Genomic DNA, 55,627 nt, shown 5'->3' on the forward strand with positions numbered 1-55,627 from the left:
ACCGCCCTGGTGACGTTCTGGGCGATCGCGTACGCCCTCGGCGCCCGCCGCTACGTCCGTGACTTCGTCGTCTCGGCCGCGCTCGCCGTCGCCATCTACGTCGGCTTCACGCAGGGCCTGTCGATCCGACTGCCGGCCGGCGTGCTCGAGGGGGTGCTGTGATGGACTCGCTCACCTCCCTCGCGCAAGGCTTCGCGGTCGCGCTGACGCTGACGAACCTGCTCTACGCGCTGGCCGGCACCGCGATCGGCACGCTCGTCGGCGTCCTGCCCGGCATCGGCCCGGCGCTGACGATCGCCCTGCTGCTCCCCCTCACCTACGGCCTCGAGCCCTCGAGCACGTTCATCATGTTCGCCGGCATCTACTACGGCGCCATGTACGGCGGGTCGACGACGTCGATCCTGCTCAAGACGCCCGGCGAGGCCGGCTCGATCGTCACGGCGATCGACGGGAACAAGATGGCGCGCGCGGGCCGGGGCGCCGCCGCCCTCGCCACCGCCGCCATCGGCTCGTTCGTCGCGGGCGCCCTGGCGACGGCGGCGCTCGCCATCGCCGCGCCGGCGATCGTGCGCATCGCCGTCAGGCTGGGCCCGCACGACTACCTCGCCCTGATGGTCATGGCCTTCCTGACCGTCAGCGCGCTGCTTGGCCGCTCGGTGCTGCGCGGACTCCTGAGCCTCTCCCTCGGGCTCGTCATCGGGCTCATCGGCATCGACTTCCAGAGCGGGCAGGCCCGCCTGGACTTCGGCCTGGTGCGGCTCCTGGACGGCATCGACGTCGTCCTGGTCATCGTCGGCCTCTTCGCCATCGGCGAGGTCCTCTACGTGGCCGCCCACCAGACCGGCGCCGCGTTCTCGATCGCCCGGTTCACCGGCCGGATGATGTCGCGCGAGGACTGGCGACGCTCGTGGAAGCCATGGCTGCGCGGCACCGCGATCGGCTTCCCGATGGGCACCATCCCGTCCGGCGGGTCCGAGATCCCCACGTTCCTGTCCTACTCCCTGGAGAAGAAGCTCTCCAAGCACCCGGAGGAGTTCGGCCACGGCGCCATCGAGGGCGTCGCGGGTCCGGAGGCCGCCAACAACGCCAACGCCGCCGGCGTGCTCGTGCCCCTGCTGACGCTGGGCATCCCGACCTCGGCGACCGCCGCCGTCATCCTCGTCGCGTTCCAGCAGTACGGCATCCAGCCCGGTCCGCAGCTGCTGACCACCCAGGCGCCGCTGGTGTGGGGCCTGATCGCGAGCCTGTTCATCGGCAACCTGATGCTGCTCCTGCTGAACCTCCCGCTCGTGCGGGTGTGGGTGAAGATCCTCCAGATCCCCAAGCCCTACCTCTACGCCGGCATCGCGCTGTTCGCGCTGCTGGGCGCCTACACGCTCAACGGCGCCGTGTTCGACGTGTGGGTCATGGCCGGGATCGGCCTGCTCGGGTACGTCATGCGCCGGTTCGGCGTCCCCGTCGCGCCGCTCATCATCGGCGCGATCCTGGGCCCGCTCGCCGAGCTCCAGCTGCGCCGGGCGCTCGACATCTCCGCCGGCGACCTGGGCATCCTCGTCAGCTCGCCGTTCTCGATCACCGTGTACGTGCTCCTGGTGGTCGCGATCGTGCTGCCGCGGGTGCTGGCGCGCCGCACCGGCGCGCGGGCACGCGTCGACGCCGCCGTCTGACCCGATGGTCGCGCGGGGGTGGCCCGTCGCCCTGATGTGCCACGCCGTCGTGGTCCAGGCGCTCACCTACGTCGTGCGCCCGACGACGGCGTACCGCGCCCTCGAGCTCGACGTCCCCGCGAGCCAGCTCGGGCTGCTCTCCGGCGCCTTCGCCGTCGTCCCCCTGCTCATCGCCATCCCGGTGGGGCGGATGACCGACCTGCGCGGCGAGCGGCTCGCGCTCTGGTCCGGCGCGGGCCTGATGCTCGTGGCGACGGTCGGGCTGGCGTGGCTGGCGGACTCCTTCACGGCCCTGCTGCTGTGGAGCGTCGTGCTGGGCGTCGGGCACCTGCTGACCATCGTCGGCGAGCAGACCACGGTCACCGTGCTGCGCGGGACCCGCGGGCTGGACTCGGCGTTCGGGCGCTACACGCTGTCGGTCTCCTTCGGCCAGATCGTCGGGCCGGGCCTCATCACCCTGCTGGGCGGCGACGGCGCCATCCCGGACACCTCCGCCGTCTTCGGCGGCGCCGTGGTGCTCGCCGTCGTGCTGGTGGTCGGTACCGCCGCGATGCGCACCCGGGCGTCCGGGCCCGCCCGCGACGACCCGCCGGGTAGCCTGCGGCTGGCGATGCGGGTGACCGGGCCGGTGCGCCGCGAGCTGCTCACCGCGATCGCGGCCTCGCTCGTCCTCATCGCGGCAATCGACCTGCTCGTCGTCTACCTGCCCGCCCTCGGCGCGCAGGCGGGGATCAGCGCGGGGACGGTCGGCGTGCTGCTGTCGGTGCGGGCGGCGGCGTCGATGGTCTCGCGCATGTTCGTCGGCGGGCTGGTGGCCCGCTTCCGCCGGCTCCCCACGCTGGCCCTCTCGCTGGCGCTCTCCGCGTTCGCGGTCGCCGCGATCCCCGTGACCATGCCGCTGGCCGCGCTCTTCGCCGTCATGGCCGTCGCCGGGCTGACCCTGGGGATCGGGCAGCCGCTGACGATGGCGTGGGTGACCGAGGCGTCGCCGCCCGGTGCCCGCGCCACCTGGCTGTCGGTGCGGCTGACCGGCAACCGGCTGGGCCAGACGGTCGTGCCGACCGTCGCCGGGCTCGCCGCGGCGTCGGCGGGGGTGGGCGGCGTGCTGTGGGTGATGGCCGCCGCGCTGGCCGGCGTCGCGCTCGTGGTCCGGCGGAGCCGGACGGCGTGAGCGATCGCCCCGGCTGAGGAGCAGGGTTCAGCGCCCACGCCGGTCAGCGGGGGCGGGGCCGACCTTCTTCTCTCCTGGCCGGGGTGGAGCCCGCGCCGGCGGCGTGCACCCGCCCGAGCAGGAGGGTCACGCCCAAGGCAGCCACCCACAAGCCCCAGGCGGTGCTGCCGATCAGGCCGGCCGGCTCCCAGACCGGGAAGCCCGGGACAGCGGTCGCGAGGACGTCACCCTGGTTCGCGAGATAGAGCACCCCGGCGACCAGTCCGGTGACGCCCAGCCAGCGAGGCAGCACCCCGGTGCGCAGGATGACGACGCTGACGGTGACCGACCAGGCGATGACCAGCAGCTGCCCGAGGTGCTCGCCGAGCAGGGCGCCGCCGAACTGGTGCTGTGCGGTCCACGCGGCGTCCACGGCGGCACGGGTGGTCGCATCTCCTGCTGCGAAGGAGCGCGCCAGCGCCGGGACGACGAACACCCACCGCAGGAACCCGACCAGGGCGAGCACCACGGACATCGCGCCCGCCCAGGTGGCCACGCGCAACGCGGGATGGTCCCGCCGAGCCAGCACGGCCGGCAGCAGCAGGATCGGCACCGCAAGAAGTCCGTAGGTCCAGGCGGTGGCGAACCACGTCCACACCAGGCTCGCGCCACCGGCAGTGAACGCCGGCAGCACAACGCCGGCCGGTTCCCGGAGGATGTCGGGCCAGTCGAACGTCGCGGACAGGACGGTGGCCGCGACCGCGAACGTCACCGCGCTGAGCAGAAACAGCGCACCGGTCGCGCGGGCGGTTCCGGCGCCCGTCGTGGTGGACCTCATGTCTCCCACCTCCGATCGCTCGAGGCTCGTAGTCTGTCGGCGTCCCGCTCAGGGCCGCCGGTCGACCGAGGCGTGCTCAGACCGTGATGGCGACCTTGCCCCGGACCTCCCCGGCCACGAGCCGACGGATCGCCTCGGGCGCCTGCTCGAGCGGGTAGGTCCGCTCGAGGCTCGGCGTCACCGTGCCGGCCTCGATGAGGTCGGTGAGCTCCTCGAGCTCTGCGGACCGCACCGTGCCGACGAACGTGGTCAGCCGCTGGCGCACGAACGGCGAGAGGGCCAGGGCGGCGAGCTGCCGCCTCATCCCGGTGAGCTTGCCGTTGCCCTCGCCGCCGGTGATCACGGCCGTCCCGGTCGGGGTGAGCGCCCGGCGCAGCCGCGCGAGCGACGGGTTCCCCGCGATGTCGAGGATCAGGTCGTAGCGGCGGGAGCCGTCGGCGAAGTCCTGGGCGGTGCGGTCGAGGACGTGGTCCGCCCCGAGAGACTGCACGAGGTCGAGCTTCGCCGTGCTGGCCGTGCCGGTGACCTCGGCGCCGAACGCCTTGGCCAGCTGCACGGCGTACGAGCCGACGCCGCCGCTCGCCCCGGTGATCAGCACCTGTTGCCCCGCCCGCACCCGCCCGACGTCGCGCAGGCCCTTGAGGGCGGTGACCGCGGACACCGGCACGACGGCGGCCTGCTCGAACGTCAGGTTCGCGGGCTTGCGGGCCAGGCTCTTCTCCGGCACGACGGCGTACTCGGCGAAGGTGCCCGCGCCGAAGCCGTACACCTCCTCCCCCACGGCGAACCTCGTCACCGCCCGACCGACGGCGACCACGGTTCCGGCGACGTCGGCGCCCAGGACCGGGTTCTTGGGCCGGCGCAGCCCGAACACGAGTCGGGCGGCGTAGGGCAGCCCGGCCATCAGGTGCCACACGCCGCGGTCGAGGCCGGCCGCGTGGACCCTGACGAGGACCTCGCCGTCGCCCGGCTCGGGCCGGGCGACCCGGGCCACCCGGACGACGTCGGCCTCGCCGTACTCCTCCCGCACGACGGCGCGCATCGTGCGCTCCGCCGTCGCCGGGCTGTCCGTGCTGACGTGCTGGTCCTCAGCGACCATGTCCGTCTTCCCTCTGTCCGCAGGAGCGCCGGCCGCGCGCCTGTACTTTGTACAGTACGCTAACGTACAAAGTACGGAAGCGGAAGACGGAAGGGGGTCCCGATGTCGGAGGAGGCGGAACGCGGCCGGGAGGGCCGCGTCCCACTCAGTCGGGAGCGGGTGCTCGAGCACGCCGTCGCGGTCGCCGACGCCGGCGGCCTGGGGTCGCTCACCATGCGCTCCTTGGCCAAGGAGCTGGGCGTCAGACCCATGGCGCTGTACCACCACTTCACGAACAAGGACGAGATCCTCGACGGGATCGTCGACCTGGTCTTCAGCGAGGTGGAGCTCCCCGCTCCCGACGGTGAGTGGCGCGCCGAGCTCAGCCGCCGCGCCGCCTCGGCGCGGGACGTGCTGCGGCGGCACTCCTGGGCGATCGCGCTGATGGAGTCCCGTTCGACGCCGGGACCGGCGACCCTGCGGCACCACGAAGCCGTGCTCGCCACCCTGCGGGGAGCCGGCCTCTCGCTGGAGATGACCGGACACGCCTACGCCCTCCTCGACGCCTTCGTCTACGGGTTCGCGATCCAGGAGGCGGCGCTGCCGTTCGGACCAGACACCGCTCAGGAGGTCGTGGCCTCGATCGCGGCGCAATTCTCCGGCGGCGAGTACCCCTACCTCGCGGAGTACGCGACCGAGCGCGCCATGAAACCTGGCTACGACTTCGGTGACGAGTTCGAGTTCGGCCTCGGCGTCATCCTGGACGGGCTCGAACGGCTCGCCGGGCCGATGAGAGTCACGTCGCCACGCGGCGCCGAGGCCTGACCACCGCCGGAGCCCGACGACCGACCCCACGCCTCTTTCTTGGACCTTCCCGCCATGGCGCCGGGCGGCGGCCGAGCGGACACTAGCCCCACCTACTCCGGAAGAAGTGCCCCATGGCCCGCGTCGAGACCAAGAACTTCAGCTCGCCCGACGAGACACGCGAGTTCAAGGGAAAGGGCAGGGCGCAGGTCGTCGTCGTCAACGGCCGCTCGGTCAGCAAGAGCACCTTCGAGCCCGGCTGGAAGTGGTCGGTGAACCTCAAGCCGATCGCCCAGACCGAGTTGTGCCAGGTCGAGCACTTCGGCTACGTCGTCTCCGGCAGGATGCGGGTCATCATGGCGGACGGCTCCCAGTTCGAGGCCGGCCCCGACGATCTGTTCTCGCTCCCGCCGGGCCACGACGCCGAGGTGATCGGCGACGAGCCGTGCGTCCTGGTCGACTTCGGTCAGGTCGACACGTACGCGAAGGCACCCGGGGACTGAGGACGCCGGGAACTGATCACGACACACGCGCTCCCGGGCTCGTGGCCGCGGGAGCCGCGGGAGCCGCGGGAGCCGCGGGAGCCGCGGGAGCCTCGGCCGCGGTGAGCTGACGCATGAGGGACGCGTCGTCGCGCACCGCCCAGTGCTCGACGGCCCGGCCGTCTCGCATCCGCAGCAGGTGTATCTGCCGGTAGCTGAAGGTGTTGCCGCTCGGTGCCAGGTCGAAGAACGGACCCGTGTGACGGCCGCTGTGGGTGCAGTGGAGGGCGACCATCTCGCCCTCCGCCACCACGTGGTGGACCGTCCAGGACTGCTCCGAGAACGCCCTCCCGAGCATGTGCATGAAGGGCGACACGCTCGGCAGGCCGGGCGGCGTCCCCGGGGGCGCCTCGTGGTTGACGAAGTCCGGGCTGACCAGCTCGGCGAGCGCGGCGTCGTCCTGCACGGGGAACACCTCCTCGAGAACGCGGCGAGCAGCCTTCTTCATCGCTTCGGTGTCCATCGCTCCTCCTTCGGAGCACCGCGGCCGGGAGTCGGCCGCGAGTTATTGGTGCCAGTATCATTCCTCCCAATGTCCGACAGTACAAGACCCCGCCGCCGCTACGACGCGCCTGTGCGTCGCGAGCGGGCGGCGCGCACCCGCGCCGCGGTCGTCGAGGCCGCCGCCCGGGTCTTCGTGGAGCGCGGGTACGCCGGCGCGACCATGGTGCAGATCGCGGCGGAGGCGGGCGTAGCCGTCGAGACCGTCTACCGCTCGGCCGACGGGAAGGCCGCGCTGCTGGAGGCCGCGGTGCAGGCGGCTCTCGCCGGCGGCGCCGAACGCGCCAGTATTCGGGTGGAGGACCGCCCGGGGATCCGCCGGGTGATCGGGGAGCAGGACCCGCGCCGCCAGCTCTGGCTCTACGCCTCCACCCAGCCGGGCGTGTGGAGCAGGGCCGGTGACCTCCTGCGGGTTCTCGACGCCGCCGCCAGCAGCGAGCCCCAGCTAGCGGCGTTGCGCCTGGCACACGACCGCCAGCGGCACGACGGCCTGCTGCGGTTCGCGAGGCTGCTCGGCGAGCGCGGGCACCTGCGCGAGGGGATGTCGGCGGAACGAGCCGCGGACATCCTGTGGACCGTCTGCGCGCAGGCCAACTACGACAGCCTGGTACGCGCGTGCGGGTGGAGTCACGACGAGTACCGCACGTGGCTGGCAGACACCCTCGCCGGGGCGCTGCTCGGCACAGGCACCAGCTCCGCCTGACCACCTGTCCCGGCCCATAGCCACGGCGCTCCTCGGCGTGGTCTCCTTGACCTTGTGAGCTCCGGCCGACCGGCCGAGGCCTCGAACCCGGCAGAGCGGTCGCGGCGAGCGACCCGCACCGCCGCCGAGAACCCTCGCCGTGGAGCGCCATGATCACCGTGATGGCTGGTTCGGGTCAGTTCGGCCGCCTGGTCGTGGATCGCCTGCTCGAGCGGGTCCCCGCGGGCGAGGTCGCCGTCGCCGTGCGTGACACGGGCAGGGCCGCGGACCTCGCCGCTCGTGGGGTAGCGGTGCGCCACGGCGACTTCGACGACCCGGTCAGCCTCCGCTCGGCCTTCGCCGGCACCGACGTCCTCCTGTTCATCTCGGGGCCGTCTGAGGAGCCGGGTGCGAGGGTGCCCAGCACCGCAACGTCGTCGACGCGGCGGTCGCCGCGGGCGTCGGCTCGATCGTCTACACGAGCGGGCTGGGTGCGGACTTCGTCGAGGACGGGCTGCTGGGCGAGCACCACGCCACCGAGCAGGCGATTCGCGACAGCGGGCTGCCGCACACCTTCCTGCGGCACCCCATCTACTCGGACTTCTTCTTCCACCCGGGCCTGTGGGCGGCGATCGAGGCCGGCGAGCTCACCGGCAGCGTCGGCGCCCGGGGCCTGAACACCGCCGGCCGGGCCGACCTCGCGGAGGCCGCCGCCAACGTGCTGACGGACGGCGACCACCGCGGCACCGCCTACGACCTCACCGGGCCGAGGTGGACCTACCCCGAGCTGGCCGCGGTGCTGGGCGAGCTCGGCGGGCGCACGGTCTCCTACCGGGAGGTGGAGGACGACGACGGCATCCTGGCGATGATCGGTCCCGCCGTCCGCGCGGGTGCCTTCGAGCGGCAGACGGGCGACCTCGCCCGTGTGCTGCGGCGTCCCCCCACGAGCCTGGGGAGCGCCGTCGCCGCCGCGCTCGGTGCCCGGGACTGAGCGGTCCCCGGCCCGGCAGACCCTGCCCACCGCCGTCCCGGCCCACCTCCGGCCGGCCCCCCGTGCGTCCGGCGACCGCCGGGCCCCTACCGGACCGTCACGGCCTCGCCCGCCGGCTCCGCCTCGTGCTGGTGGTGCCGCCGCTCCAGCGCGGCTCCCTCCACGTCGACGTCGGGCAGGAGGCGGTCGAGCCAGCGCGGGAGCCACCAGGCCCGGTCGCCGGCGAGGTGCATGAGCGCCGGCACGATGAGCATGCGCACGACGAAGGCGTCGAGCAGCACACCGAAGGCGAGGCCGAAGCCGATCGGCCGGATCATCGCCAGGTGGGAGAACATGAACCCGCCGAAGACGGAGATCATGATGATCGCCGCCGCCGTGACCACTGCGCGGCCGGCGCGGCGCCCCTCGATCACGGCCTCGCGCGCGGGCGTGCCGTGCACGTACGCCTCCCGCATCCCGGAGACGAGGAAGAGCTGGTAGTCCATGGCGAGCCCGAACAGCACGCCGATGAGGATCGTGGGCAGGAAGCTCAGCACCGGCCCGGGCGTGTGGACCCCGAAGATCTCGCCCAGCCAGCCCCACTGGTAGATGGCGGTGACACCGCCGAACGCCGCGAACACGGACAGGATGAACCCGCCGGTGGCGATGAGCGGCACGAGGATCGAGCGGAACACCAGCACGAGGATGATCAGCGACAGCCCGATGACCAGGCCGAGGTAGGCCGGCAGCGCGTCGGAGAGCTTCTCGGAGATGTCGATGTTGCCGCTGGCCGCGCCGGCGACAGCCAGCTCGACGTCGGGCTCACCGTCGACGTCGAGCCCGCGCAGGGTGTGGACCAGCGCCTCGGTGGACTCGCTGCTCGGGCCGTCGGCGGGGACCACCTGGAACGCGGCGAGCGTCGCGTCCTCGGAGGTCCCGACGGGGGCGACCGCGTCGACGTCGTCGAGGGCGAGGATCTGCCGGCCGACGGCGACCTGGAGCGCGGCCACCTCGGCGTCGTCGGTTCCGGCGGGGAGCTCGGCGACGACGAGCAGCGGGCCGTTCTGGCCGGCGCCGAACTTCTCATCGACCACGGAGTAGGCCTCGTACTGGGTGGAGTCCTGCGGCTCGGCGGAGCCGTCCGGCAGGCCGAGGCGCATGTCGAGCGCGGGCAGGGCGATCACGACGAGCGCGGCGATACCCACGACCAGCGAGAGGATCGCGGCGCCGGTGGACATCGCCCGGGCCGGCCGCCGGACGTGCGTGGGGGCGCCGTGGTGCCGCTGGCGGCGGGGCAGGACCCGGTGGCCGACGAGCCCGAGGAGGGCGGGCATGAGGGTGACGGCGACGAGGACGGCGATCGCCACGCAGGCCGCGGCGACCGTGCCCATCAGTCCCAGGAACCCGATGCCGGTGACGTTGAGGGCGAGCAGCGCGATGAGGACCGTCAGCCCGGCGAAGACGACGGCGTTGCCGGAGGTGCCGGTGGCGAGCCCGATGGACTCGTGCAGCTCGAGGCCCTCGCGCAGCTGGCGCCGGTGGCGGTTGAGGATGAACAGGGAGTAGTCGATGCCGACGGCGAGGCCGAGCATGAGGCCGAGGACCGGTGTCACGCTGATCATCTCGATCGTGCCGGACAGCGCCAGCGCCCCGAGGGAGCCGACGGCCACGCCGATGAGGGCGGAGAGGATGGGCAGCCCGGCGGCCACGAGCGAGCCGAGCATGATGATGAGGACGGCGACGGCGACCGCCAGGCCGATGGCCTCGGCGGCGCCGGCGATGCTGTCGATGCTCTGGGTGATCTCGGCGGAGTAGTCCACCTCGACGCCGTCGACCGGGTTGCCCTCGAAGGCAGCCTCGATGCCCACCTTCGTCTCGGTGGGCACCTCGTAGAGCGGGTCGTCGAACTGCACGACCGCCGTGGCGGCGGAGCCGTCGTCGGACACCGTGCTGACGCCGCTCGCCAGGGCGAGCTGCTCGGCGCCGAGCTCGAGCTCGGCACTGCCGGCCTCGAGCTCCGCGCGCTGCGTCTCCAGTTCGGCGGCCCCCGTCTCCAGCTCGGTGCGGGCGGCGTCGAGCTGGGCCTGCTGGGCGTCGAGCTGGGGCTGCGCCTGGGCCAGGAGGCCGGCGGCCTCGGCCTGGGCGCGGGCGGCGTCGAGCTCGGCCTGCCCGGCGTCCAGCTGCGCGCGGGCGGCGTCGAGCTGCTCCTCGCCGGCGGCGATTCGCTCCCGGCCGGCCGCGATCTGCGCGCGCCCCTCGGCGAGCTGCGCCTCCTGGTCCGCGAGCTGGGTCCGCACCGCGAAGGGGTCGACGACGGAGCGGACGCCCTCGACGTCGGACACCTCGGCGAAGACGTCGGTGAGCGCGTCCCGCTGGGCGTCGGTGAACGCGGCCCCGTCGGCGGTGTGGAGGACGACGATGCCCGTGCCGCCGGCGGCGTCGGGGAACTCGGCCTGGAGCCGGTCGGTGACCTCCGCCGTCGGAGTTCCGGGGATGGTGATGGCGGTGCTGAGCGTGCCGCCGAAGGTGGCGAACGCGGCGCCGACCGCGACCAGCACCACGAGCCAGGCCGAGACGACGAGCCAGGCGCGGCGGGCGGCGAACCTGCCGAGCCGGTAGAGCAGTTCTGCCATGGAGGACTCCTGGGATGCGGGCGCGGGCGGTGCTGGCCTCGGCTAAGCGGATTCGGTCTATCCGGTTCCGTACCGTACCCAGGTAACCGGATAAGGCGCATCCACATGCATCCGTATGCTTCGTCACATGAGCAGCGACGGCGGAGCCGCGGACGAGAGGGCTCCGGGCGGGCGGCCGGCAGGCGCCCCGGCCGAGCGGCCGCTGCGCCGGGACGCCGAGGAGAACCGGCTGCGCATCATCCGCGCCGCCCGAGAGGTCTTCGCCGCCCAGGGCCTCGGGGTGGGGTTCAACGACATCGCCCGTCACGCCGGCGTGGGGGTCGGGACGGTGTACCGGCGGTTCCCGGACAGGGCCACGCTCGTCCGGGAGGCGCTGCAGGGCGAGGTCGCCCAGATCCTCGCGGTCGCCGACGAGGCGCTGGCCGCCGAGCCGGCCTGGGACGGGCTGATGCTGCTGATCGGGCACGTGGCGGACCTGCTCGCCGCGAACCTCGGGCTGCGCGACGTCGCGCTCGGGCCGGGCCAGCTCTCGGAGGATTTCGACGACGTGGCGGAGCGGGTCGCCCGCCACGTCGAGGAGCTCCTGGAGCGGGCCAAGGACGAGGGGGCCGTGCGGCCAGACGCCACCCCGCAGGACCTGACGATGATGTTCCTGATGATCACGGAGCTCGCCATGCACGCGACGGCGTCGAACCCGCGGGCCTACCGGCGCTACCTGGCGATCTTCACCGACGGGCTCCGGGTCACCGGCTCGGACGCCCCGCTCCCCGACCGGCTCGGCGAGGCGGACGCGGAGGACGTGGCGCGGCGCTGGACGTCGCGGGGCTGAGCGGGGTCGCGGGGCTGAGCCGGGCGCCTCCCCGGGGAACGCTCTGGTTACCGCTGCCCCGTGGGGAGCCCCTCGGCGCGGAGCCGCTCGGCGTGGGAGCGCAGCTCGCGCAGCACCCAGGAGCCCAGCCCGCCCAGGACGGCCGCCGCGCCCAGCGCGAACACTCCGGCGAAGAGGGCGAGCTCGCAGAACAGGGTGCAGCCCGCGTCACGGGAGCCGGCGGCGACCCAGCTCAGCCCGGCCAGGCCCAGCGCCATGGAGACGGCGAGGAGAGGCCACAGCCACCGGGACGCCCCGTGCGCCCGGGACGCCCGGGTGGCGGAGACCAGGGCGGCCACGGGCCACGCGGGCAGGGTGGCGGCGGCGAGCGCCACGGCGGCTCCCGCGGCGGCGCCGCTTCTGAGGAGGTCCTCGGCCATGAGACCGAGGAGGCCGAGGACCGCGAGCGCCACGAGGCAGGTGAGCAGCACGAGCAGCGTGCCGGCCACCTGGAGCGACCGCGGGAGGGCGACCCGGCCGCCGTCGTCGGCCGTCACCGGGCCCCCGCCCGCCCCGGCGACGGCGACGGCGACGCCCACCACGACGTCGACCGGACTTTCGGACGGGGAACCTTCACAGGCGCATGCTCCCAGCGTCCCGGCACCGCCGTCCCGCGAACGAGCCGCGAGCGCGGCGCGCGCCCGGACCCGAGCTGTTGACGCCGGCGATCGCGGCGCACCACAGTGACCGGTGTGACGCGGGCGCTGGTGCTCCTGACCTGCGGCGCGCTGCTCACGCTCGTCGTCGAGGTGACCGACACCTTCCGGCGGCCGTGGCAGGAGCCGTGGGCGCTCGTGCTCGCCGGCGCGTTCACGCTGGTCGCCACGGTCGGCTTCGCCTGGGTGCGCGGCCGCGGCCGCGCCTGGGCGGCCGCCTACGTGGCGGGGCAGCTCGTGCTCGGCATGGTCATGTTCGGCGCCGCTCACCTGGAGGTGGGCGCGACGCTGCTCATGGTCGTCCTCGTCATGCAGGCCGTGGTGCTGCTCGGGCTTCCCGCGGGCGTCGTCGTGGCCGCCGTGGTTCCGCTCGGGCACCTCGGCATGTCCGCCCCGGAGGGGCTGCGGGCGGGGCTCGGCACGCTGGCCGCGGTGGTCTTCGGGCTGGTGCTGGCCGAGCTGCTGGTGCGGGAGCAGCGGGCACGGGACCAGCTGGCGGAGGCGCACGCCCAGCTGCGCGGGTACGCGGCGCAGGCGGAGCAGCTGGCGACGACGCAGGAGCGCAACCGCCTGGCCCGCGACATCCACGACGGCCTCGGCCATCACCTCACGGTCGTGCAGATGCAGCTCCAGGCCGCCCGGGCGGTCCTCGCGTCGGACTCCGCCCGCACCGAGGAGCTGCTCGCGAAGGCGCAGGGCCAGGCGGAGGCGGCCCTGGCGGAGGTGCGCCGGTCGGTCTCTGCGCTGCGCGAACCGGGCACCGCGCGCCCCCTGCCGGACAGTCTCCGCGGGTTGACGGAGGAGGCGTCCGCGGCCGGCGTCCCGGCCGAGCTGCAGGTCGCCGGGCCCGCCCGTCCGCTGCCGGCCGAGGCCGAGGAGGCGTTGTTCCGTGCCGCCCAGGAGGGGCTGACCAACGTGCGCAAGCACGCCCGGGCGAGCCGGGCCAGCGTCGTCCTGGACTACCGCGACCCGGCCGCCGTCGCCGTCGAGGTCCGCGACGACGGCGTGGGCGCCGACCCCCGCGCGGGAACCCCGCTCGGCTTCGGGCTCCTCGGCGCCCAGGAGCGGGCGGAAAGGTTGGGCGGACGGCTTCGCGTGGACTCCGCGCCCGGGCGCGGCCTGACGCTGCGGGTGGAGGTGCCCGGGTGAGCGCCGCGGGCCCGGTTCGGGTGCTCGTCGTCGACGACCAGGCGCTGTTCCGGGAAGCCCTCGCCACCCTGCTGTCCGTCCGGGACGAGATCGAGGTGGTCGGCGAGGCCGGCGACGGGCTGGAGGCGGTCCGGCTCGCGGCGGCCCTCTCCCCCGACGTCGTCCTGATGGACCTGCGGATGCCGGTGCTCGACGGGATCGGCGCGACCCGACGGCTGCACGTGGACCAGCCCGCGGTCCGGGTGCTCGCGCTGACCACCTTCGACGAGGACGAGGAGGTCTTCGCCGCCCTGCGCGCCGGCGCCCTCGGGTACCTGCTCAAGGACGTCTCCGCCGACCGGCTGGTCGAGGCCGTGCTCGCGGCGGCGCGCGGCGAGTCGGTGCTCCAGCCGTCGGTCGCCGCCAAGGTCGTCGCGCGGTTCGCCCAGCTGGACGACACCCCGGCGCCCGCCCAGCCGCTCGCCGTCCCGCTGAGCGACCGGGAGCTGGAGGTCGTCCGCCTGGTGGCGCGGGGCCGGAGCAACCGGGAGATCGCCGCGGAGCTCTACCTCGCGGAGGGCACGGTGAAGAACCACGTCACGAACGTGCTCCTCAAGCTCGAGGCGCGGGACCGGACGCAGGCGGCGCTGCGTGCCCGGGCGCTGGGGCTGCTGGAGTAGCCGGGCACACGGGCCAGGGGTCACGCCGAGGTCGTGACCCCCGGCATGACGTTCGGCACCTGGCACCGGCGGCGTACGCGCGCACCTTGGAGCCATGAACCGATCGATCCGCATCCTCGCCCTGGTTCTCGCCGCGCTGCTCCTGCCCGCAGGGGTCGGGGTCGTCCGCGCCCTGGCCGCCGTCGAGCGCCAGTACGCGCCCCTCGACCCGCCCGCCGTCGTCGAACCCGCCGACGGCGGTCGCCCGCACGATCCCGGCCGGCCCACCGCCGTCGTGGTCCTCGGCGCGAACGGCGCCGAGGTCTCCGACGTCCTCGCCCCCTACGAGGTCCTCGCGACCTCCGGGGCGTTCAACGTCTACACCGTCGCCCCCGGGCGTGAGGTCCTGCCGCTGACCGGCGGCCTGCACCTGGCCCCGGACCTGACCTTCGCCGAGCTCCGTGACCGGCTGGGTGCGCCGCCCGACGTCGTCGTGGTCCCCGCCATGCCCGACGTCGGCGAGCCGGACGCGGAGCCGGTCTCCGCCTGGCTGCGGGAGCAGTCGGCGGGCGGGTCGCTCCTGGTGAGCGTCTGCAACGGCGCGGAGGTGCTCGCGGCGGCGGGCCTCCTCGACGGGCGCGACGCCACCTCGCACTTCGCGCGGCTCGACGCCCTGGAGCGCCGGTACCCGGAGGTGAGCTGGCGGCGCGGCACCCGCTACGTCGACGACGGCGAGGTCATCTCCACCGGCGGCCTGCTGTCGAACATCGACGGCTCGCTGCGGGTGGTGGAGCGGCTCGCCGGCGCGGACGTCGCCAGCCGGACCGCCGACGAGATCGGCTGGGACCACTACTCCCCCGGCGCGCCGGCCGCGCTGCCTGTGCAGCAGCTGGGCCCGGGCGCCGTGATCTTCCCGGTCAACGCGGCCTACCGCACCACCGATCTGGGCGTGGTGCTCACCGACGGCGTCGGCGAGCTCGAGCTCGCCTCGGTCTTCGACACCTACAGCGGGCAGTCCCTCGCCGCGCGCACGGTCGCGGTGACGGTGGCCGACGACGTCGTGACGTCCCGGCACGGACTCCGCTTCGTGCCGGTGGCGGACCTCGACCGGGTCGGGGGCCTCGACCGCCTCCTGGTGCCCGGCGCCGACGCCGCGGGCCGTCGCGACCCCGACCTGGCCGCCCGGGCCGACGCCCTCGGGCTCGCGCCGGAGTACGTGCACGCCGAGGCCGGCTTCCCGTTCGAGGCCACCCTGCGCGACCTGGCCCGCACCACAGACCGGCCCACCGCCCGCTGGGCCGCCAAGGTGCTGGAGTACCCGGTCGACGGCCTCCGGCTCACCGGCCCGTCCTGGCCCTGGTCCGTGCTGGTCCTGCCGTCCCTTCTCACCCTCGCGGGGCTGGCCGTCGTCGCCGGCGTCGCGCTCACCGTCCGCCGACGGGCCCTCTGCCACCGGCTCCGCCCCACCGACCGTCTCACCTGGAGGTTGTCATGACCGTCGTCCGCACCGCCCACCCCCGCACCCCCCTCTCCGGCGCCACCCGCCCCGGAGTCCGCACGGCCCGCCGGAGCTGGCGCGCCACCGTCACCGACCGGCACTCCGTCCTCCACCTGCTGCAGATGGTGATCGCCATGGTCGCCGGGATGGTGGTGCTCATGCCGGTCGCGATGCTCCTCGACGACGGGGCCGGCGTCGAGGTCCGCGCCCTGCTGATGGCGACGACGATGACCGTCGGCATGACGGCGTGGATGGCGTTCCGCCGTCACAGCTGGGCCGCCATCGCCGAGATGGGCCTGGCGATGTACCTGTCCTTCGCCGTGCTGTTCCCGGTGCACTGGCTCGGCGTCCTCCCCGAGGCCGCGCTGATCACGCTCGGCCACGTCCTGATGCTGCCGGCGATGGCGGTGGCGATGCTGCGCCGCCGCGAGGAGTACCTCGGCGGACACTGAGGCGGGCGCCACCCCTGCACCGCGACCTGTGACAGCCCGGCGAGACGTCACGAACTCGTGACGTCTCGCCGGGCGGTTGACGTCTCGGTGCACCGGGCACAGAGGTCAGGTGGCGGCCGGGACGTCGGCGAGCTGGGCCACCCGGACGTGGTTGCCGAACGGGTCGCGCAGGCCGAAGTCGAGCCCGTAGGGCCGCGTGGTCGGCTCGTCGGTGATGTCGACCCCGCGCTCCACGAGCTGCTCGTACAGGGCCTGGGCGTCCTCGCAGGTGAAGAAGAGGTGCCCGCCGGCGGCGCCCTTGGTCACCAGGTCCCGGACCTGCTCGGCGGTGCGCTCGTCCATCGAGGGCGGGCCGGGCCGCTCCAGCAGGATCTTGTGGTTCGGGTCCCCGGGCACCGCCACGGTGAGCCAGCGCATGAACCCGAGGTCCTGGTCGTCGGAGACCTCGAGCCCGAGGGTGCCGACGTAGAAGTCGAGCGCCTCCTGCTGGTCAAGGACGTAGATCTGGCTGATGCGCAGTGACGTGATCATGACGCTCTCCTGGTCCGGGCCGCCCCGGGCGGGCGGCCGATGCGACGACGCTATTCAGCCCCGGCCGCTCGAGGCTTCTCCGAAACTGCTCGGTCTGCTCCACCGCTTGGTGAAGCAGGTCGGTACCGGCGCCGGCGGCGGTTCCGACCGGAACTCGCTCGGCGACCGGCCGACGATGTCGTGGAACGTGCGGCTGAACGAGCCGAGGCTGGTGAACCCGACGCTCATGCAGATGTCGGTGACGGACCGGTCCGTCTCCCGGAGCAGGTTCATCGCCCGCTCGACGCGCCGGCGCTGGAGGTAGCGGTGCGGGGTCTCGCCGAACGTCTCCTTGAACGTGCGGATGAAATGGGCCTCCGAGACCAGGGCGATGCGCGCGAGCGCCGGGATGTCGAGCGGTTCGGTGTAAGCACGGTCCATGGCGTCGCGGGCGCGCAGCAGCCTGCGGTTCGCCTGCTCCGACTCCCGGCTCACGCCGTCATCCAACACCCGCCGGCGGGCGTGCGACAGGGTGCGCGCAACCTCCGCGTGCCGGCGTGCGGCGGGAGCGGCGACGTCGGCGCTCCCGCTTCCGGTCAGGTCCCGAGCGACGCCCCGCCCGCCCGGTCCACGGTCAGCTCGATCGCTCCACGGTCGGCTCGATCAGCACGAGGGCGATCTCCCGGCTGGTGCGCGCCTGGTACCGGGCGTAACCCGGGTAGGCCGCCGTCACCTCAGGCCACAGCGCCCGGCGCTCGGCCGGAGCTGCCACCCGTGCCCGGGCCGCCCGGGCGGGCCCGCCGTGCAGCCGCACCTCCACCTCCGGCGTGTCCCGGAGGTTGAGCAGCCACGCCGGTGGGCGGTCGTCCCCGCCGCGGGAGGCGACGACGACGAACGCGTCGCCCGCCCGGGCCGGGGAGGTCAGCAGCACCCGGTGCGGGCGGCCGCTCCGCCGCCCGGTGGTGGTGAGCTCCAGCACCGGCATGCGACCGGCGTCCCAGCCGCTGCGCCCGCGGGTCAGGCCGATCCATGCCCGGTGCACGGCGTTCAGGGTCTTCAGGGTGAGGTCACGCGGCACGGGCCTGCTCCTCGTCGATCGCGGTTCACGTCCCGACCATACGAGCCGGGTCCTGCGGCCGCGCGCCCGCGGTTCCACGCGGACGAAGCCCGGGGCCGACCCCGTACGGGACCGCCTGATCTTGCGGGCACGCCCACCGTCCGTCACGCTTCCAGGACCGCGGAAGAGTCGGGGCGGCGTAGCCCCTGGAGCTCGAGAGGTGGTGGCCCGCGTGGCGACCAGTGCCGTGCCGGCGGCTCCGGCGTCGGGAAAGGCGCGGCTCGTCGAACGCGAGCTGGCCGTCCCGTTCATCCTGCTCGTGCTGTGCTTCGCCGCCTGGGGCGCCGCCGCGAACCTCACCGACGTCCTGGTCGGCGTGTTCCGCAGCATCTTCGACATGTCGAACTTCCAGTCCTCGCTGGTCCAGTTCGCCTACTACGGCGCCTACTTCACGCTCGCGCTGCCCGCCGCCTTCATCACCAGGCGGTTCGGCTACAAGGCGGGCGTGCTGACCGGGCTGGGTCTCGCGGCGGCCGGCGCCCTGCTCTTCATCCCGGCGAGCCAGGTGCTCGTCTACGAGTTCTTCCTCCTCGCCCTGTTCGTGCTTGCCGCCGGGCTCTCCATCCTCGAGACCTCAGCCAACCCGTTCGTCATCGCCATGGGGGACGAGAAGAGCGCGACGCAGCGGCTCAACCTGGCCCAGGCGTTCAACCCGATCGGCGCGAACATCGGCGTGCTCCTCGGCGCCCTGCTGATCCTGCCGCGCCTGACCTCGGAGGCGTCCAAGACGATCATGTCGCCCGAGGAGCTGCGGCAGAGTCAGGAGCGCGACCTCTCGCTCGTGCTCCAGCCCTACCTCGGCATCGCGGTCGTCCTCGTGCTGATCTGGCTGCTCATCGCGTTCCGGAAGATGCACCTGCCGACGGCGGTGGAGGTCGAGGCGGTGCCCGGCGGCAACGTCGCCGGCCGGCTCTGGAAGAACCGCCACTACCGCTACGGGGTGGCCGCCCAGTTCTTCAACGTCGCCGCCCAGACCTGCGTGTGGACCTTCACCATCCTGTACGCGCAGGACGTGGTCGGGCTCTCCGCCGAGGCCTCGGGCTGGTACCTGCAGGCGAGCCTGATCCTCTTCCTGGTCTCGCGCTTCGTGATGACCTGGCTGCTCGGGATCTTCCGCCCCACCCTGCTGCTGCTGATCATGGCGCTCTTCGGCGTCGCCTGCTGCCTGGTGGCGATGTTCTCGCTGAACATGCTCGGGCTCTACGCCGTGGTCGCGATCTCCGCGTCGCTGTCGCTGATGTTCCCCACCATCTACGGGGTGTCCCTGCGCGGGCTGGGCGACGACGCGAAGTTCGGCGCCGCGGGCCTCGTCATGGCCATCCTCGGCGGCGCCCTCCTGCCCATGGTGCACGCCGCGGTCATGGACACCCAGGGGGCGGCGCGGGGCTACGTGGTGCCCGGGGTGTGCCTGGCGCTCGTGGCCGCGTACGCGCTCTTCGATCTGCGCACCAGCCGGGAGTGAGGACGATGACGCAGCTTCGTCGCGGACGGTGGACGCGGTCCGGCGTGGTCGTCGTGGCCGCCGGCGTGCTCGCCCTGGGCGTCGCCGCCTGCGGAGCGGGCACCGAGCGCGTCACGGTCGGGCTCATCACCAAGCAGGAGACCAACCCGTACTGGGTCACGATGCGCGAGATCGCCCAGGACGAGGCAGGTGAGCACAACGTGGAGCTGCTGACCGCGACCGGGCAGAGCGACGTCGACGTGGAGAGCCAGATCGAGGCCCTGGAGCGGATGACCGCTGAGGGCGCGGACGGCATCCTCATCGCCCCCACCGACTCCGAGGCCGTGGTGCCCGCCATCGAGCAGGCCCGGGAGGCCGGGGTCATCGTGATCGCCGTGGACACGCCGACGGACCCGGCCGACGCCGTCGACGCCTTCTTCGGCACGAACAACCTGCGGGCCGGCGAGCTGATCGGCGCCTACGCCCAGGCGAGGGCCGACCGGGACGGGGTCGAGCCGCGGATCGCGATGCTCGACCTGGCGCCCGGGATCGAGTCCGGGGACCAGCGGCACGAGGGCTTCCTCGAGGGGTTCGGGATCCAGGACGACGACGAGCAGATCGTCGGTTCCGTGGAGACGCAGGGCGACGAGGAGCGGGCGCGCGCCGGCCTGGAGGAGCTCCTGACGGAGAACCCGGACATCAACGTGGTGTACACGGTCAACGAGCCCGCCGCCTTCGGGGCGATCGCGGCGCTCGAGGCGGCCGGGACGAGCATGGACGACGTCATCGTCGTCTCCGTCGACGGCGGCTGCGAGGCCGTCAAGAACGGCGTCCGGCCCGGTGACATCGACGCGACGGCCCAGCAGTTCCCGGAGAACATGGCCCGGGAGGGCGTGCGGGCGATCGCCCAGGCGGTGCGCGGCGAGGCCGAGCCGCCCAGCGGCTACCTCGACACCGGCGTCCGGCTCATCACCGGTGACCGGGTGCCGGGCGTCGAGTCCGAGGACGTGGCCTTCGGCGTGCGGAACTGCTGGGGCGACTAGCTCCTCAGCGCGTGGCGGTGACCACCGGCAGCGCGGTGGTCGACGCGCTGCGGGTGGCCGGGTAGGCCGCGATCTGGCGGGAGAGGGTCGAACGGTTCGCGCGGCGGGCGCGGACCCACTCGCGGACGGCGGCGAGCGGGCGGCCGACCGAGCGGGGCCCGGCGAGGGCGGTGGTCTGCGTCTGGGAGGTCATGCCTCCACTGTTCCCCGCCCAGGTCCATGCGTCCAATGTCTTCCTCGTATGCCACCCATGATCTAGCGTCATGGGTCATGGACACCCAGTCTTTGCGCTGGTTCCAGCTGGTGGCGGACGGCGTCACGGTCACCGAGGTCAGCGCGATGGAACGAACGTCACAGCCGGGCGTCTCCCGCGCGCTCGCCCGGCTCGAGGCGGAAGTGGGCACCCCGCTGCTGCGCCGCACCGGGCGCACGCTGCGGATGACCCACGCCGGCGTCGCGTTCAAGCACCACGTCGACGCGATGATGCACAGCCTCGACGACGGGCTGGCCGCCGTGCAGCAGCTCATCGACCCCGAGTCGGGCACCGTGACGCTCACCTTCGAGCCCTCGCTCGGCGGCTGGCTCGTCCCCGGGCTCGTCGCCGGGTTCCGGGCGCGCCACCCGCGGGTCCGCCTCGACCTCCGGCCCAAGCGCGACGAGCTGGCGACGGCCGTGCGCGCGCGGGGCGACGTCGACCTCGAGCTCTCCACGCTGCGCCCGACCGGCCGCGGGGTCGGCTGGCGCCGGCTCGGGCGCGAGCCGCTGCGCCTGGCCGTGGCCGGGGACCACCCGCTCGCGTCCCGCACGGAGGTGTCGCTGGGCGACGTCGCGGGCCTCGCGTTCGTCGCGACGCCCCCCACCTCGCAGCTGCGGCGGGCGAGCGACGAGCTGTGCGCCCGCGCGGGGTTCGAGCCGGACGTCGCGTTCGAGTGCGACGACCTGCCCACCCTGGCCGGCTACGTGGCGGCGGGGCTCGGCGTCGCCGTCGTCCCGGCGCTCGCCGCCGCCGCACCGGCGAGGGCGGGCGAGCGGCTCCGTCGCCTGCCGATCACCGACGCGGGCGCGGTGCGCGAGATCGGGATGGCGTGGTCGACGGAGCGCACGCTCCTGCCGGCCGCCGAGCTGTTCCGCGCCCACGTCCTGGGGCACGCGGGCGCCGAGCTCGTCACCGGCGGCTAGTCGTCGTCACCGGTCGCGGTGGCCGCCATGGTGCCGACGGTCGTCCCGTCCGTCGTGGTGCCGGCCCGGCAGGTCCACGGTCCACACCTCGCCGTCGAACGTGACCACGTAGGCGGTGCCGCGGACGATCTCGAACGACGTCGGCCGGTCCAGCTCGTCGGCGACGACGTCGAACCCGCCGTCGTCGACGCGGAGCAGCTCACCGGTGTCCGGCGACGCGGGCGACCCCTCCGGTCCGCCGAGCGGCCACACGCCCTGCGCCAGGGCGTAGAGCTGGCGGTGGCGTCCGAGCTCGACGTCCACCAGCAGCCGGCCGCCCGAGGCGACCTCGCGCGGCTCGGGCGAGCGCAGCCGGAAGGTGAGGACCCTGCCGTCCTCCGGCAGGTGCGGCACCGGCCCGGCCTCCGTCATCCAGACCCGGCGGCCGCGCGCCTCCAGGCCCGTGGGCACCGTGTTCCCGAAGGCGACCAGCACACGGATCTCGCCGTCGTCGCTGACGTGGAGCACACGGTTGAGATGACCGTCCGTGACCAGGAAGCCGCCACGCACGGCCTCGATCGCGTAGGGCACGCCGCTGGGGACGAAGAAGTCGGTGTCGGGCGGGTTGGCGACGTTGAAGGCGCCGAGGTCGGCGAGGACGCTCAGCTCGTGCGGGCCGTCGACCCGGTAGATGCCGACGACGTCCGAGCCGCCGACGTCCGCACCGACCAGACCGACGAGGACGTAGGCGACGCCGTGGCGGAAGACCACGTCCATCGCCCCGCCGGTGCCGACGGCGGGGATCATGGCCGGCAGCCCGTCCGCGAACGTGGTGGTGTCGCCGGTCTGGCGATCGATCCGGGTGATCTCACCGACGAGCGGCTCGGTGACGTACAGCGCCCCGTCGGGGCCGACGGTGCTGCCGGCGCCGCGGCCGAGACCGGCGACGAGCCGCTGGACCTCCGGGTCGTCCGCCCGGTCGCCGGCGGTCGAGGAGGCGGTGGGAATGATCGTGACGGCGAGGGTCGCACCGAGGAGCGCGGCCGTCCGTCGGAGGACGTTCATGAGGGTGTCTTTCTCGACGAGGGTTGCCGGACGAGGGTTACCAGATGACCGACTCGGCGGTGCATCCCGTCGGATCGGTGACGGCACGATCCAGCTCGGGGCCGCTCTGCCCCGGGCCTTCGAGGGTACGCCCGTGCGCGGGGCGCGTACATGCCGCCGGGCGACTCAGCGGGCCCCGAGCGCGTCCAGCGTCTCGGTCAGCCCGGCGGCGAAGACGTCCACGTCGGGCACGAGCCGCGCGTCGGCGACCACGTCGATCCCCAGCGTCCCGGCGTAGGACAGCACGCCCACGGAGATCCCGAGGTTCCCCTGGTTCTGCCCGAGCTGGAACAGCTCGAGCACCGGCGCCCCGGCGAACATCAGCGGCTCCGGCGGCCCGGGCAGGTTCGTCAGGAGCAGGTTGACCATCCGCTGCCGGCGCATGACCGCGACCATCCCGTGCCGCAGGAGCCGCCCGCCGGGCTGCATCGGTGGCCGGGACCGCTGCGCCGCGGTCGACGCCACGACCCGCTCGAGGCGGCGGACGGGGTCGGGCTCGCCCACCGGCACCGGGATCACCCGCACGCCGGTGCGGTTGCCGCCGGCGGTTTCCGCCGACGACGGCGGACCCGCCGCCCCGGCAACGGGAGCCGGGCCGGCTGTCGCGCCGGCCGTCGGGCCGCGCAGGGAGGCGATGACCGAGACCCGCAGCGTCAGCTCGTCCGTCAGCTCCCCACGTTCGGCGAGCAGGCGCCGCGCGCCGCCCCCGACGGCGGCGAGCACGACGTCGTTGACCTTCCCGCCGTGGGCGTGGGCGACGGCCTTCGTCCGCGCCAGGTCCGCCCGGGCGAGGACGATCCGGGTGGGCCCGCCGACCGGCCGGTTGAAGGACAGGGCGGGCGCCCGCCCGGCCCGCACGAGGTCCGCCACCTGCGCGACGCGGGCCGCGGTCAGGCCCGCGGCGGCCGCCCCCCACCGGGCGAGCGAGGCGCGGCCGGCCGGGGCCCGACCTCCCGGCGGCGCCCCGGCGGGTACGGCGGGGGGCCGGGAGCCGGCCTCGCCGTCGCCGGGCCGGGGTTCCGCACCCTGCCCGGGGTCCGGCGGTGCGGCCGAGGCTACGGGCGCCGGGTCCAGGAGCGAGCTGAGCAGCGCGAGGGAGGCGACGCCGTCGGCGATGACGTGATGGAGGCGGACGAGCAGCGCGACCCGCCCCTCCCCCAGCCCGGTGAGCAGCCACATCTCCCACAGCGGGTACCGCCGGTCCAGCGGTCGCTCGTTGAGGCGGCAGCACAGCTCGAGCAGCGCGGCCTCGTCCGCCGGCGCCGGCACCTGCTGGGTGCGGACGTGCCGGGTGAGGTCGACGGCGGCGGGCGCCGCCCAGTGCGGCCGCCCCCGCCCGCGCGGCGGCACCACGAGCCGCTGCCGCAGCCGTCGCGGCAGCCGCTCACCCACGAGCGCCCGCACCGCCCCCAGCCGCAGCTCGCCCGTGCTCGGGTCCAGCAGCGGGGCGCCGCCGAGGACGGCGAGCGCGGCCACGTGCATCGGCGCCCCGTGGGACTCGACGACGAGGTTGGTGACGTCGAGCGCGCTCAGCCGGTCCGCCGCGTCCAAGGCGCCCTCCTGCTACTGGCGGGGGAAGCGGGCCCAGACGTGCTTGGCCATGCCGTCCGGGTACCAGGCGACTTCCAGCGCGATGCGCTGGGCGATCTTCAGGCCGGCCCCGCCCTGGCCGAGCTCGCGGTGCTCGGCGATCAGGGGCGGGATGTCCGGGGCGTGGTCGATGACGTCGAGCACGAACTCCTCCGCGCCCACGAGCAGCTGCACCCGGGTGGGCGGCAGGGCGTGGGTGATGGCGTTCGTCGCCAGCTCGGACGCCACGAGCACCATCTGGTCGGCGATGCCGGTGAGGCCGCCGGAGTAGGAGGCGCCTTGGTCCAGGAGGGCCTGGGTCAGGTCCGCCCGGAACGAGGAGAGGTGCTCGGGGCGGTCGAGGAGCCAGTGAGCGACGACGTCGTAGGCCTCCGGCGGGTACGACTCGGTCGGCAGTCCGGGGTTCACGGGGCTCCTCAGCTCGGATGGTGACGCCTCATCGTCCAGGCAGCGGGACGGGGCGGCAACCGGACCGGCGGCGCGCTTGCATGACCCCGGGTCGCCACCCCGCGACCGTGAGGACGGAAGGAGAGCGCGTGGACGGCACCGTCCCCGGCCTGGGCACGCTCGTCAACGTGGCGGCGATCGTCGTCGGCTCCGTGCTCGGCATGGCGGTGGGCCACCGCCTGCCGGAACGGGTCCGCGACGTCGTCACCGACTGCCTCGGGCTGGTCACCCTCCTCATCGCGGCGCAGTCCGCCACGAGCGTGGCCGACCCCGCGCTCGCCGGGGCGGTGGGGGCGGGAGCACCCGTGCTCATCGTGCTCGGGGCGCTGCTGATCGGGGGCATCGCCGGCTCCGCGCTCCGCCTCGCCGACCGCCTCGAGGGGCTGGCCGGCCGGGTCCACGCCTGGACCATCCGGCCCGGCACCGTCCGGCTCGAGGCGCGGGAGGTGAGGCAGCGGTTCGTCGACGGCTGGCTCACCGCCACGCTGCTGTTCTGCGTCGGCCCGCTCGCGGTGCTGGGCAGCCTCTCCGACGGGCTGGGCCGCGGCATCGACCAGCTGGCGCTCAAGGCGGTGCTGGACGGCTTCGCCGCGCTGGCGTTCGCCTCCACCTTCGGGGTCGGGGTGCTGCTCTCCGCCGTCTCGGTGGGGGTGGTCCAGGGTGCCCTGACCGTGGTCGGGATGCTGCTCGGCTCGGTGGTCCCGGACGCGCACGTGGCGGCGCTGACGGCGACCGGCGGGCTGATGCTCGTGGGGATCGGTCTGCGGCTGCTGCGGGTGCGCGAGGTCCCGGTGGCCGACATGCTGCCCGCCCTGCTGGTGGCCCCGGTCCTCACGCAGGTCGTGGTGCTGCTGCGCTGACCGGGGTCGCGGCGGTGAGGCACCAGATCGCGCCGTTCTCGCTCCCGGCCGGCTCGAGGCCGTGGGCGCGCAGGACGGCGAGGATCTCCGCCGGCGGGCGGACGAACGCCCGGTAGGGCCGGCCCAGGAGCGCGGTGACGCCGTTCTCGACCGCCATGAGCCCGCGCGTGAACGGGTTCGACCGCGGGTAGGTCAGCACGAGCAGCCGCCGGGCGCGCCCGGCGGCGGCGCCGAGGAGCCCGGAAAGGTCGGGGTAGCAGCACACGACGCGGTTGAGCACGACGACGTCCGCCGGCTCCACCGCGGCCGGGTCTGCGGCGAGATCGAGCAGCCGGCGCCGCACGCGACCGGTCATCCCCGCCTCGGCGAGCAGCTCGGCGGCGTCGCGCTCGTACGTCCCCACCAGCTCGAGGTTGGTGGCGGTCGCGGCACCGCGGCGCAGCAGCTCGAGGTGCAGCTCCCCCACACCGCCGCCGATCTCCAGGACGGTGGCGCCCTCGATGCCGTGGTCGACGCAGCGCCGGACGACCTTGGCCGTGAGCCGGTCCAGGCCCCGCCGCCGGTACCGCCGCGCCAGCCGGCGGGCGAACCTCGGGGTGAAGGTCGCCTCGTAGCCGCGCGGGTCGCAGCACCCCGTCATGCGACCAGTATGGGCCGCCGGGCGGCGCGCTACAGCACGTGGTGGAGGAGCCGCTCCGCCGTCCTGCGCACGTCCCGCCCCTCGCTCAGGGCCGTGACCGCGGCCCCGTCGACGACGGCGATGACGAGCTCGGGCGGGCAGTCGATCTCCAGCCGCCGCAGCACCCGGGCGACCGCGCCGTTGAGCCGGTCGCGGCCGGTGCGGTAGGCCGACGTCACCGGCGCGGCGCCGGCCGACGCGATCAGCTGCAGGTAGTGGCCGAGCAGCGCGTCCCCCTCCGGCAGGCAGGCGCGCAGGATCAGCGCGGTGATCTCGTCCCGGTCCGTCGGCGGCGGCTCCCCCTCGACCGCCTCCGCCACGGCCTCGGCGCGCGAGGCCCACAGCCCGATGTTGATGCGCCCGGCCTCCCCGAGGAGCTCGTCGAGGCTCTCGAAGTAGTACGTCGTCAGCGACAGCGAGCAGCCGACCCGGCGCGCGACGGTGCGGTGCGAGACGCCGGCCGGCCCCTCCTCGCGCAGGATGGCCGCCGCGGCCTCGGCGATCTCGGCCCGGCGCCGCCCGCCCCGGCCCGTCGTGCTAGGGCGGGCGGCGGACGCGGGGTGGCTCACGGTCGTCATCTCGTCTCCTCCGCGGGGGCGTCCGGCGTCCCCTTCCGTCGTCCGTCCCCCGCCGTGCGGGCGGGGCGGGCGCCCCGGACCTCGGCGACGGCCGCGAGATATCTGGCGACGACCCCGGCCGCGATGGTCGAGCGGGTCCTGGTCAGGACGGTCGCGTCCCCGGCAACGGTAGCGAGGATTGGCGCGATCCGAGCGCGCTCGATGGCCGCCGCGACCGTCGGCGCTCCGCCCGGCGCGGTCGTGAGGAGCACCAGGTCGTCCGCCGCGACGACGTCCCGGACGAGGCCGTGGAGGACACGTCCGAGGGGCGGTTCCCCGGCGTCGACCGGCGCCGCCGCCACCGGGGCCGTCCTCTCCTGCGTCGCGCTGCTCACAGGGCACCGTCCGGGAGCACCATCGTGCCCATGTCGTCGTCCGTGAAGATCTCCAGGAGCATCGAGTGCTCGAGCCGGCCGTCGATGACGTGCGCCTGCGGCACGCCGTCGCGCACCGCGTGCAGGCACGCCTCCATCTTCGGGGCCATCCCGGACTGCAGGCCCGGGAGGATCTCGGCCAGCTCGGACACCGAGACCCGGCGCAGGATCGAGGAGCGGTCGGGCCACCGGGTGTACAGGCCCTCCACGTCGGTGAGCACCACGAGCTTGCGGGCGCCCAGCGCGACGGCGAGGGCCGCGGCGGCGGTGTCGGCGTTGACGTTCAGGACGTGCTCGGGGTCGCCGATGTCCGGCGCGACGGTGGAGATCACCGGGATGCGGTCCGCCGCCAGCAGGTCCTCGACGGCCTGGGGGTTGACGGCGACGACGTCACCGACCATGCCGACGTCGACCTCCTCGCCGTCGACCAGCGCCCGGCGGCGCCGCGCGCGGAAGAGCCCGCCGTCCTCCCCCGAGATCCCGACGGCGTGCGCGACCTGGGCGTTGAGCAGGCCGACGAGGTCGCGCTGCACCTGGCCGGTCAGGACCATGCGGACGACGTCCATGATCTCGGGGGTGGTGACCCGCAGCCCGCCGCGGAACTCCGTGGCGATGCCGAGCCGGTCGAGCATGTGCGAGATCTGCGGGCCGCCGCCGTGGACGACGACGGGCTTGAGGCCCACCCGGTGCAGGAACAGCACGTCCTGGGCGAAGGCCCGCTGCAGCGCGGGGTCGACCATGGCGTGACCGCCGTACTTGATGACCACCCGGCCGCCGGCGAAGCGCTCGAGCCAGGGCAGCGCCTGGATGAGGACCTCGGCCTTCTGGTCCGGGCGCAGGTCCCGCTCCGTGCTGAACGCGGGCGTCCGGTCGATGTGGGCGATGCTCATGGGTGGCACCCTTCAGACGGCTCGGTGGCCGAGGATGAGTTTGCGCGGGCGAGGGGCGGACCCGGGGCGGGGCGACGTCGCCGGACGGGGCGACGTCGCGCTGCCCGCAGGTCCTGAGGTGCTCGCCGACGCGGCGGGACGGTGCGGGGTCGAGGCACGCGACGGCGTCGTCGGGGCGGCCGCCCGAGCGGCTGGGCCGTTCGCCCGCGAGCTCGACGGCCGCAGCGCCGGGTCCTTCCGGGTCAGCAGGTAGTACACGGTGCCCGAGCTGAGCCCGGCGGCGAGCCAGGACAGGTCCAGCCCGTGCAGGGCGGCGGACAGCGGGCCCTGGAGCGCGGGGACCATCCCGTGCATGAACAGCCAGGCGGACAGCAGCCCGGTCCCGAAGGCCGCGAGCGCACGCCAGTCGACGTCCCGCAGCCGCGGCGTCCCCACCGGGTCGAAGTGGTGGCTGAAGTCGGTGGTCCGGCGGTCGAGCACGAAGTAGCGCACGCCGACGATCGCGCCCCAGGTGGCGGTCCAGCCCACGCAGGCGGACAGCCAGGCGTCGAGCGACCTCGCCATGTCCTCGGAGAAGACGAACGCGGTGACCGCGCCCATGGCCGCCACGCCGACCCCGATGTTGATCGCGCGCCGGCCGAGCCTGATGTCGAGGCTCTGGAGGGTCACGGTGAAGGTGTAGATGTTCAGGATGTTGGTCGCGATGGGCCCGTGCAGCACCAGCAGCAGGACGGGGATGGCCATCGCGCCGAAGTTGTCGACGATGAGCTCGCCGGGGTCCACCGACCCGTTCGTGGTGGCGAGCGTGGCGCCCAGGAGGCCGAGCCACAGGACGGGCAGGATCTGGCCCCCCGCGCTGGCCAGGTAGAGCTTCCGGCGCGGCACGGCGTTGCTGACGAAGCGCGAGTAGTCCGAGGCGTACCCCAGCCAGGTCAGGCCCCACCCGACGCCGATGGCGGTCATTACGCCCGACATCGCGACGATCCGCTCCCAGCCGGTCAGCGCGCCGCTGGGCGGGCCCGCGTAGGACCAGTCGATGTCCATGAAGAACCAGGCGGCGATCGACATCGCGACGAGGATGGCGATCGTCGGCGGGACGGTCCACCTCTCGAACGTGGAGATCGCCCGGTAGCCGAACAGGGCGATGGCCACCTGCAGGCACATCACGGCCGCGGCCACGGCGAACTTCCAGCCGTAGTTGGTCAGGCTCGGGTCGACCAGGCCGATCTTCCCGAACAGCGCCATGACCAGGTCCAGGACGATCCACGTGTTGACGGCGCACCAGCCGATGACCACCGTGCACTGGATCAGCGCCGGCAGGTAGTTCCCGCGGCGGCCGAAGACGCCCCGGCCCAGGACCATGCCGGTGACGCCGCTGCGCTGACCGAGGAGAACGAAGAAGCCGAAGACCACCATGCCCAGGACGTTGCCGACGGCGAGGACGCCGAAGGTGTCCCAGAGCCCGAGACCCATGTTGATGCCCAGGGCACCGAGGACCCAGTTGATGGGGGCGATGTTCGCGCCGGCCCAGATCCAGAACTGGCCGCCGACCTTCGTGGTGCGCCGCTCGTCCGGGATGGGCTGCAGCGTCTCCTCCACGTCGCCACGTACGTCGCCCACCTCGGCCGGACCGGCCGAGGGGGCGCCATGCGCGTGTCGGAGCATGGTTCTCACATCCCGAACTCGTGCCGCACGGCGGCGACCATCCCGGCGGACGCGCGGTCGAGCAGGATCCGACCCTTCTCCGCGGTGGCGTCGGCGCCGGAGGAGAGGCAGCCGGACGACGGCGTGACCTCGGGGATTGCGGGCAGGACGTCGTAGGTGGGCAGCACGGCGGGCGGGATGTCGGCGACCCGGCTCATGTCCACCCTGTCGGGGTGGAGCAGGAGCATGAGGGAGGTCTCCAGGACACCCCCGTGCTCGAGGTCCCAGCCGGGGAAGCCGTCCGGGTAGAGCGTGGCGATGGTGTCGTCGTCGACGAAGTCCCAGTAGGACAGCAGCATCACCTTGATGTCCCGCACGCCCTCGAGGTGCAGCTCGCGCACCGCGAGGTCCACCCCCTCGTAGAGGAACTGGTAATTCTCGTAGTGACCGTTGACGAAGGCCACCTTCCGCACGCCGTGGCGGGCGAGCTCGAGCACCAGGCGCTTCGCGATGGAGATGACCGTCTCGGCGTCCATGCTCGTGGTGCCGGTCAGGTGGTTTCCCCCGCCGGAGCGCTGCTGGGACTTGTAGCCGTAGACGACCGGTGCGGCCACGAGCGACGCTGTCTGCCCGGCGACCGCGCCCGCCATCGCACGCGAGAGCAGGACGTCGACGTTCATGGGCATGTGCGGCCCGTGCTGCTCGATGGAACCGACCGGGATGAGCACCGGCGCGCCCTGCGCGACCCGCTCGCGGTAGGTGAAGGCGTCGAGCTCCTCCATGTAGACGGTGTCGCGCTCGGTCATCACAGCTCAGCTCCCACGTTCTCCTTGACGGCGCGCCCACCGACCGGCACGCCCTTCCTGCGCCTGCTGCGCCGCCCGCCGGCGGTGCCGCCCTGGGTGAAGGCCTCGACGGCGTCGGGGCTCTTTCTCGTCGAGATGAGGATCTGGCTCACGCCGCCGGCGATGATGAGCAGGCCGCCCAGCCCCTGCCAGAGCGTCATCGCCTCCGAGAAGAGGATCCAGCCCAGGATGGAGGCCATGATGGTCTCCTGGTAGGCGATCGTGGCGAGCTCGCCGGCGAAGAGGATCTTGGTCGCCAGCGTCATGAAGTAGAACGCGCCGAAGCCGGTGATGGTGGCGGCGATCGCGAGCACGACCCAGCCGCGCGTCGTCATCTCCGACAGGTCGGGGCGGCTGAAGATCAGGATGATGCCGATCGTGATCGTGGCGAACGTGAAGTTGAACCAGGACCGCGTGTTGGAGTCCACGTCGGTGCGGTAGCGGCTGACGAAGAGGTAGAGACCGTACGCGACGCCGGAGCCGAGGGCGATGAGGTTGCCCGTCATGTACTGCGGGTCGAGCGAGAGGGTCATGCCGAGCCCGCCGCCGGGGCTGTAGGTGATGATGCCGATGATGATCAGCATGCCGAGGATCACTGCGCCGAGCGAGCCGAACATCGACTTCTTGAAGGGCTCCTTCAGGAAGATCGACGCCAGCACGGTGGAGTACACGGGACCTGTGTAGATCAGGAACGACGCGTTGGCCAGGGTCGTCATCTGCGTGGAGATGACGTACAGCGCGGACAGCAGGCCCAGGAAGACGCCGGAGAACACGATCCCGGGGGTGATCCGGGTGTTCCTCACGTGGACGAAGCGTCGGCCGATCATGAAGATCAGCGTCATCCCGATGAACCCGGCCGCGTTGCGACAGAACGAGATGAACTCGCCCGGGGCCTCGATGTAGCGGGCGAACGCACCGATGCCGCCCATGAGCGACGATGACAGGAACATGAAGCCGAAGCCGCGAAGCTTGAGCTTTCTTGCGGGATCCATCGGGACTCCTTCGGGAATCACGAGACAGAGCTGAGGGTACGTACCGCGGGGCCGTGGGCCCTGGTGCGGGGCCGGTGGGCCCCTTCTGCAGGGCCCTCTGGCCCTCGGGTCGGGGCCTGCCGCGCCCCGCGGTACGTGGGTGTGGTGCTGGTCGGGGCCGGGCGGCCGATCCCGCCCGACCCCGACCAGAGCTGTCAGACGAGGGTGGGGTCCTCGACCTGGTTCGGGAAGTAGTCCTCCATCGAGCCCTCGCGGTAGACGTCCGCGGTGGCGCAGTGCAGACCGCCGCCGAAGGCGTACGCGTCGCGGAACGGCACCGGGATGACGTTCATCCCGAGCTTGTCCATCTGCTCCGCCTGGTAGACCTCGGACTCCTCGACGATGACCGTCTTGTGGTCCAGGACCAGGCAGTTCATCGACAGCCACACCGAGGAGTAGCACAGCGGCGGCGGGTCGTCGTGGGCCGGCTTGGCGGCCTCGACGATCTGCCAGTCGTTGGCCTCGAAGATCGCCCGCTGCTCCACCGGGAGAGGGCGGTGGGGGTTGTTGATGATCAGGCCCGGGCGCAGCGGGACGAAGGTCGCGTCGATGTGGATCGGGTAGGGGTCACCGGGGAAGTTGACCGAGTGGACCCGCATGTCCGGGTAGTACCGCTTGAACCACTCCATGGCCTTGCGGTTGGTGGTCAGGCCGTGCTGGATGAACAGGTCCTTGCCCACGCGCATCACGTCGGCCGCGTCCCACATGGGCTCGACCTCGGTGGTGACGAAGTCCTTGTTGGCGGTGCGCTCGAGGCGCTCCTCCAGCGAGATCTTCTCGTCGTAGTAGTTGTGCTTGTAGGACTTGTCCGTCAGGCGCGGGCGGGGCGCCTGCGACCATTTGAACTCCGGGTCGTTCTCGAAGTACTCGTTCATCAGCGGCCAGTACGCCAGGTACTCGAAGTACCGGCACCGGAACGAGTTCGCCGAGGCCATGATCTCGTTGCCGATGGTGAGCAGGATGTCGCGGGGCGGCATCTGGGTCATCCCGGACTCGGTGCGGAAGTCAGGCGTCTTGATCTCCTGGTTCCACTGCAGCGGGGTGGGCCGGTCGACCTTGACGCCGTGCTTCTCGAGCACCTTGACGTAGTTGTCGAGCTGCGCGTTGGCCTTCTCCACGGTCTCCGTGGGGCGGGGGCCCCACATGCCGCGCATCTCCGAGTCGACCGGGACCTTCTCCGAGGTGGCCGGCTCCTCCGGGGGGATGACGCTCATGTCGGCGCGGCCCACGATCGCGTGCTTCAGCGGGTCGAAGTCGTTCCACGAGTTGACGATCTTTGGCATCTCAGAACTCACTCCTCATTCGCGGTGCGCGGGGTCGCGCACCTTCTTCTGTGTCTGGTGCGTGTGTCGCACCTCCCCGCCCCCTTCGGGCGGGTCCGTCTGTCCGCCACGGGGTCGCGGCGGGGTCCTGCTGGGCAGTTATGGCTGGTGCGTCGGTGACATCACCTCGGTCCGGCGCGGTCGGTGGCCGGCGGGGCGCTCATGCCCGGCGCACCCTGGTCTCGGGCGGCTGGGGCACGGGCGGGCGGATGTCGTCCGGCCCGCCGTAGTTGCCGCCCGGGGTGATGACGGTGCCCGCGGTGCCGGCGATGATCGCCATCGCGTCCTCCAGGCGGCCGATGGCGGCCATGTCCCCGGTGAGCTCGACGAACCGGCAGGCGGCGTCGACCTTCGGGCCCATGGAGCCGGCGGCGAAACCCAGGTCGCGCATCGCGCCGGGCGTGGACCGGTGGATCTCGCGCTGGGTCGGCGTGCCGTAGTCGGCCATGACGGCGGGGACGTCGGTGAGGATCATCAGCGCGTCGGCCTCGAGCGCCTCCGCCAGGACGGCGGCGGTGAGGTCCTTGTCGACGACGGCCTCGACGCCCTGGAGCTTGCCGAACTCGTTGCGGATGACCGGCACGCCTCCACCGCCGGCACAGACGACGACGGCGCCCGCGGACAGCATGGTGCGGATCAGCCGCGTCTCGATGACGCGCTGGGGGCGGGGCGAGCCGACGACGCGGCGGTAGTACTCGCCGTCGGCCTTCATGACCCAGCCGCGCTCGGCGGCGAAGGCGTCGGCCTCCTCCTTGGAGTAGACCTGGCCGACGAACTTGGTGGGGTTCTTGAAGGCCGGGTCGCCGGCGAGGACGAGGGTCTGGTTGACGATGCTGGCCACGTGCCGCCCGGGCAGGTTGTTCTGCAGGGCCTGCAGCAGCCAGTACCCGATCATCCCCTGCGTCTGCGCGCCGAGAGTGTCGAAGGGGTACGGCTCGCTGAGGTTGGGGTCGTTGGCGGACTCCAGGGCGAGGACACCGACCTGCGGGCCGTTGCCGTGGGTGATGACGAGCTCGTGCTCCTCCGCCAGGGGCGCCAGGGCGCGGACGGCGGTCTCGACGTTGTCGATCTGGACGGCGGCGTCGGGACGCTCGCCCCGCTTGAGGAGGGCGTTGCCGCCGAGGGCTACGACGATGCGCACGGCTCAGCGCCCCAGTGTGGCGACCATGACCGCCTTGATCGTGTGCATGCGGTTCTCGGCCTGGTCGAAGACCACGGACGCCTCGGACTCGAAGACCTCGTCGGTGACCTCGAGGGCGTCCATGCCAGTCTTCTGGTAGATGTCCTCCCCCACCTTGGTGCCGCGGTCGTGGAACGCGGGCAGGCAGTGGAGGAACTTCACGTCCGGGTTCGCGGTGGCGGCCATGAGCTCGGCGTTGACCTGGTAGTCCTTCAGCAGGGCGATCCGCTCGTCCCAGACCTCCTTGGGCTCGCCCATGGAGACCCACACGTCGGTGTAGACGAAGTCCACGCCCCTCACGCCCGCGGTGACGTCGTCCGTGACGGTGATCCGGGCACCGGTGGCGGCCGCGATCTGGCGCGCCTGCTCGACGATCTCGGGGGCGTTCTGCAGCGCCGCGGGGGCGACCATGCGCACGTCCATGCCGAGCATGGCGCCGGAGATCAGCAGGGAGTTGCCCACGTTGTTGCGGGCGTCGCCGAGGTAGGCGAAGGCGATGTCGCCGTCGGCCTTGCCGGAGTGCTCGCGCATGGTGAGCTGGTCGGCGAGCATCTGGGTGGGGTGCCACTCGTCCGTCAGGCCGTTCCACACCGGCACGCCGGACTGCGCCGCGAGGACCTCCACGGCCTCCTGGCTCTTGCCGCGGTACTCGATGCCGTCGTAGAAGCGGCCGAGCACGCGGGCGGTGTCCGCCACCGACTCCTTGTGGCCCATCTGCGAGCCGCTCGGGTCGAGGTAGGTCACGTGGGCGCCCTGGTCGAAGGCTGCGACCTCGAACGAGCACCGGGTACGGGTGGAGGTCTTCTCGAAGATCAGGGCGATGTTCTTGCCGGCCAGGCGCGGGATCTCGGAGCCGGACCGCTTCTCCGCCTTCAGCGCGGCGGAGAGGTCGAGCAGCGAGCGCCACTCGTCCGGGGTGAAGTCGAGCTCCTTGAGGAAGCTGCGCCCGTGGAGGGGGTGGGGCATGCGGGTCGGCGCGCTGGCCGTCGTGCGGGTGGGGTTGGCGATCCCCGGGTGTACCTGCGACATTTTCAGATTTCCTCTCGGATGGTGGGGCAGCTCATGCACCGCGGACCTCCGCGTCCGCGGCCGAGCTCGGTCCCGGGGACCTCCAGCACCTCGATGCCGTTGGCCCGCAGGTAGGCGTTGGTCGCGACGTTCCGCTCGTAACCGACGACGACGCCGGGGGCGACCGCGAGCGTGTTGCAGGCGTCGTCCCACTGCTCGCGCTCGGCGGCGTGGGAGTCCTGCGGGGTGGTGAGGATCCGGATGTCCGCCAGGTCGAGCGCGCCGGCGATGACCCGGTGCATGTCCTCCGCCGGGTGGCGGGTGACGCTCAGCTCCTTGGGGGTGCGTCCGGGACGGATGGACAGGGAGGGCAGCATGCCCAGCCCCGCGTACTTGGTGAAGGACTCCTGGTCGACCATCGTCATGACGGTGTCGAGGTGCATGAACGCGCGCGCCTTCGGCATCTCCAGGGCGATGACGTGGTCGGCGGACCCCTCGGCGAACAGGCGGCCGGCGAGGCGCTCGACCCCCTGCGGCGAGGTGCGCTCGCTCAGCCCGACGAGGACGGCGCCGTTGCCGATGACGAGGACGTCCCCGCCCTCGACGGTCGCGGCCCCCTCGTCCGAGCCCGTGGACCACACGTGCTGGCCGCCGTCGGCGAATCGCGGGTGCCAGCGGTAGATGGCCTCGTAGTTGACCGTCTCGCGCATCCGGGCGACCTTGCGCATCGAGTTGATGGCCACGCCGTCGTAGACCCAGCAGGAGGTGTCGCGGGTGAAGAGGTGGTTCGGCAGGGGCGCGAGGACGAAGTCGTCGGCGCCCATCGTGCCGAGGGCCACGGAGCTGGGCTCGACGATCTGCTCGAGCAGCTCGCCCTTGGTGATGCCGGCTATCAGGACGCTGGCGAGCGCGGCGCCGTCGAGGTTGTCGGCGTGGTTGCGCAGGGCGTCGATGGCGCCGAGGCCGAAGATCCGCTCGTCCAGGACGTGGTCCAGGACGTGCCGGCGGGCACTGAGGTTCTCGAGCGTCTCGGCGAGGAGCTCCTCGAGGTAGAGGACCTCGATGTCCCGGTCGCGCAGCACCTGGGCGAACCGGTCGTGCTCCCACTGCGCCTGGCTGACCCACAGCACGTCGTCGAACAGGAGGTCGTCCTTGTTGGACGGCGTCAGCCGCATCATCTCCCGGCCGGGGCGGTGGAGGATCACCTGCCTCAGCGGGCCGACCTCCGAGCCGACCCGGTAGGTCGTGCCACTAGCCGTGGCCGCTACGTTCAACGTCATCGTCACTTGCCCTTCGTCTCGTCGTCGAGGACCGATGAGATGAGCAAACACCTTCCTGCACGCCCGTTCAGGGGACCTTGTACCTAAGGTCACAAAATTGGCCTGGCGAATGCGGTTCGAGCCTGCACGTGCGTTCAGGTCTTACGGACGGAAGGCGGCTTCGTTGCGTTCGCCGGCGCGCGAGCGCGGCATTTGGGCCACGAACGCTGCCCCCGAGCCACGAGCGCGGCACCTGACTGGCCAGCGCTGCGCGACACGCGAGCACGGTGGGCGAGAGGCGAGCGGGGCAGGCGTGTGCCGCGGAGCAGAACGGGGTGCGGCGCGGAGATTCGCGTCTCATCTGCCACCGGCGGGCGTCAGGGCGATGGCTTATTGGCCCGCCGTGGCATACAACTCGTCTGTGAGCGACGATCCCGATCTCATCCGCGTCGAGGGCACCGACAGGGTCTTCCGGCGCAGCCGTGTCCTCGTCGTCCTGCTCATCCCCATCGCGATGGCGCTCGTCGCCGTCTCCTCGATCAACGTCGCCCTGCCGACGATCTCGCAGACCCTCGACGCCACCGACTCCGACCTGCAGTGGGTGCTCTCCGGGTACGCGCTCACCTTCGGCATCAGCCTGGTGCCCTCGGGGCGCGCGGGGGACGTGCTCGGCCGGGGCCGGTTCTTCGTCCTCGGCCTCCTGGTGTTCTCGCTCGCCTCGCTGGCCTGCGGGCTGGCCCCGAACGCGGAGTTCCTCAACGTCTCGCGGTTCGTCCAGGGCGTCGGGGCGGGCATGTACAACCCCCAGACGATGGGCATGATCCAGCAGTACTGGCACGGCCTGGAGCGGGCCAAGGCCTTCGCCCTCTTCGGCCTGGTCGTCGCCTTCTCCGTGGCCGTCGGCCCGGTGCTGGCCGGCTCCATCATCCAGACGTTCGGCCCCGAGATCGGCTGGCGGGCCACCTTCGTCATCAACTTCCCGTTCGGGCTGCTCGGCTGCTTCCTGGCGCTGCGCTGGTTCCCGTTCGGCAAGGAGCGCGCCCGGCGGGCTGCGAAGCGGGCCGCGAAGCGGGCCGCGAGGACCGCCCGGGCGGACGCGGCGGCGGGCGGCGCCGTCGTCCCCGCCCTGCCGCGCGAGAGGGTGGACCTCGACCCCGTGGGCACGGTGCTCCTCGTTCTCGCCGTGCTCTGCGTGATGCTGCCGTTCATGTCCGGCCGCGGCGGGGCGGCGTGGCTGCTGCTGGCGGCGGGCGCGGTGCTCGTGGCCGCCTGGGTGCTCTGGGAGCGGCGCTACAAGGCGCGCGGGCGGGCGCCGATGGTGGACCTGGCGCTCTTCTCGTTCGCGTCGTTCTCCAACGGCACCGCCGTCGCCGGCACGTTCTTCCTCGGCTCGACGTCGATCTTCGTCGTCGTCGCCCTCTACATGCAGAACGGCCTGGGCGCGAGCGCGCTCGAGACCGGCCTGATCGGGCTGCCCAACGCGATCGTCTCCGCCTTCGCCTCCATGTGGGCCGGGCGCCGGACCATGACCAGCGGCCGCACCATCATCATCGGCGCGCTGGCCCTGGTGATCGCGGGCGTCGGGCTCAGCGTGGGCGTGGCGGTGCTGATCGAGCAGTACGGCATCAGCTTCTGGTGGCTGGCCCTCACGCTCATGCTGTGCGGGCTGGGGCAGGGCGGCCTCGGCGCCGCGAACCAGACGCTCTCCCTCGAGGACGTCCCCACCACCTACGGCGGCACTGCCGGCGGGGTGAAGTCCACCGCCGAGCGCATCGGCACCGCCGTCGGCAACGCGATGATCACCGGCGTCTTCTTCGGCTTCGTGGGCGGCGGCGCCTGGACCACCGGCTTCGCCGCCGCGTACGGGGCGATCGCCCTGTGCCTCCTGGTCGCGCTGCTGGCCGCCGTGCACGACCGCAAGGTCTGCGGGGACGGTCCGCCCGCGCCGCCGCGGCGCGCGGTGCCGTAGCGGCCGCCGCCGCCGCCGGGTGAGCACCCTCACACCGCGTCCCGGACGCCGGTCCCACCGGGCGCAGGCCGGGCGTTCGTAGCGTGGCAGGGTCCCCGCCCCGGCACGGAAGGCCGCCCATGTCCTACGTCGAGCCCTCCGCCGTCGTCGACTCGATGGTCGCCCTCGGGACCAAGAAGGCCCACCTCAGCCGCGGCCAGCTCACGCTGCGCGGCGCGCTCGGCGGGATGTTCCTCGGGGCCGCCACCATGCTGGCGCTGACCGCCTCGACCCAGACCGGGCTCCCCGTCGCCGGGGCGCTCCTCTTCCCGGTCGGCTTCGTCATCGTGCTGCTGCTCGGCTTCGAGATGGTCACCGGCTCCTTCGCGGTCGTCCCGCTCGCCGTCCTCGAGCATCGGGCGGTGCCCGTCGAGATGGCACGGACGTTCTGGTGGGTGATCGTCGGGCACGCCCTCGGCGGGGCCGTCCTCGGCCTGCTGTTCGCGGCCACCGTCAGCGAGATGTGGACGACGCCGGACGCCCCCGTCGCGCAGGCCCTCGTCGACCTCGCCGTGCACAAGACCCTTGACCACCAGCACCTCGGCGCGGCCGGGATCCTGCTGGTGGTGATCAAGGGCGTGCTGTGCAACTGGCTGGTCGGCACGGGCGTGGTCCTGGGGCTGACGTCGACGAGCACCGGCGGGAAGATCCTCGCGATGTGGCTGCCGGTGATGACGTTCTTCGCGCTCGGCCTCGAGCACGGCGTGGTGAACCTGTTCGTGATCCCCGCGGCCATGATGCTCGGGGCGCCGATCGGGTTCGGCGACTGGTGGCTGTGGAACCAGATCCCGGCCCTCGTGGGCAACTTCCTGGGGGCGCTGGTGCTCGTCGCGCTGGGCATGTACGTGGCGCACCGGCGCCCCGCGGGCTCCCCCGCCGCCCGGCCGGTCGAGCCCGCGGTGGGCGAGGCCGCCTGAGACTGCGTCAGGACCGCAGCGGCACCGCCTGCGGCCCGTGCTCGGCGACGTACGTCAGAGCGTTCTTGTACATCCCCCGGTCGAACGTGCCCGGCGGGTACGCCTCGACGGCGACCCTGACCCGCAGCTCCTGACGCACCCGCTCCTCGATCCGGGCGGCCAGGTCCGTGAGCACATCGGCCCCCACGGCGGAACGGGTCTGGAGCTCCACCGGGATCGGCTCGTCGAACCGAACCTGGTCGGCAGCGGACTTGCGCACCCGGACGACGTCGTCGATGAGGTCGGCCCCCTCGGCGACGGCGATGTCCCGGATCGAGGCCGGGAACACGTTCATCGCTTTGTAGATCAACATGTCGTCGGTTCGGCCGATGCACCGGATGCGTGGCGTACGCCGCCCGCACGAACAGTCGGTGCCGGTGACGACGATGTGGTCGCGTGAGCGGAACCTCAGCACCGGTGTGGCCTCACGGGTGAAGGTCGTGTAGACCGCCTCTCCCTGCCCGCCCTCCACCCAAGGACGCTGCTCTCCGGTGGCCGGGTCGATGATCTCGACCAGCACGTGGCGCCCGGCGGTGAGGTGCATGCCTTCCCCCGCCTCGCACTCACCCCACACGCCGGAGCAGACGTCGCCGAGGCCCATGACCTCGCTGACCCGGTTCGCGCCCCACAGCTCCTGGATGCGGGAGCGGATCTCCGGCTGTCCGAAGCCCGGCTCGCCGCCGCCGACGACCGTGCGCACCGGCAGGGTGGACGCGTCCCTGCCCAGCAGCTCTGTGACCTTGTCCGCGAAGAAGCTGGCGAACGACGCGGTTCCCACCAGTGTGTCCACGCGGAGCCGCTCCATGGCGGACGCCATCCGCGCGGTGGTCTGACCGCCGATCCACGCCAGGGTCGAGCCGGTCTCCCTGATGCCGTCCGCGTACGGCATCCCGCCGGCGACCATCGGCATCGCCGTGGACAGCGCGGTCGTCGTGCCCCGTCGCACCCCGGCGGTGAAGTACATGGTGGCGATGGACTGACGCCAGGCAGCCAGGTCTGCGGCGGTGAGACCGAAGTACACAGGCCCCCCGGTGGTCCCCGAGGAGGTGATGACCTGGACGACGTCCTCCGTGGGCGCCGCCTGCTGCAGCCCGAGCAGCGGTCCGTTCGGCCCGGCCTGACCGCGGCGCAGGTCGTCCTTCTCGGTGGTAGGCAGCTCGGCCAGGTGCTCGACCGTCGTGATCGCCTCGGCGTCAACCCCGGCCAGCCGGTCGCGGTACAGCAGCGACCGTTCCTGCAGCCTGCGGACGTAGGCGGGCAGGTGCCCGACCTGCCACGCGACGGTCTCGCCCCAGGGCCGCGTCTCGACCTCCGGATCCCAGTACGTCCGATCCATCAGCTCGCCCTGGCCTCGTGCTGGTGCCCGACGGCGGAGCCGCCGGCCGGGGCGCCGGAGATGCTGCCGGTGATCCAGGACATCATGCCTGCCGTGGCGTCGAATGCGGGCTTGCGCTCCACGCCCGACCACACGGTCTCCGGCCGGCACTGCAGAAGGATCGCGTTGTCCCCGGCGGGCAGGTCCTCGTCCAGCGCGAACTCGATGTCCTGCGCTGTCCCGTGCATCTTCTCCAGCCGCTTGCCGAGCTCGGCGAGGGCAGTGATCTCCACGTCGCTGAGGCAAGGGACGTGCCGGCGCTCCTCCGGGACCGGCACCGTCGCGTCCCCGCGGCGGTACTCGATCTCCTTCGTCCCCAGAGTGCGTTCGACGATGGCGAGGCCGACCTTGTCGACGAGGAACCGGTCGGGGGTGACCTCCCCACCCACGACAGACAGCCCGAGGCCCCAGCTGGCCTCGATCGCCACCTTGGACCGGTCCCCGCTCGTGGGGCTGAGGGTGAACATGACCCCGGCCGCGCGGGCTCGGACGGTCTTCTGGATCACGACGGCCATCTCGATGACGTCGGGCAAGATGTGCTTCTCGGCGAGGTAGGACATCACCCGTGCGGAGAAGACGCTGCGGTAGCACCGGGCCACGTGCTCGACGACGGAGTCCTCACCGACGACGTCGACCCAGGTCTCGAACTCGCCCGCGAAGCTCGCCCCGACCGAGTCCTCCGCGGTGGCGCTGGAGCGGACGGCGACGGCGACGTCCGGCACGCCCAGGGTCTCACCCAGCTTTCGGTACCGGGCCCGGACCTCGGCGGCCACGTCGGCGGGAAGCGCGGCGGTGGCGAACCGCTCCTCGAGCCGTCGCGCCGCGGCGTCGAACCTGGCGCGGTCGTGGGTCTGCCCGAGCTCGTCGGCGACCGCCGAGGCGAACTCGCCGAGGCCGTCGCGGGCTAGAAACTCCCGGTACGCGGCAGCGTTGACCACGAACCCGGGGGCCACCGGCAGGCCGGCAGCGGTCATCTCCGCGAGGCCGGCAGCCTTGCCGCCCACCTGCCGGGCGTCGCGGCACGCCCCGTCGGCGAAGTCGATCGTGTAGATGGTGCCGCTCATCGACCGGCTCCCGTCGTCGTGGCATCCGCGGGCGCGGCCTGGGTGCTGCCGTCCGCCGGCGACTCGGCGTCGTCGCCCTCGTCCTCGAGGACCGTGACGGTGCCGGCCCTGCCGTCGATGCGGACGCGCTGGCCGGTGGAGAGGCGGGTCGTGGCGAACCCGGTGCCGACGACGGCCGGGAGACCGTACTCGCGGCAGACGATGGCGGCGTGGCACATCATGCCGCCGATGTCCGTGATCACCCCAGCGGCGACGGCGAAGGCCGGCGCCCACGACGGTGCGGTGATGGGGGCGACGAGGATCTCGCCGGCCTGGAGGCTGGGCAGATCGAGCTCGGACCTGAGCACGCGGACCCTGCCCTCGACCACGCCCAGCGAGCCGGGGCCACCGGTCAGGACGTTGTCCCCGCCGTCGGAGGTGCCGAGCCACTCGGCCACCCGCTCGGTGGTGACGCCGTAGTTCATGACGGCGAACGGGTCCGTGACCTGGGCCGGCGGGACGCCGAACGCCGGAGAAGGGGGCGGTGAGGCCTGCAGCGCCGCGACGACGCCGCGGCGGCGCTGGATCTCCCTCTGCCAGCGCGTCTTGCCACGGGGCTCGACGCCGATCGCCCAGGACTGCAGGACGTCGGCGAGCGCCTCGTCGAGCTCGAACCGGTTGAGGTAGAACATGTCGTCGCGCTGCTGCGTGAAGCCGGCGGACAGAAGCACGTCGGCGAGCTCCCACGCCTTCTGCCAGAAGACGTTGTGCGCCCAGTGTTCGACGAAGATGTTGTGCTCCTCGATGTACGGGAACACCTTCACCGCCAGCCCCACCAGCTCGTCGAACTGCTTTGCCTCAGCCTCGCTGAGCAGGGCGCGGTACTCGGCGATGATCTCGTCCCGCTCGGACCGCAGGCGCTCGACCGGCCGGGCGATGTCCTCACCGGCAGCGAGCATGGTCGCGTAGCGGGCGATGCCCTGGAGCGGGATGGACAGGTCGGAGGCCCAGGTCTCCTGGTCATGGGTGAACCCGTACTCGGCGAAGTAGTTGAACCACGGCTCCTTGGCCTGCTCGAAGGCCTCGAGCCACTGCCGGCCGTTCTCGTTGGTGCCGAGCTCGTGGAGGACCTCCTCGGGCGTGGCGCCGTCGCGGGTGAGCACGCCGGTCAGGCCGAGGTCCCCCGCGAGGACGGCGAGCTTGCGAAGCTCGTCGTCGGGGCGGAAGGCGAGGACGTCGACGCCGGCGACCATGCGGGAGATCGTCTGGTCGGTGATGAGGGGGAACGCCTGCTTGCAGAACTGGAAGAAGGTGATGTAGCCGCCGTAGCCGAGGTTGAGGAACTCGAAGTGGTACTGCCAGATGGCGAAGAACTCGTCGATGAGGCGGTGGTAGTTCTCGGCGAGGGCAACTGAGGAGGAGCGCCCGCGGGCCTCGGTGACCACCTCGGCCGGGTCGACGTCGGGCAGGGGGGCGAACTCGATGGACCGGAGCGACTCGATGGCGCCGGCCATCTTCTCCTTCCACTTTCCGTACAGCTCGTCCCAGTTGGCGTAGTAGTGGCCCGCCCGTTCCTGGAACGTGGCCACGCGCCGCTGGATCTCGTCGGGGTCGGTCACGCCCTGCGGGGCGATGTAGACGTAGCCGTTGACCACACGGACGTCCAGACCGAGGGAGACCGGCAGCGTGAAGATCCGGGTCGAGAACGCCCCGGCGCCGTAGTAGACGGCCTCGGCGCCGATACTGTCGAACGGGTGGCACCCGCGCGACCAGTGCATGGTGTCGGCGAACCAGAACAGCGAGTTCTCGTGCTGCCGCGTCTCTTCCGAGGGGACGAGGTAGTAGGGGTACATCGACTGCCAGCCCTCCGCGCCTTCGGGCGTGGTGGCCTCGTCGAAGTAGGGGAAGCGCTTCTGCTCGGTCATGAGGGGGCTCCTTGCGTCATCGGAAGGGTTCTGGACAGCAGGTCGTGCAGGGCGGCGACGTCGTCGAGAGCGAGGTCCGGGACGTCGTCCGGGGTGAGTCCGGCCAGACCGCCTGGCCCGACGGCGCCCGAGAGGACGAGCACGCTGGTTGCGCCCATCCGGCGGGCGAGGCGGACCTCGACGGCGGCGTCGCCGACGACGGCGGTCTCGGCGGCGGACGCGCCCAGGCGGCGTCCCAGCGCCTCGGCGAGAAACGCCGAGGGCTTGCCGACCACGGCGGGCCGCACCCCCGTCGCCCAGCCCACGGCGGCGGCGATGGTGGCGGAGACCGCGACGGACTTGCCGACGCCGCCGTGGAACCAGGGGACGTCGACCGTCGTGTACAGCGACGCCCCGGCGTCGACGGAGAGGCAGGCCGCGTTGATGAGCCGGGTGGCGTAGCCGTCGGCCGCGCCGACCACGACGACATCGGCGAGGTCGCCGTCCGGGTCCACGAGCTCCACGCCGCGTTCGCGCGCCGGTCCCGCGATGCCCTCGTCACCGACGACGAGCACCCGTGCGCCCGGGTGGTGCGCGAGAACGTGGTCGACGGCCGCACTGCCGGCAGTGACGAAGTCGTCGTCAGCGATGTCGATGCCGAGGTCACGCAGGTGGGCGGCGTACTCGCGCGGTGGCCGCTGCGAGGCGTTGGTGCAGACCACGACGGCGTGCCCGGCCGCATGCAGCAGGTCCACCAGCTCCCCGGCGAGCGGCATGGCTTCTCCCCCGGCTCCCCCGGCGCGGCGGGTGCGCACGAGGCAGCCGTCGACGTCGAGGACCCAGGCCCGCACGCGGTCGAGCGCGCGGTTCTCCCCGGGTGCGCTCATGGGGTTCCTCCGGCCCGCGCAAGGCTGAAGGCCGTGGTGCCGTCGCTGACGGAGATGGCGGTGGCACTGCTTCCGGAGACGGTGTCGAGCAGCCGCTGGATGGTGGCGGCCGGCTTGTCCCGTGCGGCCCGGTACATCGCGTCCACCTGGTCCGCCGGCATGACGGCCCGCAGGAGCAGCTCCTCGTCGCTGATGCTCTTGCCGAACCGTCGGCGCAGCTCGCCGATGGTGATGTCCCCGCCGTCATTGACCGGCTGCCGGCCGCGCCTGGTGGACAGCGCGCGGTCGAGCAGCTCGGGGTTCACCTCGCCGGGCAGGGGCCCGAAGTCGCCGCGGAGGAGGTCGATGACCTCGTCGGAGATCTGCTTGTAGCGCTCCCCGGTGATGACGTTGAGGGTCGCCTGGGTGACGATGTACTGCGCGAACGGCGTCATGACGATGGGCCAGCCGAGGTCCTGCCGGACCTGGACCGACTCCTCGATGACTGCGTCGAACAGCTCCGGCCGGCGGATCTCCGCGAGCTGGCGCCGGGTGGTCGACTGGACCCCGCCGGGGATGGTGTGGCGGTAGTAGGCCTCGTCGTACTGGGCCGGCGAGCTGACCGGCAGGTTCTTGATGCGGGCCTGCCGCGTCAGGTAGGCCGAGGCCCGGTTCATGGCGTCGACGTCGACGTCGACCTCGTGGCCACGGGCCCGCAGGTTGGTGACGAGCTGCTGGGCCTGCGGGTGCGAGGGGCCGTCGGCGAGCGGCGGGAGCGCGCAGTGGATGGTCGGGACGCCGAGGTCGGCGGCGTCAAGGACGGTGAGGGGCGAGACGCCGGTGGTGCTGTGGGAGTGGATCTCCGCGAGCTGCAGGCGGGACAGGCTCGACTGGAGCATCGGGACCAGGCTGCGCACTCGCTCGGGCGTGAGCAGTCCGGCCGGGTCCTTGAGGTAGACGGAGTCGAAGGCCCCGCCCGCGTCGAGCTCCGCCGTCCTCGCGGCGTAGTACTCGTCGGTGTGCACCGGGCTGGTGGTGTAGCAGATCCCGCCGACGACCTCCTCGAAGCCGACACGCTTGGCCATCTCCGCGGTGCGCTGGGCGCCTGCCATGTCGTGCATGGGGTCGATGACCCACAGCCGTCTAATGCCGTGGCGGGCGAGCAGGGTGAACGCCAGCTCGAAGACCGCGTCGGGGGTGCGGTGGAAGGTGATGAACCGCTTGCCGGTGGTGAGGAAGCCCAGCTGCGTGTTCGGCAGCCGGTCCCGGGCCACGCGGATGCGCTCCCACGGGTCCTCGCGGTGGTAGCGCACCGCCGTCGCCATCGTGGTGCTCGAGAGCAGCTCGATCGCGCGGTAACCGACCTCGTCGAGGTGCGGGGTGACACCGGCCATCATGCGGGTGGTGATGCCCATGGCGCTCCACACGCTCTGGTTGCCGTCGCGGAGCGAGACATCGATCAGCTCGACCTTCATCGTCCCTCCTCCGGGGTCGTCGTCGCGGACGCCGTGGTCGCTGCCACCACCGGCTGCGCCGCCGCCGTGGGCGCGTCTGCCGGTTCCGCCGGGTAGCGGCCCGCCGCCATGGCGGTGTCGAGCCACCGGGTGGTCACCGCGTTGGCTGCGTAGTCGGGCTCGTCGAGGATCCAGCGCAGGAGCGGGAGCGAGGTGGTGACGCCGTCGACGTCGAAGTCGGCGAGGGCGCGGCGCATGCGGCCCACGGCGTCGTCCCGGTCGGTGCCCCAGGCGATCTGCTTGCCCATGAGGGCGTCGTAGAAGGGCGGGAACCGGTAGCCCTCGTAGACGTGCGAGTCCAGGCGTAGGCCGCCGGCGGCGGAGGGTCGCCAGCGCGTGACGGGGCCGGGTGACGGCACGAGGCCGCGGCTCGGGTCCTGCGCGGTGATGCGGGCCTCGATCGCGTGTCCGGTGACTCTTACCTCGTCCTGGGTGAGCCTGAGCGGCTCGCCCAGAGCCACCAGCAGGTGCTCACGGACGAGGTCGATGCCGGTGACGGCCTCAGTGACGGGATGCTCGACCTGGATCCGCGGGTTGACCTCGAGGAACGCCAGCGCGTCGCGGTCGACGTCGTAGAGGAACTCGACGGTGCCCAGGCCTGTGTACCGGAGCGCCCGCGCGATACGCACCGCGCTCTCGTGGAGCAGCGACCGGGTGACCGGCGGCAGCGCCGCGCAGGGCGCCTCCTCAATGACCTTCTGGTAGCGGAACTGCACCGAGCACTCCCGCTCACCCAGATGGACAACGTGACCGTGGGCGTCGCCGAGCACCTGGACCTCGACGTGCTTGGCGTCCTCGACGAAGCGTTCGAGGAAGACGGTGCCGTCACCGAAGGACGCATGGGCCTCCGAGGAGGCCATCTGCCAGGCACCAACGAGCTCGGCCGGCTCATGAACGAGCTTCATTCCCCGGCCGCCACCGCCGTGGGCGGCCTTGACCAGAACGGGGAATCCGATCGTGCGTGCGAGGTTCTCGGCCTCCTCGGCCGTCTGCGTGGGCCCGCCGGCGGAGACGGGAACGCCGACGGACTCGGCGAGCCGCCGGGCGGCGAGCTTGTCGCCCAGCGCGCGCAAGGCCTGCGGCGCGGGTCCCACGAAGGTCAGGCCGTTCTCGGCACAGGCCTCGGCGAAGTCGGCGCGCTCGGCGAGGAAGCCGTACCCGGGATGGACCAGCGTGCAGCCCGTGCCGGCGGCTGCCTCGACCACCGCGGGAATGTTGAGGTAGCTGTCCGAGGCACGCGGCGGGCCCAGCGTGATGACGCGGTCGGCCCGGCGCGCGCCGAGCGTGTCACGATCCGCCGTGGAGATGCCGAGGACGGTCTCGAGGCCCAGGCGCTGGGCGGCGTCGATGATCCGCAGCGCGATCTCGCCCCGGTTGGCGACGAAGACCCGTGTCATGCGGGCTGCCGGACTGCGAAGATCGGCTGGTCGAACTCGACGAGCGCCCCGTCCTCGACGAGCACCTCGACGACCTCGCCGGCAACACCGGCGGGCACCGAGTTCATCAGCTTCATCACCTCGATGATGCAAAGCACGGAGTCGGCCTCGACGGCGTCACCCACCTGCACGAACGGCTCCTCCCCCGGCTTGGGAGCGCGGTAGAAGTGGCCGAGCATCGGGGCGCGGACGACGGTGACGCCGTCGCTCGCCCGTCCGTCGGTAGCCGGGGCGGCCGGAGCCGGCGTCGTCGTCCGGGTGTCCGTCCTTCCCGGCCCCGACGCCGACTCCGGGGGCTCCGTCGCCCCAGCCGCCGGCGGCGCGGTCGCACCGAGGATCGAGGACGCACCCTGAGGCGTTGAGGTGCGCACCGCTCCCGAGGTCAGGGCATCGGTCCCCAGGTGCCCGCCCCGCAGCACGCGGATCCGCAGATCACCCTTCTCGAAGGCGAAGTCGGTGAACTCGGTCTTGTCGAGCTGCTCGATGATGGCGGCCAGCTCTTCGAGGTCGACGTCCATGTGGCTCCCTTGCCCGACTATGTGGCCCACACCACATCTGAGGCGACACTACGAAAGCATCCCTCATCAGGCAATGACGATCGGGGATATTCCCCATGCCGGAACCGGCGGGCCCAAGGTCCCACCAGCCCGCGGTCAGAGCTCGCCTCGCGTGGTATCAGTCCGCCGTGCGCGCCGTGTGGAGCCGATCCTCGATGTTCTCCCGACAGGCCCGCAGCATCGGGAGGAACTCCTCCAGCTGCTCCTTGCCGAAGCGGGCGCTCGGGAGTGCAACGGTGACGGCAGCGACGGGGGCGCCGGCCGCCGAATGAACGGCCACGCCGAGCCCCACGACACCACGCTCCGTCTCCTCGAAGTTCGTGCCGAATCCGGCCCGCCGAGCCTCGGCGAGATGACGTTTGAGGTCGGCGACGGTGCGGAACCGGGAGGTCGGCCACGGCGGCAGGCCCTGCCGGTAGAGCTGCTCGAGGTCGGCGGGGTTGAGCTCGGCAAGGATCGCCTTGCCTCCCGCGGAGCAGAAAGCGGGCATGAGGTCGCCGATGCGGACCGCGACCCGCAGCGTCAGGCGGCCCTCGAGCCCGTCGACGAACTGAATGTTGCCGCCGCGAAGGATCATCAGCTGCACGGTCTCCCCGACGGCCTCGTGGAGCACGTTGAGCGGCTCTCGGGCCACCTCGCGCAGCCGGGAGAGGCTCAGAGGCTCGACCATCACCTCCCCGAGCGTGGGGCCGGGCCGGTAGCGCCGCTGACTGTCCTGTGCAGCGAAGCCGCGGTGGGCGAGCGCGCTGAGGAGGCGGTGGGCGGTGGAGGGAGCGACGTCGAGGCTCGTGGCGGCGTCCTTCACGGAGAGCGCCTGCTCCGAGCGCAGCAGCACGATCAGCTGCAGTGCCTTGTCGACCGAGCCGAGCGGCGAGACCTCGGTGTTCCGCATGCGCGAATTATGCACTGCATCATTCCCAGATGCGGTCTGCGGTTCGCATCGCTTCCTAGGCGGCAAGGCGGCCGGGACAGGCAGCGCTAGGTCCGCGGCTCGCGCCCGGCGGGCTGCGTCGGCTCGGCGAGCAGCGGCGCCGGCGCCCGGAGGGGCGCCCGCACGGGTGAGCCGGCCGCGACGCTCAGGCAGGCGCCGTCGACGACGACGTCGACCGGCCCGGTCCCGCGCTCGAGCGTGACCGTGGTCCCCCCGGCGGTGGTCTCCACGCCCAGCAGGGCCCCGCGCCAGGTGACGCGGTAGGCGGTGCGGGTGATCCCGGAGGGCAGGAGCGGGGCGAGCTCGAGGTGCTCGTGGTCCTCGCGCAGCCCGCCGAGGCCGGCGGCGAACGCCAGCCACGTGCCGCCGATCGACGCCAGGTGCAGCCCCGTGGCGGTGTTCCCCTGGACGTCGAGGAGGTCCACGAGGGCGGACTCGCGCAGGTAGCGCAGGGCCAGGTCGGGGTGCTGCGCCTGCGCGCACACGACCGCCTGGACGGCCGCGGAGAGGGAGGAGTCGCGCACGGTGCGGGCCTCGTAGTACTCGAGGTCGCGGGCCACCTCCTCGGCGGTGAAGTCGTCGCGGCACCACCACAGGGCCTGGACGAGGTCCGCCTGCTTGACCACCTGGCGCCGGTAGAACTTCGCGTAGTGCTGGTGGTCCTGGATCGGGTAGGAGTCGCGCTTGTCCTCGAAGCGCCACTCCCGGTAGGCCGTGAAGTTCTGGTTCGCGGGGTGCACGCGGAGGCCCTCGTCCCACGGGACATGGACCGCCTCGGCGGCCGCCCGCCACGCGGCGGCCTCGGTGTGGTCCACCCCGAGCTCGGCCGCGCGGTCCTGCCGCTCCTGACAGACGTCCGCGGCCCGCAGGAGGTTGTGCCGCGCCATGAGGTTGGTGAAGACGTTGTCGTCGACCTCGCCGGTGTACTCGTCGGGGCCCGTCATGCCGAACAGGTGCCACCCGCCGGCCGCGTCCTCGTGGCCCATGGACATCCACAGCCGGGCCGTCTCGACGAGCACCTCGAAGCCTCCGACCGAGTCGAGGTCCTCGCCGGTCACGTTGCGGTAGAGCCAGAACGCGCGGGAGATGTCGGCGTTGACGTGCGTCGCCGCCGTGCTGGCGGGCCAGTACGCGGAGGTCTCCCGCCCGTCGATCGTGCGCCACGCGAAGGCGGCGCCCTCGAGCTGCAGGGTGTCGGCGCGCTCCCGTGCGGCGTCGAGCGTGCCCGCGCGCCACAGCAGGAGCCGGGCCGCCGCGTCGGGGCGGAGGAGCGTCAGCGCCGGCAGCACGAACCCCTCGATGTCCCAGAAGGTGTGGCCGCTGTACCCCGTACCGGTGAGCCCCTTGGCGCTCACTGGCGCGTCGGTGACGCAGGCCGCGGCGCAGAACAGCTGGAAGAGGTTGTACCGCAGCGCCTGCTGGAGCTGGGGGTCGCTGTCGATCTCGACGTCGGCCGTGGCCCACAGCTCGTCCAGGACCGCCCGCTGGGCCTGCACCAGGCCGTCCCAGCCGCGGTCCCGGCCCGAGCGCACCGCGGCCGACGCCTCCGCGGCGAGCGAGTCGGCCCCGGCCTCGCGCGCCCAGCTGTACCCGATGGTCTTGACGACGACGAGGCCCTCCCCCGCCGCGAGCTCGGCCGCGACGGTGGTGACGACCCGGTCGTCGTCGGCCTCGGTGTGCACGCGCCCGGACCCGACGTCGTGGTGCACGGCCGCGGCGACGCCGATGCGCGAGCGGCGCGTCCGCAGCACGAGCGCACCCCCGGCCTCGGTGCGCCTCCTCCCGAGGGTCTCGAACGGGTCGTCGAGCAACTCGGCCACGCGCGGGTCGTCGCTCTCGACCTCCGGCGGGGCGACGCCGGCGGCGAGGTCGGAGCGGATCACGACGTGCGCGGGACCGTCGAGCGCCCGCACCTCGTACCGGACCGCGCACACCGACCGCTCCGCGAGCGAGACCAGCCGGCACGTCCGCACCTCGAGCGTGGTTCCCGACAGGGCGGTCCAGCGCACCCGCCGCTCGAGCGTGCCGGCGCGCAGGTCGAGCGTGCGCTCGTGCACCTGCGGCCGGGCGTCGCGCACGTCCAGCGGGACGCCGTCGACGAGGAGGCGCAGCGCCGTGCCGTCGGGGACGGCGACCATCGCCTGGCCCTCCTCGGGGTGGCCGTACCCGCCCTCGGGGTACGACAGCGGGTGCGTCTCGTGGACGCCGGAGAGGAACGTCCCGCGCCGGGCGGACGGGTCGACCTCGTCGAGGGTGCCCCGCACACCGACGTACCCGTTGGACAGGGACAGGACGGACTCGGCGACGGCGAGGGTCCCGGGGTCGACGCACGGCTCCCGCAGGAGCCAGGGGTCGACGTCGAAGGCTGGCGCGCTCACGCTTCCTGTCCTACCGGGCCGTGCGCCCGCGCGCGATCGGTAGCACGCCGCCGGAGACCGGCTCCGGACGACCGCCCTCACCGCACGATCGCCGTCACCGGATGGGCGCTGTCGCCACCCCGGACCAAGGTCCCCTCGACCTCGCGGCGCAGAGGTGGGAGGATGGCGGTAGCTGGACGGCACGACGATCGAACCACCCGCAGCGCTCCGGTCCCCACGCAGGGGCCGCCGGGCAGCACGGTTGGCCACGGTCGGCCGGGTCGACCAGCGGCAGGGAGACGCGACGGGCGCGCCCCCGAAGTCCCGTCTACGAGAGCCGGTGATGCGACGCCAGTGGTAACGACGACACTGCTACCAGGCTGTCAGGCGACTCGCGGACATATCGGCCGTTGATGCTCTGAGGAGCACCGGCACCGCCCAGGATCGGGCACAGGACGAGCGTCTGACCCCCAGGTCAGCACAGAGCGACGGCCCGGGCGTACGCGCCCGGGCCGTTTCGCTGCTCAGAGCCGGGCGGCGCCGTCGGCGATCGTGGCCAGCGCGCCCGCCGCCGCGAGCGCGACGATGAGTCGGCGCGCCGCGACGGCGGTGAGCCAGCGGGCCACGAGCTCACCGAGCGCGACACCCACCAGCATCGCGACGGCGATCGACGCCCACGTGGGCGCGGACAGGCCGCCGGCGGCGGTCGGCTCGACGACCAGGCGCACGGCCACCGTGACCACGCCGATGACGACGAAGTACGGCTGCAGGGTCGCCGCGAACCGCACGTGGTCCCACCGGGTGAGCACCGAGAGCACGGCCATCGCGGGACCGCCGACGCCCGCGAGCGCCCCCATCGCCCCCGAGGCGACGCCGCTGGCGGTGACGAGGCCGGTGCTCCGCGGCAGCGTGCGAGCGCGGACGACGACGGCCGAGCCGATCAGCCCGAGCAGGATCAGGGCTCCCGCGAGAATCTGCGCCCATTGCGGGGCGAGCACGGCGGCGAGGGCGGTGCCGGCCCCGATGCCGACGAGCGCACCGGGGAGGAGCCTTCCGAAGGTTCCCCACTCGACGTCGGCGCGCACCCGGCCGAGCACGATGAGCGAGGCGGCGATGCCGAGCACGTTGATCACGACCACGCCCGCGGCCGGACCGAGGACGAGGATCACGAACGGCGAGGACACCAGCGCGAACCCCATGCCGGTGACCCGCTGCATGACCGCGCCGACGAGGACGGCGAGGACGAGCGCGACGGTCACGGCGCCCGTCCGCCGTCGTGGCGGGGGTTGCGGACGGGACGCGGCACAGGCTCAGGCTACCCAGCCCGGCGGCTCCTACCCGCGCGTGCGCCGCTTCCCGACCACCGCCGCCAGCCCGTCGCGCACGCTCGGGTACCGCGGCGTCCAGCCGAGCTCCCGCCTCGCCTTCGTGGTGTCGAGGTGGAGGCCGACCCGGGTGACGACGGTGCCGAGGTAGGGCGAGACTCGGAAGACGACGTCGGGCAGCCGCCACGGGCGCGGCGCTCCCGCCGCCTCGGCGAGGGCGTCGAAGTACTCCGACCACGTCAGCGGGTGGTCGTCCGCGACGTTGTACGCCTCTCCCGCCCGGCCGCGCTCCAGCGCGGCGACCGTGGCCGCCGCCGCGTCGGCGACGTGCACCAGGGACATGTTGCTCCCGTGCGCGGGCGCCGGCAGCAGGCGGCGCCCGGCCAGGTCGAGGAGCTCCCGCGTCGTGGGCTCGTTGCCGTAGAAGAACGCGTAGCGCATCGCGACACCCTCGAGGCCCGAGCGGAACACCTGCTGCTCGGTGGAGCGCATCGCGGCGACGTGCCGGCCGAACTCGCCGTCGCCGGACGGCCCGAGCGGGGCATCCTCGCGCACGGGGGCGTCGCCGTGGTCGACGAAGCCGTACACGAACAGGAAGGACTGGGTGACGAAGCGCCGGGCGCCGACGGCCCGCGCCGCGAGCAGCAGGTTCGCGGTGCCACGGGTGCGCAGCACGTTCGTGGGGTACAGGTCGCGGTGCCGCACCGGGGTGCGCGAGAGCGCGGTGCCCTCGTGGATCACCGCGTCCGCACGCTCGCCGTCGAGCGCCAGAAGCAGCGCGGGGCGGTCCAGGACGTCGGCGACCACGGGCTCGGCGCCGGCGTCGCGCAGCCGGTCGGCGCCCTGGCCGCGGCGGGTCAGCCCGACCACCTCGTGCCCGGCGTCGAGGAGCTGGCGGGTCAGCTCAGTGCCGATCGTGCCGGTGGCGCCGGCGAGGAGCACGCGCACGGGACCTCCCACGTCTCGTCTGTGCCGCCCATCCTGCCCCGTCATGGTGACGCGGAGCACCCGATATTCGGTCGAGCGACGTGGGCGCGCTCGGCCACACTCGGCAGGTGACCACCCCCTCCTCGGAGCCGTCGCCCGCGGCCGCCGGCTCCGCCGTCGACGCCGAGCTCCCAGCCGCCACGGACGGCGACCGGCCGACCTGGCGCCGCGACACCGCGCTGTTCCTCAGCGGCCAGACGGTCTCCCTGTTCGGCTCGATGCTCGTACAGTACGCGGTGATGTGGCACCTGACGCTGGAGACCCGGTCCGGCTCGGTCATGGCGCTGGCCGCGCTGTTCGGCTTCCTGCCGCAGGCCGTCGTGTCGATCTTCGGCGGCGTGTGGGCGGACCGGCACGACCGCCGGAAGCTGGTCATGACCGCGGACGCCGTCATCGCGGCCTCCACGCTCGCCCTCGCGCTGCTCATGCTGGGCGGCGTCACGGACCTGTGGCTGGTCTACGCCACCCTCGCCGTCCGCTCGGCGGGCGCCGGCGTGCAGACGCCGGCCGTGACCTCGCTGCTGCCGCAGATCGTGCCGACGGCGAAGCTCATGCGGGTCAACGGCATCAACGGGACCATCCAGTCCGCCATGGTGCTCCTCGCGCCCGCGGTGGCGGCGCTGGTCTACGCGAACTTCTCGATCGTCGCGGTGTTCTTCGTCGACGTCGTCACAGCGGTGGTCGGCATCGGCCTGCTCGCCGTGCTCACCGTCCCGCCCCTCGTCCGTCCCGGCGGCGAGCGGCCCGGCTACCTCGACGACCTCCGCGACGGCATCCGCTACGTCAGCGCGCATCGTTTCGTGCGCTGGGTGCTGGTCCTGTTCGCCGTCGTCTTCATCCTCGTCGTGGCCCCCTCCGGGCTCACGCCGCTGATGGTGGTGCGCACCTTCGGGGAGGAGGTGTGGAAGCTCACCGCGCTCGAGGTCGCCTACGGCGTCGGGATGATGATCGGTGGCGCGGTGATCGCCGCCTGGGGCGGGCTGAAGAACCGCGTCGTCATGATCGTCGCCTCGGTGTTCGTCTTCGGCGCCCTCGCCGTCGCCATGGGGCTCTCGACGAACCTGTGGGTGTTCCTGGCCTTCATGCTGCTCCTCGGCGTCGCCGTGCCGGCGTTCTCCACGCCGGCGATGACGGTGCTGCAGGAGACGGTCGAGCCGGAGCGGCAGGGACGGGTGTTCGGCTTCGTCAGCATCGTCATGGCGGTGTCGATGCCGCTGGGGATGGTGGTGTTCGGGCCGCTGGCGGACCGGTTCAGCGTCGAGTCCCTGCTCGTGGCCTCCGGGGCGCTGATGTTCCTGGTGGCGACCGTCGCCGTCGTCCTGCCCTCGGGCCGCCGGGCGATCGCCGGCGCGGGTGCGGGCGCGGCCGCGGCCGGCGTGGCGGACGGGTCGGGTGCGGCCGTCGTGGCCGATGAGGCTGGGTCTGATCTGGCGGACGCTACGGATGAGGCGGAGGAGACGGACCTCCCGGCGGACAGGGTCACGGCACCCGTGCCGTGAGTACCGTGGCTCCGTAGCGGCGGGCGAGCTCGTCCCACGTGCCCGCCACCGGGCGAGGGTGCGAGGTGACACTGTGAGGATCAAGCAGCAGGTCGTGGTGTTCGACGCCGCCGACCTGTCCACGGAGAGCCGCTTCTGGGCCGGCCTGCTGGGCGGCACCGTCGCCGCCGACGACGACTGGCACATGGTGCTGGTCGACGGCGAGCCGCGGGTGGCGGTCCAGCTGGCGCCGAACCACGTGCCGCCCGAGTGGCCGGACGGCAATCCGCAGCAGATCCACCTCGACCTCTGGGTCGACGACATCGACGCCTCCCACCAGGAGGTCATGTCCCTGGGCGCCACGCTCCTCCAGGCCGCGGAGGAGACCGACGACCCGGACGCCTTCCAGGTCTACGCGGATCCTGCCGGGCACCCGTTCTGCCTCTGCTGGGTCAAGGACGTGCCCCCGGCCCTGGACTGATGCGAAAGGACCCTGCCGCCCCACGCCACGCAACGGTCGCGACCGGCACGGCCGGCGACCGGCGCGACCGGCGGGACCGACTGCACGCCCGGCACGGCCCCGCCCCTCCGGCATGACCGGCGGACCGGCCGCGTCGGGGGCACACTGAGACAGCAGAGCCCGAC

54 protein-coding genes and 1 pseudogene (1 of these 55 only partly in view) are annotated in these 55,627 nt (G+C 72.9%); 21 read left to right on the top strand and 34 right to left on the bottom strand.

All coding sequences use genetic code 11. The annotated features are described in order from the left end of the window. The 3 genes in view from KZX45_RS12625 to KZX45_RS12635 are tightly spaced (at most 4 nt apart) and all read left to right on the top strand, a layout consistent with a single transcriptional unit that may run on beyond the window. A protein-coding gene (locus tag KZX45_RS12625; protein WP_248258100.1) for a tripartite tricarboxylate transporter TctB family protein crosses the window boundary here: on the top strand, nucleotides 1-162 show its final stretch. 390 nt of this gene lie to the left of the window's left edge; 162 of the gene's 552 nt are visible here — the last part of the coding sequence; its start codon lies beyond the left edge, outside the window; the stop codon is at nucleotides 160-162. After that, complete coding sequence (locus KZX45_RS12630; RefSeq protein WP_248258101.1) at nucleotides 162-1,667, top strand: tripartite tricarboxylate transporter permease; 1,506 nt, start codon at nucleotides 162-164, stop codon at nucleotides 1,665-1,667. Before KZX45_RS12625 ends, KZX45_RS12630 begins: the two co-directional genes overlap by 1 nt. 4 nt (nucleotides 1,668-1,671) lie before the next feature. After that, nucleotides 1,672-2,838, top strand: a complete 1,167-nt coding sequence (locus KZX45_RS12635; RefSeq protein ID WP_248258102.1) for an MFS transporter — start codon at nucleotides 1,672-1,674, stop codon at nucleotides 2,836-2,838. 43 nt (nucleotides 2,839-2,881) lie between these two features. On the opposite strand, the gene KZX45_RS12640 is transcribed toward KZX45_RS12635, so the two are convergent. Both KZX45_RS12640 and KZX45_RS12645 read right to left on the bottom strand, forming a co-directional pair. Continuing rightward, a complete protein-coding gene (locus tag KZX45_RS12640) occupies nucleotides 2,882-3,655 on the bottom strand; it encodes a DUF4386 domain-containing protein (protein WP_248258103.1) in 774 nt (257 codons plus the stop codon). A gap of 76 nt (nucleotides 3,656-3,731) precedes the next feature. Further along, entirely contained in the window at nucleotides 3,732-4,754 is a 1,023-nt protein-coding gene (locus KZX45_RS12645; protein WP_248258104.1) for an NAD(P)-dependent alcohol dehydrogenase, read from the bottom strand. Between the two features lie 102 nt (nucleotides 4,755-4,856). On the opposite strand from KZX45_RS12645, the gene KZX45_RS12650 reads away from it, so the two are divergent. After that, on the top strand, nucleotides 4,857-5,558 hold the full coding sequence (locus tag KZX45_RS12650; protein ID WP_248258105.1) for a TetR/AcrR family transcriptional regulator: 702 nt from the start codon (nucleotides 4,857-4,859) through the stop codon (nucleotides 5,556-5,558). A 113-nt stretch (nucleotides 5,559-5,671) separates the two neighbouring features. Next, on the top strand, nucleotides 5,672-6,040 hold the full coding sequence (locus tag KZX45_RS12655; protein ID WP_248258106.1) for a cupin domain-containing protein: 369 nt from the start codon (nucleotides 5,672-5,674) through the stop codon (nucleotides 6,038-6,040). A gap of 16 nt (nucleotides 6,041-6,056) precedes the next feature. On the opposite strand, the gene KZX45_RS12660 is transcribed toward KZX45_RS12655, so the two are convergent. Next, entirely contained in the window at nucleotides 6,057-6,542 is a 486-nt protein-coding gene (locus KZX45_RS12660) for an ester cyclase (RefSeq protein ID WP_248258107.1), read from the bottom strand. 69 nt (nucleotides 6,543-6,611) lie between these two features. Here KZX45_RS12660 and KZX45_RS12665 point away from each other — a divergent pair, with 69 nt between their 5' ends. The 3 genes and pseudogenes from KZX45_RS12665 (at nucleotide 6,612) to KZX45_RS19990 (ending at nucleotide 8,253) form a co-directional block, all read left to right on the top strand. Then, complete coding sequence (locus KZX45_RS12665) at nucleotides 6,612-7,283, top strand: TetR/AcrR family transcriptional regulator (protein ID WP_248258108.1); 672 nt, start codon at nucleotides 6,612-6,614, stop codon at nucleotides 7,281-7,283. Nucleotides 7,284-7,444: 161 nt separating this feature from the next. Further along, nucleotides 7,445-7,654 (top strand): annotated as a pseudogene (locus KZX45_RS20505) (NAD(P)H-binding protein); the annotation flags it as partial. Between the two features lie 77 nt (nucleotides 7,655-7,731). Next, nucleotides 7,732-8,253 (top strand): hypothetical protein, encoded by a 522-nt coding sequence (locus tag KZX45_RS19990; protein WP_308221745.1) that lies wholly within the window; start codon nucleotides 7,732-7,734, stop codon nucleotides 8,251-8,253. An 86-nt stretch (nucleotides 8,254-8,339) separates the two neighbouring features. Here the strand turns inward: KZX45_RS19990 and KZX45_RS12675 are convergent, their stop codons facing one another. Continuing rightward, nucleotides 8,340-10,865 (bottom strand): MMPL family transporter, encoded by a 2,526-nt coding sequence (locus KZX45_RS12675; RefSeq protein ID WP_248258109.1) that lies wholly within the window; start codon nucleotides 10,863-10,865, stop codon nucleotides 8,340-8,342. A gap of 127 nt (nucleotides 10,866-10,992) precedes the next feature. On the opposite strand from KZX45_RS12675, the gene KZX45_RS12680 reads away from it, so the two are divergent. Further along, the gene (locus KZX45_RS12680; RefSeq protein WP_248258110.1) at nucleotides 10,993-11,694 is read left to right on the top strand and encodes a TetR/AcrR family transcriptional regulator; all 702 of its coding nucleotides are present in this window, start codon (nucleotides 10,993-10,995) and stop codon (nucleotides 11,692-11,694) included. Nucleotides 11,695-11,741: 47 nt separating this feature from the next. Here the strand turns inward: KZX45_RS12680 and KZX45_RS12685 are convergent, their stop codons facing one another. Further along, complete coding sequence (locus KZX45_RS12685) at nucleotides 11,742-12,275, bottom strand: hypothetical protein (RefSeq protein ID WP_248258111.1); 534 nt, start codon at nucleotides 12,273-12,275, stop codon at nucleotides 11,742-11,744. 150 nt (nucleotides 12,276-12,425) lie between these two features. Between KZX45_RS12685 and KZX45_RS12690 the strand changes: the two genes are divergently transcribed. From KZX45_RS12690 to KZX45_RS12705, 4 genes are all read left to right on the top strand, one after another. Next, nucleotides 12,426-13,538, top strand: coding sequence for a sensor histidine kinase (locus tag KZX45_RS12690; RefSeq protein ID WP_248258112.1), 1,113 nt, complete (start codon nucleotides 12,426-12,428; stop codon nucleotides 13,536-13,538). Then, entirely contained in the window at nucleotides 13,535-14,197 is a 663-nt protein-coding gene (locus tag KZX45_RS12695) for a response regulator transcription factor (RefSeq protein WP_248258113.1), read from the top strand. Before KZX45_RS12690 ends, KZX45_RS12695 begins: the two co-directional genes overlap by 4 nt. Nucleotides 14,198-14,291: 94 nt before the next feature. Continuing rightward, nucleotides 14,292-15,671, top strand: a complete 1,380-nt coding sequence (locus tag KZX45_RS12700) for a DJ-1/PfpI family protein (protein WP_248258114.1) — start codon at nucleotides 14,292-14,294, stop codon at nucleotides 15,669-15,671. Further along, nucleotides 15,668-16,126, top strand: coding sequence for a hypothetical protein (locus KZX45_RS12705; RefSeq protein WP_248258115.1), 459 nt, complete (start codon nucleotides 15,668-15,670; stop codon nucleotides 16,124-16,126). Before KZX45_RS12700 ends, KZX45_RS12705 begins: the two co-directional genes overlap by 4 nt. 105 nt (nucleotides 16,127-16,231) lie before the next feature. On the opposite strand, the gene KZX45_RS12710 is transcribed toward KZX45_RS12705, so the two are convergent. From KZX45_RS12710 to KZX45_RS20315, 3 genes are all read right to left on the bottom strand, one after another. Beyond that, on the bottom strand, nucleotides 16,232-16,657 hold the full coding sequence (locus KZX45_RS12710) for a VOC family protein (protein ID WP_248258116.1): 426 nt from the start codon (nucleotides 16,655-16,657) through the stop codon (nucleotides 16,232-16,234). A gap of 54 nt (nucleotides 16,658-16,711) precedes the next feature. Then, a complete protein-coding gene (locus KZX45_RS12715) occupies nucleotides 16,712-17,131 on the bottom strand; it encodes an AraC family transcriptional regulator (RefSeq protein ID WP_248258117.1) in 420 nt (139 codons plus the stop codon). Between the two features lie 139 nt (nucleotides 17,132-17,270). Then, a complete protein-coding gene (locus tag KZX45_RS20315) occupies nucleotides 17,271-17,714 on the bottom strand; it encodes a nitroreductase family deazaflavin-dependent oxidoreductase (protein ID WP_248258118.1) in 444 nt (147 codons plus the stop codon). A 211-nt stretch (nucleotides 17,715-17,925) separates the two neighbouring features. On the opposite strand from KZX45_RS20315, the gene fucP reads away from it, so the two are divergent. Next, the gene (gene fucP / locus KZX45_RS12725) at nucleotides 17,926-19,215 is read left to right on the top strand and encodes an L-fucose:H+ symporter permease (RefSeq protein WP_248258119.1); all 1,290 of its coding nucleotides are present in this window, start codon (nucleotides 17,926-17,928) and stop codon (nucleotides 19,213-19,215) included. Between the two features lie 5 nt (nucleotides 19,216-19,220). After that, nucleotides 19,221-20,237: a substrate-binding domain-containing protein gene (locus KZX45_RS12730; protein ID WP_248258120.1), complete on the top strand. Its 1,017-nt coding sequence runs from the start codon at nucleotides 19,221-19,223 to the stop codon at nucleotides 20,235-20,237. Nucleotides 20,238-20,241: 4 nt separating this feature from the next. Here KZX45_RS12730 and KZX45_RS12735 read toward each other — a convergent pair whose 3' ends face one another. After that, entirely contained in the window at nucleotides 20,242-20,430 is a 189-nt protein-coding gene (locus KZX45_RS12735) for a hypothetical protein (RefSeq protein WP_248258121.1), read from the bottom strand. A gap of 77 nt (nucleotides 20,431-20,507) precedes the next feature. Here KZX45_RS12735 and KZX45_RS12740 point away from each other — a divergent pair, with 77 nt between their 5' ends. Further along, a complete protein-coding gene (locus KZX45_RS12740; protein ID WP_248258122.1) occupies nucleotides 20,508-21,416 on the top strand; it encodes a LysR family transcriptional regulator in 909 nt (302 codons plus the stop codon). Between the two features lie 6 nt (nucleotides 21,417-21,422). Here the strand turns inward: KZX45_RS12740 and KZX45_RS12745 are convergent, their stop codons facing one another. From KZX45_RS12745 to KZX45_RS12755, 3 genes are all read right to left on the bottom strand, one after another. Then, nucleotides 21,423-22,460 carry a ScyD/ScyE family protein gene (locus tag KZX45_RS12745; protein ID WP_248258123.1) on the bottom strand — a complete coding sequence of 346 codons (1,038 nt, stop codon included), beginning with the start codon at nucleotides 22,458-22,460 and terminating at the stop codon, nucleotides 21,423-21,425. Between the two features lie 165 nt (nucleotides 22,461-22,625). Continuing rightward, a complete protein-coding gene (locus KZX45_RS12750; RefSeq protein WP_248258124.1) occupies nucleotides 22,626-24,050 on the bottom strand; it encodes a wax ester/triacylglycerol synthase domain-containing protein in 1,425 nt (474 codons plus the stop codon). A gap of 12 nt (nucleotides 24,051-24,062) precedes the next feature. Then, a complete protein-coding gene (locus tag KZX45_RS12755; RefSeq protein ID WP_248258125.1) occupies nucleotides 24,063-24,497 on the bottom strand; it encodes an ATP-binding protein in 435 nt (144 codons plus the stop codon). A 128-nt stretch (nucleotides 24,498-24,625) separates the two neighbouring features. On the opposite strand from KZX45_RS12755, the gene KZX45_RS12760 reads away from it, so the two are divergent. After that, entirely contained in the window at nucleotides 24,626-25,396 is a 771-nt protein-coding gene (locus KZX45_RS12760; RefSeq protein ID WP_248258126.1) for a DUF554 domain-containing protein, read from the top strand. Here KZX45_RS12760 and KZX45_RS12765 read toward each other — a convergent pair. The 11 genes from KZX45_RS12765 to KZX45_RS12815 all read right to left on the bottom strand — a co-directional run bounded on the left by KZX45_RS12765 (nucleotide 25,368) and on the right by KZX45_RS12815 (nucleotide 36,266). After that, the gene (locus tag KZX45_RS12765) at nucleotides 25,368-26,036 is read right to left on the bottom strand and encodes a methyltransferase domain-containing protein (protein ID WP_248258127.1); all 669 of its coding nucleotides are present in this window, start codon (nucleotides 26,034-26,036) and stop codon (nucleotides 25,368-25,370) included. The two genes, KZX45_RS12760 and KZX45_RS12765, sit on opposite strands and share 29 nt — an antisense overlap. A 29-nt stretch (nucleotides 26,037-26,065) precedes the next feature. After that, nucleotides 26,066-26,653, bottom strand: coding sequence for a TetR/AcrR family transcriptional regulator (locus KZX45_RS12770; RefSeq protein ID WP_248258128.1), 588 nt, complete (start codon nucleotides 26,651-26,653; stop codon nucleotides 26,066-26,068). Further along, nucleotides 26,650-27,027 carry a hypothetical protein gene (locus KZX45_RS12775; RefSeq protein ID WP_248258129.1) on the bottom strand — a complete coding sequence of 126 codons (378 nt, stop codon included), beginning with the start codon at nucleotides 27,025-27,027 and terminating at the stop codon, nucleotides 26,650-26,652. The genes KZX45_RS12770 and KZX45_RS12775 overlap by 4 nt, the downstream gene beginning before the upstream one ends. Then, a complete protein-coding gene (gene argB / locus KZX45_RS12780; protein ID WP_248258130.1) occupies nucleotides 27,024-27,956 on the bottom strand; it encodes an acetylglutamate kinase in 933 nt (310 codons plus the stop codon). Before argB ends, KZX45_RS12775 begins: the two co-directional genes overlap by 4 nt. 12 nt (nucleotides 27,957-27,968) lie before the next feature. Further along, nucleotides 27,969-29,621 (bottom strand): cytosine permease, encoded by a 1,653-nt coding sequence (locus KZX45_RS12785; protein ID WP_248258131.1) that lies wholly within the window; start codon nucleotides 29,619-29,621, stop codon nucleotides 27,969-27,971. Between the two features lie 5 nt (nucleotides 29,622-29,626). Then, a complete protein-coding gene (locus KZX45_RS12790; protein ID WP_248258132.1) occupies nucleotides 29,627-30,406 on the bottom strand; it encodes a creatininase in 780 nt (259 codons plus the stop codon). Then, the gene (locus KZX45_RS12795; RefSeq protein ID WP_248258133.1) at nucleotides 30,406-31,437 is read right to left on the bottom strand and encodes a DMT family transporter; all 1,032 of its coding nucleotides are present in this window, start codon (nucleotides 31,435-31,437) and stop codon (nucleotides 30,406-30,408) included. The genes KZX45_RS12790 and KZX45_RS12795 overlap by 1 nt, the downstream gene beginning before the upstream one ends. A gap of 194 nt (nucleotides 31,438-31,631) precedes the next feature. Further along, the gene (locus KZX45_RS12800; protein ID WP_248258134.1) at nucleotides 31,632-32,759 is read right to left on the bottom strand and encodes a serine/threonine protein kinase; all 1,128 of its coding nucleotides are present in this window, start codon (nucleotides 32,757-32,759) and stop codon (nucleotides 31,632-31,634) included. Nucleotides 32,760-32,958: 199 nt separating this feature from the next. Further along, nucleotides 32,959-33,939 (bottom strand): carbamate kinase, encoded by a 981-nt coding sequence (gene arcC / locus KZX45_RS12805; RefSeq protein WP_248258135.1) that lies wholly within the window; start codon nucleotides 33,937-33,939, stop codon nucleotides 32,959-32,961. Between the two features lie 3 nt (nucleotides 33,940-33,942). After that, a complete protein-coding gene (gene argF, locus KZX45_RS12810; protein ID WP_248258255.1) occupies nucleotides 33,943-34,944 on the bottom strand; it encodes an ornithine carbamoyltransferase in 1,002 nt (333 codons plus the stop codon). 65 nt (nucleotides 34,945-35,009) lie between these two features. Beyond that, nucleotides 35,010-36,266, bottom strand: a complete 1,257-nt coding sequence (locus KZX45_RS12815) for an arginine deiminase (RefSeq protein ID WP_248258136.1) — start codon at nucleotides 36,264-36,266, stop codon at nucleotides 35,010-35,012. A gap of 400 nt (nucleotides 36,267-36,666) precedes the next feature. On the opposite strand from KZX45_RS12815, the gene KZX45_RS12820 reads away from it, so the two are divergent. Then, the gene (locus KZX45_RS12820) at nucleotides 36,667-38,214 is read left to right on the top strand and encodes an MFS transporter (RefSeq protein WP_248258137.1); all 1,548 of its coding nucleotides are present in this window, start codon (nucleotides 36,667-36,669) and stop codon (nucleotides 38,212-38,214) included. Nucleotides 38,215-38,333: 119 nt separating this feature from the next. After that, complete coding sequence (locus KZX45_RS12825; protein WP_248258138.1) at nucleotides 38,334-39,170, top strand: formate/nitrite transporter family protein; 837 nt, start codon at nucleotides 38,334-38,336, stop codon at nucleotides 39,168-39,170. Nucleotides 39,171-39,177: 7 nt separating this feature from the next. On the opposite strand, the gene KZX45_RS12830 is transcribed toward KZX45_RS12825, so the two are convergent. The 11 genes from KZX45_RS12830 to KZX45_RS12880 all read right to left on the bottom strand — a co-directional run bounded on the left by KZX45_RS12830 (nucleotide 39,178) and on the right by KZX45_RS12880 (nucleotide 53,477). Continuing rightward, nucleotides 39,178-40,545, bottom strand: coding sequence for a phenylacetate--CoA ligase family protein (locus KZX45_RS12830; RefSeq protein ID WP_248258139.1), 1,368 nt, complete (start codon nucleotides 40,543-40,545; stop codon nucleotides 39,178-39,180). After that, the gene (locus KZX45_RS12835; protein WP_248258140.1) at nucleotides 40,545-41,648 is read right to left on the bottom strand and encodes a PEP/pyruvate-binding domain-containing protein; all 1,104 of its coding nucleotides are present in this window, start codon (nucleotides 41,646-41,648) and stop codon (nucleotides 40,545-40,547) included. Before KZX45_RS12835 ends, KZX45_RS12830 begins: the two co-directional genes overlap by 1 nt. Next, nucleotides 41,645-43,552 (bottom strand): PEP-utilizing enzyme, encoded by a 1,908-nt coding sequence (locus tag KZX45_RS12840; protein ID WP_248258141.1) that lies wholly within the window; start codon nucleotides 43,550-43,552, stop codon nucleotides 41,645-41,647. The genes KZX45_RS12835 and KZX45_RS12840 overlap by 4 nt, the downstream gene beginning before the upstream one ends. Beyond that, on the bottom strand, nucleotides 43,549-44,418 hold the full coding sequence (locus KZX45_RS12845; RefSeq protein WP_248258142.1) for an HAD-IIA family hydrolase: 870 nt from the start codon (nucleotides 44,416-44,418) through the stop codon (nucleotides 43,549-43,551). The genes KZX45_RS12840 and KZX45_RS12845 overlap by 4 nt, the downstream gene beginning before the upstream one ends. Beyond that, nucleotides 44,415-45,872, bottom strand: a complete 1,458-nt coding sequence (locus KZX45_RS12850) for a pyruvate/oxaloacetate carboxyltransferase (protein WP_248258143.1) — start codon at nucleotides 45,870-45,872, stop codon at nucleotides 44,415-44,417. Before KZX45_RS12850 ends, KZX45_RS12845 begins: the two co-directional genes overlap by 4 nt. Further along, nucleotides 45,869-47,308 carry an acetyl/propionyl/methylcrotonyl-CoA carboxylase subunit alpha gene (locus tag KZX45_RS12855; RefSeq protein WP_248258144.1) on the bottom strand — a complete coding sequence of 480 codons (1,440 nt, stop codon included), beginning with the start codon at nucleotides 47,306-47,308 and terminating at the stop codon, nucleotides 45,869-45,871. The genes KZX45_RS12850 and KZX45_RS12855 overlap by 4 nt, the downstream gene beginning before the upstream one ends. Next, entirely contained in the window at nucleotides 47,305-47,865 is a 561-nt protein-coding gene (locus KZX45_RS12860; RefSeq protein ID WP_248258145.1) for a biotin/lipoyl-containing protein, read from the bottom strand. Before KZX45_RS12860 ends, KZX45_RS12855 begins: the two co-directional genes overlap by 4 nt. A 157-nt stretch (nucleotides 47,866-48,022) precedes the next feature. After that, nucleotides 48,023-48,796, bottom strand: coding sequence for an IclR family transcriptional regulator (locus KZX45_RS12865; RefSeq protein WP_248258146.1), 774 nt, complete (start codon nucleotides 48,794-48,796; stop codon nucleotides 48,023-48,025). 86 nt (nucleotides 48,797-48,882) lie between these two features. Then, nucleotides 48,883-51,213 (bottom strand): glycoside hydrolase family 65 protein, encoded by a 2,331-nt coding sequence (locus KZX45_RS12870; RefSeq protein ID WP_248258147.1) that lies wholly within the window; start codon nucleotides 51,211-51,213, stop codon nucleotides 48,883-48,885. Nucleotides 51,214-51,716: 503 nt separating this feature from the next. Beyond that, complete coding sequence (locus tag KZX45_RS12875) at nucleotides 51,717-52,451, bottom strand: sulfite exporter TauE/SafE family protein (RefSeq protein WP_248258148.1); 735 nt, start codon at nucleotides 52,449-52,451, stop codon at nucleotides 51,717-51,719. 75 nt (nucleotides 52,452-52,526) lie between these two features. Further along, the gene (locus tag KZX45_RS12880; RefSeq protein ID WP_248258149.1) at nucleotides 52,527-53,477 is read right to left on the bottom strand and encodes an NAD(P)-dependent oxidoreductase; all 951 of its coding nucleotides are present in this window, start codon (nucleotides 53,475-53,477) and stop codon (nucleotides 52,527-52,529) included. 95 nt (nucleotides 53,478-53,572) lie between these two features. On the opposite strand from KZX45_RS12880, the gene KZX45_RS12885 reads away from it, so the two are divergent. Together KZX45_RS12885 and KZX45_RS12890 are read left to right on the top strand one after the other, a co-directional pair. After that, complete coding sequence (locus KZX45_RS12885) at nucleotides 53,573-55,003, top strand: MFS transporter (RefSeq protein WP_248258150.1); 1,431 nt, start codon at nucleotides 53,573-53,575, stop codon at nucleotides 55,001-55,003. Between the two features lie 73 nt (nucleotides 55,004-55,076). Next, nucleotides 55,077-55,463 carry a VOC family protein gene (locus KZX45_RS12890; RefSeq protein WP_248258151.1) on the top strand — a complete coding sequence of 129 codons (387 nt, stop codon included), beginning with the start codon at nucleotides 55,077-55,079 and terminating at the stop codon, nucleotides 55,461-55,463. Nucleotides 55,464-55,627: the final 164 nt, after the last annotated feature.

Origin of the sequence: Georgenia sp. EYE_87 (genome assembly GCF_023148685.1) — a bacterium.
GTDB lineage: Bacteria > Actinomycetota > Actinomycetes > Actinomycetales > Actinomycetaceae > Georgenia.

Excerpts from the sequence above, each read along its gene's own strand:
- KZX45_RS12630 (WP_248258101.1), top strand. The coding sequence starts at position 162 with ATGGACTCGCTCACCTCCCTCGCGCAAGGCTTCGCGGTCGCGCTGACG.
- KZX45_RS12635 (WP_248258102.1), top strand. The coding sequence starts at position 1,672 with ATGGTCGCGCGGGGGTGGCCCGTCGCCCTGATGTGCCACGCCGTCGTG.
- KZX45_RS12640 (WP_248258103.1), bottom strand. The coding sequence starts at position 3,655 with ATGAGGTCCACCACGACGGGCGCCGGAACCGCCCGCGCGACCGGTGCG.
- KZX45_RS12645 (WP_248258104.1), bottom strand. The coding sequence starts at position 4,754 with ATGGTCGCTGAGGACCAGCACGTCAGCACGGACAGCCCGGCGACGGCG.
- KZX45_RS12650 (WP_248258105.1), top strand. The coding sequence starts at position 4,857 with ATGTCGGAGGAGGCGGAACGCGGCCGGGAGGGCCGCGTCCCACTCAGT.
- KZX45_RS12655 (WP_248258106.1), top strand. The coding sequence starts at position 5,672 with ATGGCCCGCGTCGAGACCAAGAACTTCAGCTCGCCCGACGAGACACGC.
- KZX45_RS12660 (WP_248258107.1), bottom strand. The coding sequence starts at position 6,542 with ATGGACACCGAAGCGATGAAGAAGGCTGCTCGCCGCGTTCTCGAGGAG.
- KZX45_RS12665 (WP_248258108.1), top strand. The coding sequence starts at position 6,612 with ATGTCCGACAGTACAAGACCCCGCCGCCGCTACGACGCGCCTGTGCGT.
- KZX45_RS12675 (WP_248258109.1), bottom strand. The coding sequence starts at position 10,865 with ATGGCAGAACTGCTCTACCGGCTCGGCAGGTTCGCCGCCCGCCGCGCC.
- KZX45_RS12680 (WP_248258110.1), top strand. The coding sequence starts at position 10,993 with ATGAGCAGCGACGGCGGAGCCGCGGACGAGAGGGCTCCGGGCGGGCGG.
- KZX45_RS12700 (WP_248258114.1), top strand. The coding sequence starts at position 14,292 with ATGAACCGATCGATCCGCATCCTCGCCCTGGTTCTCGCCGCGCTGCTC.
- KZX45_RS12705 (WP_248258115.1), top strand. The coding sequence starts at position 15,668 with ATGACCGTCGTCCGCACCGCCCACCCCCGCACCCCCCTCTCCGGCGCC.
- KZX45_RS12710 (WP_248258116.1), bottom strand. The coding sequence starts at position 16,657 with ATGATCACGTCACTGCGCATCAGCCAGATCTACGTCCTTGACCAGCAG.
- KZX45_RS12730 (WP_248258120.1), top strand. The coding sequence starts at position 19,221 with ATGACGCAGCTTCGTCGCGGACGGTGGACGCGGTCCGGCGTGGTCGTC.
- KZX45_RS12735 (WP_248258121.1), bottom strand. The coding sequence starts at position 20,430 with ATGACCTCCCAGACGCAGACCACCGCCCTCGCCGGGCCCCGCTCGGTC.
- KZX45_RS12740 (WP_248258122.1), top strand. The coding sequence starts at position 20,508 with ATGGACACCCAGTCTTTGCGCTGGTTCCAGCTGGTGGCGGACGGCGTC.
- KZX45_RS12745 (WP_248258123.1), bottom strand. The coding sequence starts at position 22,460 with ATGAACGTCCTCCGACGGACGGCCGCGCTCCTCGGTGCGACCCTCGCC.
- KZX45_RS12765 (WP_248258127.1), bottom strand. The coding sequence starts at position 26,036 with ATGACGGGGTGCTGCGACCCGCGCGGCTACGAGGCGACCTTCACCCCG.
- KZX45_RS12770 (WP_248258128.1), bottom strand. The coding sequence starts at position 26,653 with ATGACGACCGTGAGCCACCCCGCGTCCGCCGCCCGCCCTAGCACGACG.
- argB (WP_248258130.1), bottom strand. The coding sequence starts at position 27,956 with ATGAGCATCGCCCACATCGACCGGACGCCCGCGTTCAGCACGGAGCGG.
- KZX45_RS12785 (WP_248258131.1), bottom strand. The coding sequence starts at position 29,621 with ATGCTCCGACACGCGCATGGCGCCCCCTCGGCCGGTCCGGCCGAGGTG.
- KZX45_RS12790 (WP_248258132.1), bottom strand. The coding sequence starts at position 30,406 with ATGACCGAGCGCGACACCGTCTACATGGAGGAGCTCGACGCCTTCACC.
- KZX45_RS12795 (WP_248258133.1), bottom strand. The coding sequence starts at position 31,437 with ATGGATCCCGCAAGAAAGCTCAAGCTTCGCGGCTTCGGCTTCATGTTC.
- KZX45_RS12800 (WP_248258134.1), bottom strand. The coding sequence starts at position 32,759 with ATGCCAAAGATCGTCAACTCGTGGAACGACTTCGACCCGCTGAAGCAC.
- argF (WP_248258255.1), bottom strand. The coding sequence starts at position 34,944 with ATGCCCCACCCCCTCCACGGGCGCAGCTTCCTCAAGGAGCTCGACTTC.
- KZX45_RS12815 (WP_248258136.1), bottom strand. The coding sequence starts at position 36,266 with ATGACGTTGAACGTAGCGGCCACGGCTAGTGGCACGACCTACCGGGTC.
- KZX45_RS12825 (WP_248258138.1), top strand. The coding sequence starts at position 38,334 with ATGTCCTACGTCGAGCCCTCCGCCGTCGTCGACTCGATGGTCGCCCTC.
- KZX45_RS12830 (WP_248258139.1), bottom strand. The coding sequence starts at position 40,545 with ATGGATCGGACGTACTGGGATCCGGAGGTCGAGACGCGGCCCTGGGGC.
- KZX45_RS12835 (WP_248258140.1), bottom strand. The coding sequence starts at position 41,648 with ATGAGCGGCACCATCTACACGATCGACTTCGCCGACGGGGCGTGCCGC.
- KZX45_RS12840 (WP_248258141.1), bottom strand. The coding sequence starts at position 43,552 with ATGACCGAGCAGAAGCGCTTCCCCTACTTCGACGAGGCCACCACGCCC.
- KZX45_RS12845 (WP_248258142.1), bottom strand. The coding sequence starts at position 44,418 with ATGAGCGCACCCGGGGAGAACCGCGCGCTCGACCGCGTGCGGGCCTGG.
- KZX45_RS12850 (WP_248258143.1), bottom strand. The coding sequence starts at position 45,872 with ATGAAGGTCGAGCTGATCGATGTCTCGCTCCGCGACGGCAACCAGAGC.
- KZX45_RS12855 (WP_248258144.1), bottom strand. The coding sequence starts at position 47,308 with ATGACACGGGTCTTCGTCGCCAACCGGGGCGAGATCGCGCTGCGGATC.
- KZX45_RS12860 (WP_248258145.1), bottom strand. The coding sequence starts at position 47,865 with ATGGACGTCGACCTCGAAGAGCTGGCCGCCATCATCGAGCAGCTCGAC.
- KZX45_RS12865 (WP_248258146.1), bottom strand. The coding sequence starts at position 48,796 with ATGCGGAACACCGAGGTCTCGCCGCTCGGCTCGGTCGACAAGGCACTG.